At 65.7% G+C, this 54,105-nt stretch carries 55 protein-coding genes and 1 tRNA gene (1 of these 56 running past the window's edge); 26 read left to right on the forward strand and 30 right to left on the reverse strand.

Annotated features, from left to right (window positions below; genetic code table 11):
- Nucleotides 1-51: 51 nt before the first annotated feature.
- The 4 genes from MI302_RS12100 to MI302_RS04415 are packed head-to-tail and all read left to right on the forward strand — an operon-like array spanning nt 52 to nt 2,290.
- Nucleotides 52-606 carry a transposase family protein gene (locus tag MI302_RS12100; protein WP_014629763.1) on the forward strand — a complete coding sequence of 185 codons (555 nt, stop codon included), beginning with the start codon at nt 52-54 and terminating at the stop codon, nt 604-606.
- 20 nt (nt 607-626) lie between these two features.
- Nucleotides 627-1,142 (forward strand): DDE transposase family protein, encoded by a 516-nt coding sequence (locus tag MI302_RS04405; RefSeq protein WP_239725297.1) that lies wholly within the window; start codon nt 627-629, stop codon nt 1,140-1,142.
- Nucleotides 1,143-1,199: 57 nt separating this feature from the next.
- A complete protein-coding gene (locus tag MI302_RS12105; protein WP_014629763.1) occupies nt 1,200-1,754 on the forward strand; it encodes a transposase family protein in 555 nt (184 codons plus the stop codon).
- Between the two features lie 20 nt (nt 1,755-1,774).
- Nucleotides 1,775-2,290, forward strand: a complete 516-nt coding sequence (locus MI302_RS04415; protein WP_239725297.1) for a DDE transposase family protein — start codon at nt 1,775-1,777, stop codon at nt 2,288-2,290.
- Nucleotides 2,291-2,304: 14 nt separating this feature from the next.
- Here MI302_RS04415 and MI302_RS04420 read toward each other — a convergent pair whose 3' ends face one another.
- The 4 genes from MI302_RS04420 to MI302_RS04435 form a co-directional block, all read right to left on the reverse strand.
- Nucleotides 2,305-4,047, reverse strand: a complete 1,743-nt coding sequence (locus MI302_RS04420) for a sodium:solute symporter family protein (protein WP_239726329.1) — start codon at nt 4,045-4,047, stop codon at nt 2,305-2,307.
- Between the two features lie 10 nt (nt 4,048-4,057).
- Nucleotides 4,058-4,306 carry a DUF4212 domain-containing protein gene (locus MI302_RS04425; protein ID WP_126207030.1) on the reverse strand — a complete coding sequence of 83 codons (249 nt, stop codon included), beginning with the start codon at nt 4,304-4,306 and terminating at the stop codon, nt 4,058-4,060.
- A 189-nt stretch (nt 4,307-4,495) separates the two neighbouring features.
- Nucleotides 4,496-6,379 carry an acetate--CoA ligase gene (locus MI302_RS04430; protein WP_239726330.1) on the reverse strand — a complete coding sequence of 628 codons (1,884 nt, stop codon included), beginning with the start codon at nt 6,377-6,379 and terminating at the stop codon, nt 4,496-4,498.
- On the reverse strand, nt 6,357-8,888 hold the full coding sequence (locus MI302_RS04435) for an AMP-binding protein (RefSeq protein ID WP_239726331.1): 2,532 nt from the start codon (nt 8,886-8,888) through the stop codon (nt 6,357-6,359). Before MI302_RS04435 ends, MI302_RS04430 begins: the two co-directional genes overlap by 23 nt.
- Before the next feature lie 128 nt (nt 8,889-9,016).
- Between MI302_RS04435 and acs the strand changes: the two genes are divergently transcribed.
- The gene (acs, locus tag MI302_RS04440) at nt 9,017-10,963 is read left to right on the forward strand and encodes an acetate--CoA ligase (RefSeq protein ID WP_239726332.1); all 1,947 of its coding nucleotides are present in this window, start codon (nt 9,017-9,019) and stop codon (nt 10,961-10,963) included.
- An 83-nt stretch (nt 10,964-11,046) separates the two neighbouring features.
- Here acs and MI302_RS04445 read toward each other — a convergent pair whose 3' ends face one another.
- From MI302_RS04445 to MI302_RS04455, 3 genes are read right to left on the reverse strand one after another with little or no spacing between them, the layout of a single operon-like run.
- Entirely contained in the window at nt 11,047-11,433 is a 387-nt protein-coding gene (locus tag MI302_RS04445) for a nuclear transport factor 2 family protein (protein WP_054391899.1), read from the reverse strand.
- A gap of 4 nt (nt 11,434-11,437) precedes the next feature.
- Complete coding sequence (locus MI302_RS04450; protein ID WP_239726333.1) at nt 11,438-12,982, reverse strand: methylmalonyl-CoA mutase; 1,545 nt, start codon at nt 12,980-12,982, stop codon at nt 11,438-11,440.
- Nucleotides 12,983-12,991: 9 nt separating this feature from the next.
- Nucleotides 12,992-13,129, reverse strand: coding sequence for a hypothetical protein (locus MI302_RS04455; protein ID WP_019550001.1), 138 nt, complete (start codon nt 13,127-13,129; stop codon nt 12,992-12,994).
- Nucleotides 13,130-13,232: 103 nt separating this feature from the next.
- Here MI302_RS04455 and MI302_RS04460 point away from each other — a divergent pair, with 103 nt between their 5' ends.
- From MI302_RS04460 to MI302_RS04500, 9 genes are read left to right on the forward strand one after another with little or no spacing between them, the layout of a single operon-like run.
- Complete coding sequence (locus MI302_RS04460) at nt 13,233-13,541, forward strand: helix-turn-helix domain-containing protein (protein WP_038030858.1); 309 nt, start codon at nt 13,233-13,235, stop codon at nt 13,539-13,541.
- The gene (minD, locus tag MI302_RS04465; RefSeq protein ID WP_126164940.1) at nt 13,538-14,341 is read left to right on the forward strand and encodes a septum site-determining protein MinD; all 804 of its coding nucleotides are present in this window, start codon (nt 13,538-13,540) and stop codon (nt 14,339-14,341) included. The genes MI302_RS04460 and minD overlap by 4 nt, the downstream gene beginning before the upstream one ends.
- Nucleotides 14,341-14,559 carry a cell division topological specificity factor MinE gene (gene minE / locus MI302_RS04470; RefSeq protein ID WP_015716659.1) on the forward strand — a complete coding sequence of 73 codons (219 nt, stop codon included), beginning with the start codon at nt 14,341-14,343 and terminating at the stop codon, nt 14,557-14,559. Before minD ends, minE begins: the two co-directional genes overlap by 1 nt.
- A gap of 6 nt (nt 14,560-14,565) precedes the next feature.
- Nucleotides 14,566-15,645, forward strand: a complete 1,080-nt coding sequence (rodA, locus tag MI302_RS04475; RefSeq protein ID WP_019550004.1) for a rod shape-determining protein RodA — start codon at nt 14,566-14,568, stop codon at nt 15,643-15,645.
- Between the two features lie 40 nt (nt 15,646-15,685).
- Nucleotides 15,686-16,756: an ABC transporter ATP-binding protein gene (locus MI302_RS04480; protein ID WP_239726334.1), complete on the forward strand. Its 1,071-nt coding sequence runs from the start codon at nt 15,686-15,688 to the stop codon at nt 16,754-16,756.
- Entirely contained in the window at nt 16,749-17,609 is an 861-nt protein-coding gene (locus tag MI302_RS04485) for an ABC transporter permease (protein WP_239726335.1), read from the forward strand. The genes MI302_RS04480 and MI302_RS04485 overlap by 8 nt, the downstream gene beginning before the upstream one ends.
- Entirely contained in the window at nt 17,606-18,385 is a 780-nt protein-coding gene (locus MI302_RS04490) for an ABC transporter permease (protein WP_239726336.1), read from the forward strand. Before MI302_RS04485 ends, MI302_RS04490 begins: the two co-directional genes overlap by 4 nt.
- Nucleotides 18,382-19,440: a spermidine/putrescine ABC transporter substrate-binding protein gene (locus tag MI302_RS04495; protein WP_239726337.1), complete on the forward strand. Its 1,059-nt coding sequence runs from the start codon at nt 18,382-18,384 to the stop codon at nt 19,438-19,440. The genes MI302_RS04490 and MI302_RS04495 overlap by 4 nt, the downstream gene beginning before the upstream one ends.
- 36 nt (nt 19,441-19,476) lie before the next feature.
- Complete coding sequence (locus MI302_RS04500) at nt 19,477-19,869, forward strand: cytochrome c (RefSeq protein WP_126206691.1); 393 nt, start codon at nt 19,477-19,479, stop codon at nt 19,867-19,869.
- On the opposite strand, the gene ilvD is transcribed toward MI302_RS04500, so the two are convergent.
- Genes ilvD through leuC form a run of 6 tightly spaced genes read right to left on the reverse strand, consistent with a single transcriptional unit; the run spans nt 19,866 to nt 25,864 of the window.
- Nucleotides 19,866-21,536 carry a dihydroxy-acid dehydratase gene (ilvD, locus tag MI302_RS04505; protein WP_239726338.1) on the reverse strand — a complete coding sequence of 557 codons (1,671 nt, stop codon included), beginning with the start codon at nt 21,534-21,536 and terminating at the stop codon, nt 19,866-19,868. The genes MI302_RS04500 and ilvD overlap by 4 nt on opposite strands.
- The gene (locus MI302_RS04510; protein WP_239726339.1) at nt 21,533-22,267 is read right to left on the reverse strand and encodes an SDR family NAD(P)-dependent oxidoreductase; all 735 of its coding nucleotides are present in this window, start codon (nt 22,265-22,267) and stop codon (nt 21,533-21,535) included. The genes ilvD and MI302_RS04510 overlap by 4 nt, the downstream gene beginning before the upstream one ends.
- Nucleotides 22,264-22,803, reverse strand: coding sequence for a Uma2 family endonuclease (locus MI302_RS04515; protein ID WP_239726340.1), 540 nt, complete (start codon nt 22,801-22,803; stop codon nt 22,264-22,266). Before MI302_RS04515 ends, MI302_RS04510 begins: the two co-directional genes overlap by 4 nt.
- A gap of 5 nt (nt 22,804-22,808) precedes the next feature.
- Complete coding sequence (gene leuB / locus MI302_RS04520; protein ID WP_239726341.1) at nt 22,809-23,846, reverse strand: 3-isopropylmalate dehydrogenase; 1,038 nt, start codon at nt 23,844-23,846, stop codon at nt 22,809-22,811.
- Complete coding sequence (gene leuD / locus MI302_RS04525) at nt 23,843-24,448, reverse strand: 3-isopropylmalate dehydratase small subunit (RefSeq protein WP_239726342.1); 606 nt, start codon at nt 24,446-24,448, stop codon at nt 23,843-23,845. The genes leuB and leuD overlap by 4 nt, the downstream gene beginning before the upstream one ends.
- Nucleotides 24,449-24,451: 3 nt before the next feature.
- Complete coding sequence (gene leuC, locus MI302_RS04530) at nt 24,452-25,864, reverse strand: 3-isopropylmalate dehydratase large subunit (protein ID WP_239726343.1); 1,413 nt, start codon at nt 25,862-25,864, stop codon at nt 24,452-24,454.
- A 170-nt stretch (nt 25,865-26,034) separates the two neighbouring features.
- Here leuC and MI302_RS04535 point away from each other — a divergent pair, with 170 nt between their 5' ends.
- The 5 genes from MI302_RS04535 (at nt 26,035) to MI302_RS04555 (ending at nt 28,882) form a co-directional block, all read left to right on the forward strand.
- Entirely contained in the window at nt 26,035-26,472 is a 438-nt protein-coding gene (locus tag MI302_RS04535) for an apolipoprotein A1/A4/E family protein (protein ID WP_239726344.1), read from the forward strand.
- A gap of 45 nt (nt 26,473-26,517) precedes the next feature.
- A tRNA-Leu gene (locus tag MI302_RS04540) sits at nt 26,518-26,604 on the forward strand.
- Nucleotides 26,605-26,645: 41 nt separating this feature from the next.
- A complete protein-coding gene (gene trpS, locus MI302_RS04545; RefSeq protein WP_239726345.1) occupies nt 26,646-27,659 on the forward strand; it encodes a tryptophan--tRNA ligase in 1,014 nt (337 codons plus the stop codon).
- Nucleotides 27,656-28,312 (forward strand): chromosome segregation protein ScpA, encoded by a 657-nt coding sequence (locus tag MI302_RS04550; protein WP_239726346.1) that lies wholly within the window; start codon nt 27,656-27,658, stop codon nt 28,310-28,312. Before trpS ends, MI302_RS04550 begins: the two co-directional genes overlap by 4 nt.
- A 15-nt stretch (nt 28,313-28,327) precedes the next feature.
- Nucleotides 28,328-28,882 carry a Uma2 family endonuclease gene (locus tag MI302_RS04555; RefSeq protein WP_239726347.1) on the forward strand — a complete coding sequence of 185 codons (555 nt, stop codon included), beginning with the start codon at nt 28,328-28,330 and terminating at the stop codon, nt 28,880-28,882.
- Between the two features lie 19 nt (nt 28,883-28,901).
- Here MI302_RS04555 and MI302_RS04560 read toward each other — a convergent pair whose 3' ends face one another.
- From MI302_RS04560 to MI302_RS04610, 11 genes are all read right to left on the reverse strand, one after another.
- Nucleotides 28,902-29,162, reverse strand: a complete 261-nt coding sequence (locus tag MI302_RS04560; protein WP_239726348.1) for a hypothetical protein — start codon at nt 29,160-29,162, stop codon at nt 28,902-28,904.
- A gap of 60 nt (nt 29,163-29,222) precedes the next feature.
- Nucleotides 29,223-29,729: an IS630 family transposase gene (locus MI302_RS04565; RefSeq protein WP_008633626.1), complete on the reverse strand. Its 507-nt coding sequence runs from the start codon at nt 29,727-29,729 to the stop codon at nt 29,223-29,225.
- Between the two features lie 38 nt (nt 29,730-29,767).
- Nucleotides 29,768-30,295 (reverse strand): winged helix-turn-helix domain-containing protein, encoded by a 528-nt coding sequence (locus MI302_RS04570; RefSeq protein ID WP_019551665.1) that lies wholly within the window; start codon nt 30,293-30,295, stop codon nt 29,768-29,770.
- A 210-nt stretch (nt 30,296-30,505) separates the two neighbouring features.
- Complete coding sequence (locus MI302_RS04575) at nt 30,506-30,865, reverse strand: prepilin-type N-terminal cleavage/methylation domain-containing protein (protein ID WP_126204502.1); 360 nt, start codon at nt 30,863-30,865, stop codon at nt 30,506-30,508.
- Between the two features lie 212 nt (nt 30,866-31,077).
- Nucleotides 31,078-31,263, reverse strand: a complete 186-nt coding sequence (locus MI302_RS04580; protein WP_239726349.1) for a hypothetical protein — start codon at nt 31,261-31,263, stop codon at nt 31,078-31,080.
- A gap of 1 nt (nt 31,264) precedes the next feature.
- Entirely contained in the window at nt 31,265-32,008 is a 744-nt protein-coding gene (locus MI302_RS04585; protein WP_135260897.1) for a transposase, read from the reverse strand.
- The gene (locus tag MI302_RS04590; RefSeq protein WP_239726350.1) at nt 31,957-33,840 is read right to left on the reverse strand and encodes a pilus assembly PilX N-terminal domain-containing protein; all 1,884 of its coding nucleotides are present in this window, start codon (nt 33,838-33,840) and stop codon (nt 31,957-31,959) included. Before MI302_RS04590 ends, MI302_RS04585 begins: the two co-directional genes overlap by 52 nt.
- A gap of 10 nt (nt 33,841-33,850) precedes the next feature.
- Nucleotides 33,851-34,552, reverse strand: a complete 702-nt coding sequence (locus MI302_RS04595) for a PilW family protein (protein ID WP_239726351.1) — start codon at nt 34,550-34,552, stop codon at nt 33,851-33,853.
- 17 nt (nt 34,553-34,569) lie between these two features.
- The gene (locus tag MI302_RS04600; RefSeq protein ID WP_239726352.1) at nt 34,570-35,157 is read right to left on the reverse strand and encodes a prepilin-type N-terminal cleavage/methylation domain-containing protein; all 588 of its coding nucleotides are present in this window, start codon (nt 35,155-35,157) and stop codon (nt 34,570-34,572) included.
- The gene (locus tag MI302_RS04605; RefSeq protein WP_239726353.1) at nt 35,154-35,627 is read right to left on the reverse strand and encodes a GspH/FimT family protein; all 474 of its coding nucleotides are present in this window, start codon (nt 35,625-35,627) and stop codon (nt 35,154-35,156) included. Before MI302_RS04605 ends, MI302_RS04600 begins: the two co-directional genes overlap by 4 nt.
- A gap of 53 nt (nt 35,628-35,680) precedes the next feature.
- Nucleotides 35,681-36,151, reverse strand: a complete 471-nt coding sequence (locus MI302_RS04610; protein WP_239726354.1) for a GspH/FimT family protein — start codon at nt 36,149-36,151, stop codon at nt 35,681-35,683.
- Nucleotides 36,152-36,217: 66 nt separating this feature from the next.
- Between MI302_RS04610 and MI302_RS04615 the strand changes: the two genes are divergently transcribed.
- Nucleotides 36,218-37,408: a thiolase family protein gene (locus tag MI302_RS04615; protein WP_239726355.1), complete on the forward strand. Its 1,191-nt coding sequence runs from the start codon at nt 36,218-36,220 to the stop codon at nt 37,406-37,408.
- Between the two features lies 1 nt (nt 37,409).
- Here the strand turns inward: MI302_RS04615 and MI302_RS04620 are convergent, their stop codons facing one another.
- From MI302_RS04620 to MI302_RS04635, 4 genes are read right to left on the reverse strand one after another with little or no spacing between them, the layout of a single operon-like run.
- Nucleotides 37,410-37,718, reverse strand: coding sequence for a DUF503 domain-containing protein (locus tag MI302_RS04620; protein ID WP_019551627.1), 309 nt, complete (start codon nt 37,716-37,718; stop codon nt 37,410-37,412).
- A 56-nt stretch (nt 37,719-37,774) separates the two neighbouring features.
- Nucleotides 37,775-38,134, reverse strand: a complete 360-nt coding sequence (locus MI302_RS04625; RefSeq protein WP_038030453.1) for a DUF86 domain-containing protein — start codon at nt 38,132-38,134, stop codon at nt 37,775-37,777.
- Nucleotides 38,112-38,423: a nucleotidyltransferase family protein gene (locus MI302_RS04630; protein WP_028493102.1), complete on the reverse strand. Its 312-nt coding sequence runs from the start codon at nt 38,421-38,423 to the stop codon at nt 38,112-38,114. The genes MI302_RS04625 and MI302_RS04630 overlap by 23 nt, the downstream gene beginning before the upstream one ends.
- 9 nt (nt 38,424-38,432) lie before the next feature.
- Nucleotides 38,433-40,898, reverse strand: a complete 2,466-nt coding sequence (locus tag MI302_RS04635; protein WP_239726356.1) for an outer membrane protein assembly factor — start codon at nt 40,896-40,898, stop codon at nt 38,433-38,435.
- 45 nt (nt 40,899-40,943) lie between these two features.
- Here MI302_RS04635 and MI302_RS04640 point away from each other — a divergent pair, with 45 nt between their 5' ends.
- Genes MI302_RS04640 through MI302_RS04650 form a run of 3 tightly spaced genes read left to right on the forward strand, consistent with a single transcriptional unit; the run spans nt 40,944 to nt 42,870 of the window.
- A complete protein-coding gene (locus tag MI302_RS04640) occupies nt 40,944-41,771 on the forward strand; it encodes a purine-nucleoside phosphorylase (protein WP_239726357.1) in 828 nt (275 codons plus the stop codon).
- 3 nt (nt 41,772-41,774) lie between these two features.
- Entirely contained in the window at nt 41,775-42,410 is a 636-nt protein-coding gene (locus MI302_RS04645) for a YggS family pyridoxal phosphate-dependent enzyme (protein ID WP_239726358.1), read from the forward strand.
- 7 nt (nt 42,411-42,417) lie between these two features.
- A complete protein-coding gene (locus MI302_RS04650) occupies nt 42,418-42,870 on the forward strand; it encodes a DivIVA domain-containing protein (protein ID WP_239726359.1) in 453 nt (150 codons plus the stop codon).
- Here the strand turns inward: MI302_RS04650 and MI302_RS04655 are convergent.
- Entirely contained in the window at nt 42,812-43,381 is a 570-nt protein-coding gene (locus MI302_RS04655) for a YdcF family protein (RefSeq protein WP_239726500.1), read from the reverse strand. The two genes, MI302_RS04650 and MI302_RS04655, sit on opposite strands and share 59 nt — an antisense overlap.
- A 64-nt stretch (nt 43,382-43,445) precedes the next feature.
- Between MI302_RS04655 and hflX the strand changes: the two genes are divergently transcribed.
- Nucleotides 43,446-45,104, forward strand: a complete 1,659-nt coding sequence (hflX, locus tag MI302_RS04660) for a GTPase HflX (RefSeq protein ID WP_239726360.1) — start codon at nt 43,446-43,448, stop codon at nt 45,102-45,104.
- Here hflX and MI302_RS04665 read toward each other — a convergent pair.
- Nucleotides 45,092-45,358 carry an acylphosphatase gene (locus MI302_RS04665; RefSeq protein WP_239726361.1) on the reverse strand — a complete coding sequence of 89 codons (267 nt, stop codon included), beginning with the start codon at nt 45,356-45,358 and terminating at the stop codon, nt 45,092-45,094. The two genes, hflX and MI302_RS04665, sit on opposite strands and share 13 nt — an antisense overlap.
- Before the next feature lie 59 nt (nt 45,359-45,417).
- Between MI302_RS04665 and MI302_RS04670 the strand changes: the two genes are divergently transcribed.
- Together MI302_RS04670 and tdh are read left to right on the forward strand one after the other, a co-directional pair.
- Entirely contained in the window at nt 45,418-53,481 is an 8,064-nt protein-coding gene (locus tag MI302_RS04670; protein ID WP_239726362.1) for a translocation/assembly module TamB domain-containing protein, read from the forward strand.
- Between the two features lie 12 nt (nt 53,482-53,493).
- Nucleotides 53,494-54,105: the 5' portion of an L-threonine 3-dehydrogenase gene (tdh, locus tag MI302_RS04675; protein ID WP_239726363.1), read on the forward strand. It continues 420 nt past the right edge of the window; the window shows 612 of its 1,032 coding nt (coding positions 1-612); the start codon lies at nt 53,494-53,496; its stop codon lies beyond the right edge, outside the window.

Here is a 54,105-nt window from a genome sequence, read left to right on the forward strand (position 1 = left end):
AGTGCCAGACCAGACTTGACCTATATGCGGCTCCTGGAGTAAAGAGGGGGCATGACCCTGCGCGAAGCCCTGTCCCAGATCCCCGACCCCCGGGCCCGCAACCGGCAGTACCCCCTTTGGGGCCTCCTGGCCCTCATCCTGGTGGCTTTTCTTTCCCGCGTGGACTCCCTGAGGGGCGTGGAACGCTTCGCCCGCGCCAACCCCCACCTCTTGCCCCACCTGGGCCTGCGCAAGGCCCCAGGCCACACCGCCATCACCCTTCTCCTTCACCGCCTGGATCCTGAAAAGCTCCAAGCGGCCCTCCTCCAGGTCTTCCCCGAAGCCGACCTTGGGGAAGTCCTGGTGGTAGACGGGAAGCACCTGCGGGGAAGCGGCAAGGGGAAAAGCGCCCAGGTGAAGCTGGTGGAGGTCCTGGCCCTGCACCTCCATACCACCCTGGCCCAGGCCCGGGCGGAGGGGAGGGAGGACCAAGCCCTTTTGGAGCTCCTGGACCGCCTGGGGGCGGAGGGGCTCAAGGGGAAGGTGGTGGTGGGGGACGCGGGGTACCTGTACCCGGAGTTAGCGGGGAAGGTGGTGCAAAAAGGGGGGCGTACCTCTTTGTCCTGAAGGCTAACCAGGGGGAACTTTTGGAGTGGGCCTTGGAGGTGTTCAAGGGCATGGAGGAGAGGCGGCTTCCTGGCGAGACCGAGGCGGTGTGGAATCTGGTGCGGGATGGGGAGGTGTGGACCTACCGGGTTTGGGCTTCCCCCTACCTGCCGGAAGAGGTGCGGGCCTTTCCCGGGTGCCGGCAGGTGGTGCGGATGGAGCGGGAGGTGAGGCACAAGGGGACGGGGGAGGTGCGGCGGACGGTGAGCTACGCCCTCACCAGCTTGGGAGCCGAGGAGGCGGAGGCGAGGCGGCTTGGGGAGCTTCTCCTTTACCGGTGGGAGGTAGAGAACCGGTCCTTTTGGGTACGGGACGTTCTCCTCCACGAGGATGCCTGCCAGGTGCGGGGGGTGGGGGCACAGGTCTTGGCGGCCCTCCGGGCCTTTCTGGTCTCCATGCTTCACCGCCAAGGGGTCAGGGAGAAGAAGGCGGCCTTGGAGGCCTTCTCCTTCAACCCCCTCTCCGCCCTGCGCTTCCTGGGGCTCTATGCGGTATAGCGGTCAAGTCTGGTGCCAGACTTGACCTATATGCGGCTCCTGGAGTAAAGAGGGGGCATGACCCTGCGCGAAGCCCTGTCCCAGATCCCCGACCCCCGGGCCCGCAACCGGCAGTACCCCCTTTGGGGCCTCCTGGCCCTCATCCTGGTGGCTTTTCTTTCCCGCGTGGACTCCCTGAGGGGCGTGGAACGCTTCGCCCGCGCCAACCCCCACCTCTTGCCCCACCTGGGCCTGCGCAAGGCCCCAGGCCACACCGCCATCACCCTTCTCCTTCACCGCCTGGATCCTGAAAAGCTCCAAGCGGCCCTCCTCCAGGTCTTCCCCGAAGCCGACCTTGGGGAAGTCCTGGTGGTAGACGGGAAGCACCTGCGGGGAAGCGGCAAGGGGAAAAGCGCCCAGGTGAAGCTGGTGGAGGTCCTGGCCCTGCACCTCCATACCACCCTGGCCCAGGCCCGGGCGGAGGGGAGGGAGGACCAAGCCCTTTTGGAGCTCCTGGACCGCCTGGGGGCGGAGGGGCTCAAGGGGAAGGTGGTGGTGGGGGACGCGGGGTACCTGTACCCGGAGTTAGCGGGGAAGGTGGTGCAAAAAGGGGGGCGTACCTCTTTGTCCTGAAGGCTAACCAGGGGGAACTTTTGGAGTGGGCCTTGGAGGTGTTCAAGGGCATGGAGGAGAGGCGGCTTCCTGGCGAGACCGAGGCGGTGTGGAATCTGGTGCGGGATGGGGAGGTGTGGACCTACCGGGTTTGGGCTTCCCCCTACCTGCCGGAAGAGGTGCGGGCCTTTCCCGGGTGCCGGCAGGTGGTGCGGATGGAGCGGGAGGTGAGGCACAAGGGGACGGGGGAGGTGCGGCGGACGGTGAGCTACGCCCTCACCAGCTTGGGAGCCGAGGAGGCGGAGGCGAGGCGGCTTGGGGAGCTTCTCCTTTACCGGTGGGAGGTAGAGAACCGGTCCTTTTGGGTACGGGACGTTCTCCTCCACGAGGATGCCTGCCAGGTGCGGGGGGTGGGGGCACAGGTCTTGGCGGCCCTCCGGGCCTTTCTGGTCTCCATGCTTCACCGCCAAGGGGTCAGGGAGAAGAAGGCGGCCTTGGAGGCCTTCTCCTTCAACCCCCTCTCCGCCCTGCGCTTCCTGGGGCTCTATGCGGTATAGCGGTCAAGTCTGGTTTAGTGCTCTGCAGCTTGCCCTGCGCCTTTGGGGATGCGGATGTCTTCCACCAGATGCTGGATGTGGTCCGGGGGTGGTGGCGTGGCCCGGGAAACCACGTAGGCCACCACGAAGTTGAGAATCATGCCAATGACTCCGATGCCCTCCGCGCTGATACCCCAAAGGTTAGGGATCACCGGGGCAGGGGCTCCAAAGATCTGGGGTGCCCGCATCATCCCGATCATGACCGCAGTAAAGATGAGGCCTGTCAGGAGGCCAGCGATGGCCCCCTCGCGGTTCATGCGCTTGTCAAATATTCCCAAGAGGATAGCGGGGAAGAGGCTGGCTGCCGCCAGACCGAAAGCGAAGGCCACCACCTGGGCCACAAACCCCGGGGGGTTGATGCCGAAGTAGCCGGCCAGGATCACCGCCAAGAGGATGACGATGCGGCCTGCCAAAAGGCGCTGGGCCTCCGTGGCGTTGGGCCGGAAGATGCGGTAGTAGATGTCGTGGGAGATGGCGCTGGACATGGCTAAGAGCAGGCCAGCAGCCGTGGAAAGGGCAGCTGCAAGACCGCCCGCGGCCACCAGGGCGATGACCCAGGGGGCCAGTCTGGCCACTTCCGGCGTGGAGAGGACGATGATGTCGTTGTCGATGTAGACCTCGTTCTTGCTCTTCTCGTCGGGGGTGTTGAAGTCCGGTTTGCCGCCTTTTAAGGCGAAGGCCTGGCCCGGGGCCACGGTGATCTTGCCGTCCCCGTCCTTATCCACGAAGGCCAGGAGCTTGGTCTTCTCCCACTTGGCCACCCAGTCAATCTGACGCACCTCCTCGAGGGTTTTGCCGTGCAGGGTAGAGATGAGGTTGTAGCGGGCAAAGGCGGCTAGGGCCGGGGCGGTGGTGTAGAGAAGAGCGATGAAAAGAAGGGCCCAGCCCGCGGAGTACCGGGCCGAGCGCACGTCGGGCACCGTGTAAAAGCGGATGATCACGTGGGGAAGCCCCGCCGTCCCCACCATCAGGGCCAGGGTGATGGCCAGGATGTCGATCATGGGTTTGCCCTGGAAGGGCTTGGTGTACTCGGTAAAGCCCAGATCCACTTGGATCTGGTTCAAGCGGCTTACTAGGTCGCTAAAGGTGAAGGCCAGCTGGGGGATGGGGTTGCCGGTGAGAACGTTGGCGATGGCAATCGCTGGGATGAGGTAGGCGATGATCAAGACGGTGTACTGGGCCACCTGGGTCCAGGTGATGCCCTTCATGCCTCCCAGCACGGCAAAGAAGGCCACCACAGCCACCCCGATGATGACCCCCGTGGCGATGTCCACCTGGAGGAAGCGGCTGAACACGATCCCCACACCCCGCATCTGCCCGGCCACGTAGGTGAGGGAGATGAAGATGGTGGCGATGGCAGCCACAGCCCGGGCGGTATGGGAGTAGTAACGATCGCCGATGAAGTCGGGTACCGTGTACTTGCCGTATTTGCGCAGGTATGGGGCCAGGAGCAAAGCCAGGAGTACATACCCCCCTGTCCAACCCATGAGGTAGACGGCACCGTCATACCCCATGCTGGAGATAAGGCCAGCCATGGAGATGAAGCTGGCGGCAGACATCCAGTCGGCGGCGGTGGCAGCACCGTTGGCGATAGCGGGTACCCCTCGCCCTGCCACGTAGAACCCTGCGGTTTCCCTAACCCGGCTGGCGTAGCCGATGTAGATGTATATGGCAAAGGTGATACCCACGATCAGGTAGGTCCAAGCTTCCACGCTCATAGCCTTCCTCCTATTCGTGTACGCCGTACTGGCGATCCAACTGGTCCATCTTCCAGGCGTAGTAGAAAATCAAGATGACAAAGACGTAGATGCTTCCCTGCTGGGCGAACCAGAATCCCAAGGGAAGCCCTCCTAGGCGGATGGCGTTTAGGGGTTCCGCCAGGAGGATGCCAAGGACGTACGAAACCAGGGCCCAAACGATAAGCAGGTTTCGTATAAGGGATGTGTTGGCCTTCCAGTATCCTTCCAGGTTGCTCATAACTCCCTCCCCCGCCAGGGAAGCGCCCTGTGTGCTCCTGTTTTGCCTCCCTCGCGGTTAGGGGCAATCTTAGGGAAGAGTGAGGAACGTGTCAAGAAACCTAAACTTTGCGGGTATGCGCAAAAGGGGGGGTTTTCTCGGTGAGGAAAGGGGGGCTGGGGTGTTCCCAGCCCCGAAGGTAAGGTGGGGCTACTCCTCGAGGGTGGAGAGATCCCCGGGGTCCTTGCCCAGCTCCTGGGCCTTGAGGAGGCGGCGCAGGATCTTGCCCGAGCGGGTCTTGGGAAGCTTGTCCAGGAAGACGATCTCGGAAGGGGTGGCGATGGGACCCAGCTCCCGGCGCACGTGGGCGATGAGGCTTTCCTTAAGCTCCTCCGAGGGAGTCTGGCCTAGCCGAAGCACCACAAAGGCCTTGATGGCCTCCCCCTTAAGGGGATCGGGTACCCCTATGACCGCCGCCTCGGCCACGGCGGGGTGGGAAACCAGGGCGCTTTCCACGTCGGCGGTACCGATGCGGTGGCCCGCCACGTTCAGGACGTCGTCCGCCCGGCCCAGGACGCTGAAGTAACCTTCCTCGTCCTTGCTGGCCACATCGCTGGCCACGTAGACGTTCCCCGGCACCTCCCGCCAGTACTGGAGGTAGCGGTCGTGGTTGCCCCAGACAGTGCGCATCATGTGGGGGAAGGGGCGCTTCAGGACGAGAAGCCCTCCTTGCCCCGGGGGAACTGGTTTTCCTTCCTCGTCCACCACCTCCGCCTCCACCCCCGGCAGGGCCACCCCGGCGAAGCCAGGTTTGGCCGGGAGGACCAGGGGGGTGCCCAGGGTGGGCCCGCCCAGCTCCGTCTGCCACCAGTTGTCGGCCACAAACCCCCGCTGGCCCCCATCCACCAGGTGCTGGTAAGCCCAGCGCAGGGCCTCGGGGTTTAAGGGTTCCCCGGCCACGGCGATGAGGCGCAGGGAGGAAAGGTCGTATCGGGCAGGCCACTCGGGGCCGAACTTCATGAAAAGGCGCACCGCGGTGGGGGCGGTGAACATCACGTTTACCCGGTAGCGCTCCACCACCTGCCAGAAGGCCCCGGGGTCGGGGTAGTCGGGGGCGCCTTCCCTAAGGACGCTGGTGATGCCCTCCAGGAGGGGGGCGTAGACGATGTAGGAGTGGCCCACGATCCAGCCGATGTCGCTGGTGGTCCAGAAGACGTCGTCGTCCTTCACGTCAAAGAAGGTGCGCAGGTGGTAGGTGGTGCCCACCATGTACCCCCCGTGGACGTGGACCACGCCTTTGGGCTTTCCCGTGGAGCCGGAGGTGTAGAGGATGAAGAGGGGGTGCTCGGGGTCCACCATCTCTGCCCGCGCCTCCGGGGGGCTTCCCCAAAGGACCTCCTGGAAATCGTAATGCCCCTGGGGAAGTTCCGCCTGGAAGGCCCTCTGGAACCAGACCACCTTTAGGGGCAGGTCCTTGATGGCCTCCTCCACGATGGAGCGGAGGTCTACTCCCTTTCCCCTCCGGTAGCTCACATCCCCGGCGATGAGGAGCTTGGCCCCGGCGTCCAGGATGCGTTCCCGCAGGGCGCTCACCCCAAGCCCGGCGTAGACCACGCTGTGGATGGCCCCCAGGTAGGCGGTGGCCAGCATGGCCACGATGCCCTCCGGGGTAAGGGGCATGTAGATCACCACCCGGTCTCCCCTTTCCACCCCCAGGCGCTTTAGCCCCGTGGCCAGGCGGCGCACCCGGTCCAAGAGCTCCCCGTAGGTGAGCTTTTCCTCCCGGCCGTCCTCGGAGAGGTAGAGGAGGGCCACCTTGTTCCTGAGACCCCTTTCCACATTGCGTTCCAGGGCGTTGTAGACGGCGTTGGTGGTGCCTCCCAAGAACCAGCGATGCTCGGGAAGGTTCCACTCCAGCACCTTTTCAAAGGGCTTCTCCCAGTAGAACCTCCGGGCCCATTCGCCCCAGAAGCCCTCGGGGTCCTCGAGGCTTCGCCGGTACTCTTCAGGGAAATTCTGGAGATTCGCCCTAAGGCGCACCTCCTCCGGGGCCCAAAGCCGCTCTTCCGCCTTAAGAAGCTTTTGCACCGCCATACTCCTCCTCCAATGCCGAGACATCCCCAGGGTCTACGCCCAGGAGTTCTGCCTTTAGAAGCCGCCTAAGGATCTTGCCGCTTCGGGTACGGGGCAGGCGTTCCACGAAGACGATCCGGGGCGGGGGAACCGGCCCCAGATGCCGCAGGAGGTGGGCCTTGATCTTCTCGGCCAGGAGGGCCTTGAGCTCCTCGGGTACCTCCTTCTTGGGGACCGCAAAGACCACGATTTCCTCGCCTTCCTCCCCGGGGATCCCGATGGCGGCTGCCTCCGCCACCTGGGGGTGGGTGAGGGCGGCCGCCTCCACCTCGGCGGTGCCGAGCCGGGCCTCCCCCACCTTGATGACCTCCTCGGAGCGGCCCAGGATGCGGAAGTAGCCTTCCTCGTCCCAGGTGGCGAGGTCCCCGGTCCAGTAGACTCCTCCCTTCCATGGGCTTTCCCCGCCAAGGAGGTCCACCATGTGGGCCGGCCCCACCCTGAGGAGCACCAGGTGGCCCTTGGCTCCGGGAGGCAGGACCCGGCCTTCGGCGTCCACTACCCGGGCTTCCACCCCCGGCAGCGGTACCCCCACGAAGCCCGGCTTGGCGGAGAGGGTTAGGGGGGTGGCCAGGGCTGGGGCTCCCAGTTCCGTCTGCCACCAGTTGTCCAGGGGCCAGGCCAGGTTCTCCCGGGTCCAGCGCCACACCTCTGGGGCCAAAGCCTCCCCTACGCTTCCCACCAGGCGCAAGGAGGTGGGCCGGGCCTCCCCGTGGCGGCGGAGGGCGCGGAGCACCGTGGGGGAGGTCAGGAGCACGTCCACCCCAAGCCGCCTAAGCCGCTCGTAGAAGGCAGCGGGGCTGGGATGGTCGGGCCGATCCTCCACCAGGAGGCTGGTGCCCCCCAGGAAGAGAGGGGCGTAGAGGCCGAAGGAATGCCCCACCACCCAGAAGAGGTCGGCGGTGGTGTGGAAGACCTCTCCCGGTTTCAGGTCAAAGAGGTAGCGGAGGGCCCAGCTTACCCCCACCATGTACCCGCCGTGGCCGTGGACCACTCCCTTGGGCCTGCCCGTGGAGCCCGAGGTGTGGAGGATGAAGAGGGGATGCTGGGCGAAAACGGGCATGGCCTCCGCAGGTCTTCCCTCCGAGGCCCGTTCCAAGAACTCCGTGGTTCCCCTGGGGTGCCAGAGGACGGGAATGTCCAGGCCGGAAAGGGCCGCCTCCACCACCGGCCTTAAGGGGACGAGCTGGCCCCGGCGGAAATAGCCGTCGGCGGCCACCAGAAGGCGGGCCTGACTTTGGAGAAGCCGCTCCCTTAAGGCTTCCGGACCTAAGCCCACGGGCAGGGCCACGTGCACCGCCCCAATCCGCGCCAAGGCCAGGAGGCTCAAGGCAGCCTCCAGCCCCGTGGGCAGGTAGAGGGCCACCCGGTCTCCCCGCTTTATCCCCAGGTTCTGGAAGACCCCGGCGAGGCGGCTGGAGAGGTCCAAAAGTTCCCGGTAGGTCCACTTTTCCAGGTGCCCATCCCCATCCAGGGTGATGAGGGCCACCTGCTGGGCCTTTTCGGGCAGGTGGCGGTCTAAGGCGTTTAAGGCGGCGTTGGTGCGTCCTCCGCTGAACCAGGTGTGGGTGGCGGGGTCGTAGACCCTTTCCCAGGGGGTTTCCCAGTGGAACTCCCGGGCGAAGCTGCCGAAAAAGCCTTCGGGATCCTCGAGGCTTGCCTGGTAGGCCCCGGGGTAGTCCCGCAGGTTGGCCCTTTCCTTAAGGGCGCAAGGGGGTTCCACCACCTCCACCTGGAGGCTTGGCTCCAGGGGAGAGGCCAGGCTGGGGGGCTCGGGAGGGCGCAGGTGGGCGGACACCTGGGCCACCTCGGAAAGGGCCCGGGCCAGGCGGCCGAAGGCGAAGGGAAAGCGCCGGGTGGGCACCACCACCCCCAAAGCCCCCAGAAGCTCCCCTCCCGGGCCGAAAAGGGGAGCCGCCAGGGCCGAAAGGCCCGGGGCGTACTCCTCCATCTCCGCCGCCAGGCCCGATTCCCGGACCCGGGTGAGTTCCGCCTCGAGGGCCAAGGGATCCGTCAGGGTGTAGGGGGTTCTGGGGACAAGGGGGGGTAGGGACAGGGCCCCGTAGGCCAGGAGGACCTTGCCCAGGGCCAGGGCGTGGACCTCCTCCGGCAGGGTGTCCCCCAGGGGATGGGGCTGGCCCTGGCGCCCCCGGGTTTTGAGCCGGATTCCTTCCGGGGTCAGAAGGGCCAGGTAGCACCGCTCCCGGGTGCGGAGGTAGAGTTCCTCCAAGGCTTCCTCGAGGGGCGTGGTTTCCAGCCGGAGGGGCTTGGCCTGGCCCAGGCGGTACCCCTGCTCCGTCTTCACCGCGAAGCCCTCCTCCGCCAGGCTGTTCAAAAGCGCATAGGCGGTGGAGAGGCTCTTCCCCAGGAGGCGGGCCACCTCCTTCACCTCCACCCCTTCCGGGTGCTCGGCCAGGTAGGCCAGGATGCGCAGGGCCGCCTGGACCGTGGAGAGGCTCCTCTTCCTGGCCATTTGCGTCCATATTCCGTAGGCTAGGCCCCACCTGTCAAGAAAAGGGAGGTTTGGCAAATGGTGAAAAACCCCCTTTTTCTTGACCCCGCCCGGGGGCCAGCCTATCCTTAGAGGCCAAGGGAGGGTATATGGACCGGATCGAAGGCGTTCTCAAGGAGGAGCGGGTCTTCTACCCCAGCGAGGAGTTCCGGAGCAAGGCCCACATCAAGAGCGAGGAGGAGTACCAGCGCCTGTACGAGGAAAGCCTGAAGGACCCCGAGGGCTTCTGGGGACGGGTGGCCTCCGAGCTTCACTGGTTCGAACCTTGGCAGAAGGTGCTGGAGGGTGACCTGCCCCATGCCAAGTGGTTCGTGGGGGGCAAGACCAACCTGTCCTACAATGCCCTGGACCGCCATGTTCAAACCTGGCGGCGCAACAAGGCAGCCCTCATCTGGGAGGGAGAGCCAGGGGAGGAAAGGGTCTTGACCTACCACGACCTCTGGCGGGAGGTGCAGAAGTTTGCCAACGTCCTGAAGCGCCTGGGCGTCAAGAAGGGGGACCGGGTCACCATCTACCTGCCCATGATCCCCGAGGCCGCCATCGCCATGCTGGCCTGCACCCGCATCGGGGCCATCCACTCCGTGGTCTTCGGTGGTTTCTCCAGCGGGGCCTTGGCCGAGCGCATCCGGGATGCCGAGGCCAAGGTGCTCATCACCGCCGACGGGGGTTACCGCCGGGGCCAGGTGGTACCCCTGAAGCAGAACGCCGACGAGGCCCTTAAGGAGGTCTCCACCGTGGAGCACGTGGTGGTGGTGCGGCGCACCGGGGAGGAGGTGCCCTGGACCCCGGGCCGGGACCACTGGTGGCACGAGCTCATGGAGGCGGTTTCCGACAGGGCGGAGGCGGAGCCCATGGAAGCGGAGGAACCCCTTTTCATCCTCTACACCTCGGGTTCCACCGGGAAGCCCAAGGGGGTCCTGCACACCCTGGGCGGCTACATGACCTACGTCTACCTCACCACCAAGCTGGTCTTTGACCTGAAGGACGAGGATGTCTACTGGTGCACCGCCGACGTGGGCTGGATCACCGGCCACTCCTACGTGGTCTACGGGCCCCTTCTGAACGGAGCCACCACGGTGATGTACGAGGGAGCCCCCAACTGGCCCGAGCCCGACCGCTTCTGGCAGATCGTGGACAAGTACGGGGTGAACATCCTCTACACCGCTCCCACCGCCATCCGGGCCTTCATGAAGTGGGGCGAGGGTTGGCCCTTGAAGCACCGGCTGGATTCCTTGCGCCTTTTGGGCACCGTAGGGGAGCCCATCAACCCCGAGGCCTGGCTCTGGTACTACCAGGTGATCGGCAAGGGACGGTGCCCCATTGTGGACACCTGGTGGCAGACGGAGACGGGGGGGATCATGATCACCACCCTCCCCGGGGTCCATCCCATGAAGCCCGGGCATGCGGGCAAGCCTTTCTTCGGGGTAAGGCCCGAGATCCTGGACTCGGAGCATAGGCCTGTGGAGAACCCGGACGAGGGGGGGCACCTATGCATCACCCGCCCCTGGCCCAGCATGCTGCGTACGGTTTGGGGGGACCCGGACCGCTTCCTGCAGCAGTACTTCAGCCAGCACCCGGGCAGCTACTTTACCGGGGATGGGGCCCGCCGGGATAAGGAGGGGTACTACCTCATCCTGGGCCGGGTGGACGACGTTTTGAACGTGGCTGGCCACCGCCTGGGCACCATGGAGATTGAGTCCGCTTTGGTTTCCCATCCCGCTGTGGCCGAGGCGGCGGTGGTGGGCCGGCCCGACCCCTTGAAGGGGGAGGCCATCGTGGCCTTCGTGACCCTGAAGGAAGGGTATGCTCCCTCCGAGGCCTTGCGGGACGAGCTCAAGGCCCATGTGGCCAAGGTGATCGGGCCCATCGCCCGCCCCGACGAGGTGCGCTTCACCGAGGCTCTGCCCAAGACTCGCTCCGGCAAGATCATGCGCCGTCTCTTAAGGCAGATCGCCGCCGGGGAGAAGGAGATCAAGGGGGACACCTCCACCCTCGAGGACCATAGGGTGGTGGAACGCCTCAAGGAAGGGGCCTAGCCTTCCTTGGGGCCGAGGGGGCCGGGTATACCCGGCCCCCTCTTTTAGCCTCCCGCTTCGGATACCATCCCAACCGGGCTGGGCTACTGGGCGGGGCTCTTGTGGACGTGTACCACCTTCCAGCCCTCGGGAAAGCGCACCGCTACACGGCTTTCGTTTACCGCCCGGTGCCTTAGGCCTCCTTCCTCCTCCACGGTGAGGAGCAGGGTGTAGCTGAAGATGGCCACATCCCCGTAGCGTTGCAGGCGCTTTTCCACGAGGTCCAGACGGTAGGGCCTTCCCAAGGTGGCCCAGTTGTGCTCGATCATGAAGCGGTGGAAGGCAAGGCCATCTAAACGATGAGGGATGACGAACCACTCATAAAGGGAAAGGTCGGGATGGGTGGTGGCCTCGTAGGTGGCCCAGTCCCCTTGGTAGATGCTGGCCAGGTGCCTTTCCAGAAAGCCCCAGAGTTCGGCATCGCCTTCCATAATCTCACCTTCCCGGCTGGTACTCCCCCCATTCCTCCCGCAACACCCCGCACACCTCCCCCAAGGTAGCCCGGCGGCGGAAGGCTTCCAGAACATAGGGGAAGAGGTTCTCGCTTCCTCTTGCCGCCTGGCGCAGGCTTTCCAGGCCGATCCGCACGCTTTCCCCATCCCGTTTGGCCTTGAACGCGGCCAGTTCCCGCTTGCGCTTTTCGTGGAGCCCGGGATCTATCCGCTGCACCGGGGTGGGTTCGTTGAGGGGGCTTCTGGGGTCGGCGAAGCGGTTCACCCCCACGATGACCCGCTTGCCTTCCTCCACTTCCTTCTGGAACTGCCAGGCGGACTCCTCTATGGCCCGGCTGAAGTACCCCGCCTCCACCGCGGCCACCGCTCCTCCTAGGGCGTCGATCTCCCGGATAAGCCTTTCCGCTTCCTTTTCCAGCTGGTCCGTGAGGTGCTCCACGTAAAAGCTTCCCCCCAAGGGGTCTATGGCCCGGGTGACCCCGCTTTCAAAGGCCAGGATCTGCTGGGTGCGTAGGGCGAGGAGAGCGCTTTTTTCCGTGGGGAGGCCCAGGGCTTCGTCGTAGGCGTTGGTGTGGAGGCTCTGGGTGCCGCCCAGCACCGCCGCCAGGGCCTGGTAGGCGGTGCGCACCACGTTGTTTAAGGGTTCCTGGGCGGTGAGGGTGGAGCCTCCCGTTTGCGTGTGGAAGCGGAGCATCCAGCTTCTCGGGTCCTTGGCCCCGAACTCCTCCCGCATGATGCGGGCCCAAAGCCTCCTGGCGGCCCGGAACTTGGCGGCTTCCTCAAAGATGTCCCCGTGGGCGGCGAAGAAGAAGGAGAGCCTGGGGGCGAACTCGTCCACCTTAAGCCCCCGCTCCATGGCGGCCTTCACGTAAGCCTTGCCATCCGCCAAGGTGAAGGCGATCTCCTGGGCGGCGGTGGAGCCCGCCTCCCGGATGTGGTAGCCGGAGATGCTGATGGTGTTCCACCTGGGGACGTGCTGGGCGCAGAACTCAAAGATGTCCGTCACGAGGCGCATGGAAGGCCCCGGAGGGTAGATGTAGGTGCCGCGGGCGAAGTACTCCTTGAGGATGTCGTTCTGCACGGTGCCCGACACCTTGTCCCAGGAAACCCCCTGTTCCTCCGCCACCAGGAGGTAGAGGGCCAGGAGCATCATGGCGGGGGCGTTGATGGTCATGCTGGTGGAAACCTTGTCCAGGGGGATGCCGTCAAAGAGCTTTTGCATGTCCTCGAGGGTGGCGATGGACACCCCCACCCGGCCCACCTCCCCCACGCTCATGGGGTGGTCGGGATCCAGGCCCAGCTGGGTGGGGAGGTCAAAGGCCACGCTCAGGCCCGTCTGGCCCTGGGACAGGAGGTATCGGTAGCGGGCGTTGGACTCCTCCGCGGTGGAGAAGCCCGCATACTGCCGCATGGTCCAGAGCCTGTCCAGGTACATCCGGGGGTAGATGCCCCGGGTAAAGGGGTACTCCCCGGGGCGGCCAAGCCTTTCCCGGTAGCCTTCGGGTAGGGACTCGAAGAGACCTTCCATGCCCTAGTTTTACAGGAAAAGGCGGACCAGGAGGAGGAAGAGGAAGAGCACCCCGAGCACCAGGAAAAGGGGCGGCAACAGGAGGCTATAGACCGCCAGCACGAGGGCCAGGAAGTCCTTCCAGTCGGGCTGGATGCCGTCCTTCATCCTTCCCTAGGATATTCTTTCCCGAGGTCCAGGGCTACCCTTGGCCTCGGCATCCATGGCTTTACCGGTACATAGCTATGCCGTTTTTTGCTAGCATTGGGCCATGGCCCTGTCCAAGAACACCCGCAAGGTGCTCAAGGTGCTGGCGCGGCGCGGGGCACCGGAGGTGCTCTTCGCCCTAAGCCGGGGAACTTCCCGCTTCTCCGACCTAGAGTCCTTCCTGGGCCTTTCCCCCCGCACCTTGGCGGAGCGGCTTCGGGAGCTTAACCTCTTGGGCTTCGTGCAGCGGCAGGCTTACCCCGAGGTTCCCCCCCGGGTAGAATACCTCCTGACCCCGCGGGGCAAGCGGGCTTTGGAATTCTTGAGCGAATTGGACGAGATATTGGAGGTTGTGCAGGAGGGCAAACGGTGAAAGCGCGAGCCATTGTGGTGACGTCGGGCAAGGGGGGCGTGGGGAAGACCACCACCACCGCCAACCTGGGGGCGGCCTTGGCCAAACTGGGGGAGAAGGTGGCGGTGGTGGACGTGGACGTGGGCCTCCGGAACCTGGATGTGGTCATGGGCCTCGAGGGCCGGGTGGTCTTTGACCTCATTGACGTCCTCGAGGGTCGGGCCAAGCCCCGCCAGGCCCTCATCCGGGACAAGCGGGTGGAAAACCTCTACCTTCTTCCCGCTTCCCAAACCAAGGACAAGGAGGCCCTAGACCCAGCCCGGTTCCGGGACCTGGTCCGCTATCTCCTGGAGGAGGAGGGCTTTGACCGGGTGCTCATAGACTCCCCCGCCGGCATAGAGAAGGGCTTCCAGACCGCCGCCACCCCGGCGGAAGGGGCCTTGGTGGTGGTGAACCCGGAGGTTTCCAGCGTGCGCGACGCCGACCGCATCATCGGCCTCCTCGAGGCCCGGGAGATCCGGGAGAACTTCCTCATCATCAACCGCTTGCGGCCCAAGATGGTGGCCCGGGGGGATATGCTCTCCGTGGAGGACGTGGTGGAGATTCTGGGGCTTAAGCCCATCGGCATCATCCCGGAGGACGAGCAGGTGCTCATCTCCACCAACCAGGGGGAGCCCTTGGTGCTAAAGGGCACGAGCCCCGCCGCCCTGGCTTACATGGACACCGCCCGGCGCATCCGGGGGGAGGAGGTCCCCTTCCGCAACCTGGAGGATAGCCAGGGCTTTTTGTCGGTGATCCGCAGGCTCTTCGGAGGTCGCTGATGTGGTGGCGCAAACGGAGCAAGGAAAAGGCCAAGGAAAGGCTCAAGCTGGTCCTGGCCTACGACCGGGCCAAGCTTTCCCCGGGCCTGGTGGAGAGCTTGAAGCGGGACCTTCTGGAGGTGTTGCGCCGCTACTTCCCCGCCCAGGAGGAGGTCAATGTGGCCCTGGAGGAGCGGGGGGAGAAGATGGTGTTGATCGCCGATATCCCATTGCGGTAGCCTCGCATGGTTCTAAGGCGTCCGAACCTTCTGGCCTACGACTGGGGTTTAATCCTCCTGACCCTGGCCATAACCGTTTTGGGTTTGTTTAACCTCCGAAGCGCCGCTCCCGACCCAGCCCTCCTGAACCGCCAGCTTGTGGCCTTCCTCCTGGGCCTCCTCCTGGCCGTGGGGGTTCAGTTCTTTTCCCGCCGCACCGTCTTCGCCCTGGCCTACCCCCTTTACGCCCTTTCCCTTCTCCTTTTGGTGGCCGTCTTGGCCTTCGGCCGGGAGATCAACGGGGCCAAGGCCTGGTTTGTGCTGGGCCCCTTGCAGTTCCAGCCCCTGGAGCTGGCCAAGCTGGGCTTGATCCTGGCCTTGGCCCGGCTCCTCGAGGGCCGGGAGGTGCGCCGGGTGTGGGATTACGTTCTGCCCGGGCTCCTGACGGCTCCCGTGGTCCTCCTCCTCCTCCTCCAGCCGGATCTGGGGGGGAGCCTGGTGGTGCTCTTCGGCGTCTTTGCCGTCTTGTTCGTGCGGGGCCTGCCCTGGAAGCACCTCTTGGTGGGCCTTCTCGCCCTGGCCGTCCTGGTGCCCACCGTGGTCTGGCCCAACCTCAAGCCCTACCAGCGGGAGCGGGTCCTCATCGTTTTGGATCCCTACCGGGATCCCCTGGGCCAGGGCTTCCAGGTGATCCAGTCCACCATCGCCATCGGCTCGGGAGGGCTCTTCGGCAAGGGGTATGGCCAGGGTACCCAGACTCAGCTGGGCTTCGTCCCCTTCCGCCACACGGACTTCGTCTTCGCCGTCTTTGCCGAAGAGTGGGGGTTTGTGGGCTCCGTGGCCCTCCTTGGGCTTTACGCCCTCCTTTTGGTGCGCCTTCTTAGCATGGCCCTGGAGTGCCCGCGCCTCTCCGACCGCCTGTTCCTGGCCGGGGTAGGGGGGATGCTGGGCTTCCAGGTGCTGGTGAACCTGGGGGTGGCGTTGGGGGTGATGCCGGTGACCGGGCTGACTCTTCCCCTTTTTTCCTATGGGGGTTCCAGCCTCATGGCCACCCTGCTCTCCTTGGGCCTGGTCCTTTTGGTGCACCGGGACCGGGTGGCTCCCTAAGGGCTTGAGCTCGGGGGCCACTCCCCCTAAACTAGGCCCCGTGGCCGGGGAAGCGCTGGTTCGCCTCTTGGGGGTGCGGAAGGGTTTTGGCGGGGTGGTGGCCCTGGATAGCGTGGACCTCGAGGTCAAGCGGGGAGAGTTCTTCAGCCTTTTGGGGCCTTCGGGGTGCGGAAAGACCACCCTTCTCAGGCTTCTCGCCGGGTTTGACACCCCGGATGCGGGGCGGATCGAGATCGCCGGGAAGGACATGACCGGGGTTCCCCCCTATGCCCGCCCCGTGAACACCGTCTTTCAGAACTACGCCCTCTTTCCCCACATGACCGTGGAGGGAAACGTGGCCTTTGGCCTCCGCATGAAGGGGCTTCCCGCAGGAGAGGTTCGCAAAAAGGTGGCCTGGGCCCTGGAGCTGGTGGATCTTCTAGGCCTGGAGAAACGCTACCCCCGGGAGCTTTCCGGCGGGCAGAAGCAGCGGGTGGCCTTGGCCCGGGCCCTGGTGCTGGAGCCAGAGGTGCTCCTATTGGACGAGCCCCTTTCCGCCTTGGACCTGAAGCTCCGCCAGGAGCTTAGGGTGGAGCTCATGCAGCTTCAGCGGAGGCTTGGCACCACCTTCATCTTCGTTACCCACGACCAGGAGGAGGCCCTGGTCATGTCCGACCGGATTGCGGTGATGCGCTCGGGGAGGATTGAGCAGGTGGGCCTTCCCGACGAGGTCTACGAGCGGCCCAAAAACCGCTTCGTGGCGGATTTCCTCGGCCGCTCCAACTTCCTTCCCGCAAGGCCCCACCCCCTGGGGGCGGAAACCCCCCTTGGGGTTTTGCGCCTGAAGGAGCCCCTTTCACAGGAAGCCCACCTGGTGATCCGGCCGGAGAAGATCCGCCTTTACCCGGTGGGCAACGGGGCTCCCGCCCGGGAAAACCTGGTGCGGGCCAAGGTGGAGGAGATCGTCTACACGGGAGCGGAGAACCAGTACTATCTGCGGGCGGGGGAGGTGCGGCTTCTGGCCTATACCCTGAACCAGGACCTGCAGGAGCCTGGGGCCGAGGAGTTCGCCTACGGGGAGGAGGTTTTCTGCTACCTTCCCCCGGAGAACCTGGTGGTGGTCCATGAATGAGGCGGCTACTCCCTGGCAGCGCGCCTTCCGGGTCCTGGTTACCGTGGGCCCTGGGGGCCTTTGGCTTTTGGTCTTCGTCCTCATTCCCACCCTTTTGGTGCTCTTGGCCTCCTTCCTCACCCGGGGGCCCTATGGGGAGCTTACAGGTCCTTGGGGATTCCACAACTACGCTAGGCTGTTACAGCCTGTTTACCTCGAGGCCTTCGCCCAAAGCCTTCTCGTGGGGGTCCTCGCCACCGTGATCTCGGCTTTGCTGGGTTATCCCCTGGCCTTCTACATCGCCCGCCATCCGCAGCGGGACCTCCTCCTTTTCCTTCTCCTCCTTCCCTTTCTCACCAACTTCCTCATCCGGGTCTACGCCTGGCTGGTGCTGTTGCAACGGGAAGGCCTGGTGAACGCCCTTCTTGGGGCCTTCGGCCTGGGGCCCCTGGTCCTATACCCCTCCTTCTTCGCCGTGCTCTTGGCCACGGTGTACACCTTCCTGCCCTTTTTCGTTTTGCCGGTGTACGCCAGCGTGGAGCGCCTGGACTGGCAGCTACTGGAAGCGGCCCACGACCTGGGGGCCAGGCCCGTTAAGGCTTTCTTGCATGCGGTCTTGCCCCAGACCTACCCTGGGCTTTTTGCGGGGAGCGTCTTGGTCTTCATCCCCGCCATGGGCACCTTCGTGGTGGCGGATCTCCTGGGGGCGGGGCGGGTGGTTCTGATCGGGAACCTCATCCAGCAGCAGTTCGGCATCACCCGGGACTGGGCCTTTGGGGCTGCTCTCAGCGTGTTCCTAATGGGGTTTGTGCTCCTTTCCCTTTACCTCTACGCCCGTTTGCAGGGGGAAAGGGGCCTAAAGGACCTGATATGAGAAGGCTTCTTGCTCTCCACGCCCTTTTGGTCTACCTCTTCCTCTACCTGCCCATCCTGGTCATCGTGGCCCTCTCCTTCAACGAAAGCCGCCGGGGGGTGCGCTTCACCGGCTTCACCCTGGACTGGTACCAGGCCCTTTTCCAAGACCCCAGGGTGCTGGAGTATTTCCTGAACACCCTGCTGGTGGCCTTCGTCTCCACCCTGGCGGCCACGGTTTTGGGAACGCTTTTGGCCGTGGGCCTTGTCCGCTACCGCTTTCCCGGCAAAGGCTTCCTCTCCTACCTCCTCTACATCCCCGTGGTGGTGCCCGATGTGGTCATGGGGGTTTCCCTCCTTCTTCTTTTCGCCTTTGCCCGGGAGCTTTTGGGCTTCCCCCGCCTTTCCCTCCTCACGGTGATCCTGGGACATATCACCTTCCAGGTGGCCTTCGTGACCCTGGTGGTGCGCTCCCGCCTGCTTCTCCTGGACCCAGCCCTGGAGGAGGCCGCCCGCGACCTGGGGGCCCGGGGCTGGCAGACCTTCTGGCACGTGACCCTGCCCCTGGCCTGGCCGGGGGTGGCGGCGGGGGCGCTTCTCGCCCTCACCCTTTCCCTGGACGACTTCGTGGTCACCTTCTTCACCGCCGGCCCCGGGGCCACCACCCTACCCCTTTACATCTATTCCAGTGTGAAGCTGGGGGTAAGCCCCAAGGTGCACGCCCTTTCCACCCTGATCATCGGCCTTAGCGCCTTCTTTCTGGCCTTGGGGTATACTTTAAGCCGGAGGAGGATATGAAGCGTTGGGGAATTCTGCTTTTGGTTCTGGCCCTGGTGGTCGTGGGGTTCCTCCTTTTGCGGCCGAAGCCGGCTTCCCAGGCTGGAGGGACCCTGTACTTTCTGAACTGGGCGGATTACATCCCGGAGGACCTCCTTAAAAAGTTTGAGGCGGAAACCGGGGCTAAGGTGGTCCTGGACACCTTTGAGTCCCCCGAGGCCATGCTGGCCAAGCTGAAGGCGGGGGCGGACCGGGAGTTCTCCTTGGTGGTGGTCCCGGATTACTACGTGTTGCAGATGGCCCGGGAGGGGCTCCTCGCTCCCCTGGAGAAGGAGAGGCTTGGGAACCTTGCCAACCTGGATCCCTTCTTCCTGGATCCTCCCTATGACCCTGGCCTCCAGTACTCCGTTCCCTACCTCTGGGGCACTACGGGCCTGGCCTATCGGCAGGACCTGGTGAAGGGCCCCGTGGACTCCTATGCGGTCCTCTTTGACCCGGCTCGTCAGGTGGGGCCCTTCCTCCTCCTGGACGAGATGCGGGAGACCATCGGGGCCGCCCTCAAGTACCTGGGCTACTCGGTGAACACCAAGGACCCGGAGGCCCTGGAGAAGGCCAAGGAGCTCCTCATCGCTGCCAAGAAGCGCTCCGTGGGCTTCGCGGGAGGGGTGGAGGCCTTAAACCGCATCCTGGCGGGGGACGCCGCCCTCAGCCTCGCCTACTCCGGGGACGTCCTCCAGGCGAGGCAGGAGGACGAGCGGCTCCGCTACGCCCTGGCCAAGGAGGGGGGAACGCTTTGGACCGATGCCATGGTGGTCCTCAAGCGGGGCCCGGCCCAGGACCTGGCCTACCGCTTCATCGACTTTTTGCTGGAACCAGAAAACGCCGCCGCCTTGGCGGAGTACACCCACTACGCCACCCCCGTGGCCAAGGCCCTTCCCCTTCTTCCCGAGGAGATGCGCCAGGATCCCACGGTTTTTCCCCCGGAAGAGGTGCGGGCCAAGCTTGAGTACCTCAAGGACCTGGGCCCGGAGATCGCCCTTTATGATCGGGTTTGGACCGAGGTAAAGGCCCGCTAAAGGCCGAGGAGCCCAGAGGACCCCTATACTGGTTTCATGAAGCAACTTTGGCCCTTCCTCTTCCTCCTGGGTCTGGGCTCGGTCCTGGGCCAGGGGGTGGGGGGGCTTTGGGGCAAAACCTGCGCCGTCTGCCACGGGGAGAAGGCCCAGGGGGAGCGGCAATACCCCGGCCTCCAGGGGGTGGGTCCCTTCTTCGCCACCCCGGAAGGCCGGCGGTACCTGGTCCTGGTGGTCCTCTACGGCAAGAAGGGAGAGGCCGGGCTCATGCCCGGCTTTGCCCAGCTCAAGGACGAGGAGCTTGCCGCCCTATTGAACCACCTGAAGGTCCTTCTGCAGGCCAAGGGGGATCCCTTCACCCCAGAGGAGATACGCAAGGGGCGAGGCTTGAACCTCACCCCCGATGCGGTCAAGCGGCCGGAGAAACCCTAGGCCTCGGGGTCCTTCAGTACCGCTCCCTGGTCTGCCTGCTCCACCAAGGCGGCATAGCGGGCGAAGAGGCCGTGGCGGAAGGCGGGGGGCTTGGGTTGCCAGCGCTCCTGCCGCCTCCTCAGCTCCTCCTCGGGTAGGAGGACCTCCAAAAGGCGCTTTTCCACATCGATCCGCACCCGGTCCCCGTTCTCCAGAAGGGCGATGGGCCCTCCCACGAAGGCCTCGGGGGCGATGTGGCCGATCATGAGGCCGCGGGTGCCCCCGGAGAAGCGGCCGTCGGTGAGGAGGGCCACCTCGGGGCCCAGGCCTTCCCCCACGATGGCGCTGGTGACGGAAAGCATCTCGGGCATCCCGGGAGCACCCTTGGGGCCCACGTAGCGGATCACCACCACGTCCCCGGGGCGGATCTCCTTGGCCAGGACCTTTTCCATGGCGGCTTCCTCGGAGTCGAAGACCCGGGCCGGGCCCTCGAAGTAGGTGCGCTCGGTGCCGGCCAGCTTCAGAACCGCTCCCCTTGGGGCCAGGTTGCCCTTGAGGACCACCAGGCCCCCTTGCGGTTTCAGAGCCTGTTCCACGGGGAAGACCACCTTCTGCCCCTCCGCTTCCCGGTAGGCCCGTTCCACCTCCTCGGCCAGGGTGTTGCCGGTGAGGGTTTTCTCGTCCCCGTAAAGAAGCCCCGCCTCCAGGAGTTTTTTGAAGACCAAGGCGGTGCCCCCGGCCTCATAAAGCTCCCAGGCGGTGTAGGTGCCCCAGGGAAGGAGGTCGGCGATCACCGGGGTTTTCCGGGACACCTGGTCAAAATCGTCCAGGGAAAGCTCCACCCCCACCTCCCGGGCGATGGCCAGGAGGTGCAACACGGCGTTGGTGCTCCCCCCGGTGGCGGCCACGGCGGCGATGGCGTTGAGGAAGCTTCTGCGGGTGAGGAAGTCCTGGGGTTTCCAGTTTCGCTCTATGGCCCGGGCCAGGATACGGCCCGCCTCCCGGGTGGCCTTGGGCTTTTCCGGGTGCACGGCGGGGATGGCGTTGTAGCCGATGGGGGAGAGGCCGAGGGCCTCGAGGGCCATGGCCATGGTGTTGGCCGTGTACTGGCCGCCGCAGGCCCCGGGGCCGGGGATGGCGTGCCGTTCGATGGCGGCAAGCTCCTCGTCGGTGATCCTTCCGGCAGCCCTCTGTCCCACGGCCTCGAACACGGAAACGATGGTGAGCTTCCTCCCCTGCCACTCCCCGGGGGCGATGGTACCCCCGTAAAGAACCATGCCTGGAACCCCACTCCGGATCACCCCCATGGCCCCGCCCGGGATGGTCTTGTCGCAGGCGGAGAGGACCACCATCCCGTCGTAGAGGTAGCCCTGGGCGATAAGCTCCACGCTGTCGGCGATCACCTCCCGGCTTACGAGGCTCGCCCGCATCCCGGGGGTGCCCATGCTGATGCCATCGGAGATGGCAGGGGCCCCGAACTCAAAGGGGAAGACCCCGGCCTCCCTAAGCCCGGCCTTCACGTCCAGGGCCAGTTGGCGGAGGTGGTAGTTGCAGGGCATGCCGTCGGTGAAGGTGTTCACCACTCCCACGAAGGGCCTGGCGAGGTCCTCGTCCCCCACGCCCACCGCCCGGAGCATGGAGCGGGCGGGGGCCTGCTGCAGTCCCTTTTTGATGCGGTCGGATCTCATACGTCCCTCCAGGATGCGATCTTTCCATGAAACTGGCGCGCCCTCGGCAGGAGGCGCACCAGGGCTTTGGCTGCCTCCTTAGGGCTTAGGAGGCGGCCTTCCACCTTGTACCCGCGGAAAACCTGGTGCAGCACGGGGGCGGCGCTCCCCTGGGCCTCGCGGGCCTGGCGTTGCATCTCGGTTTCCACCACCCCGGGCCGGTAGATGAAGCAGGGGACCTCGGGTACCTCCGCGGCCAGCTGTCTGGCCAGGTGCTCTTCCGCGGCCTTGGCCACCGCATAGGCCCCGATGCCGGGAAGGTTGGATTCAGCCGCCCCGGAGCCCACATAGACCACCACCCCTTCCCCCTTTTTCCGGAGGAGGGGATAGGCGAAGCGGGCGAGTTGGTAGCCAGCGATGAGGTTGGCCTCGAGGACCTCCAGGAAGAGCCCCTCGGCGATCTCGTAGAGGAAGGGCCCCGGGTGGAGGACCCCGGCGTTATGGATGTAGCCGTAAAACCCCCCTAGGCCCTCGGCCTTCTGCACCAGCGCCTCGGCCACCTGGGCCTGGCCGGCGCTTCCCGCCACCACCTCCGCCCTGGCTCCCAGAGCCCGCGCCTCCTCGGCCACCTCCTTTAAGGGCCCCTCCGAGCGAGCGTTTAACACCAGGTCGTAACCCGCTTGGGCCAGCTCGAGGGCCAGGGCCCGGCCGATCCCGCGGCTCGCCCCGGTGAGGATCAAGGTCCTTCTCATAGGAGAACCTCCACGGGGATCTCCACCCCCATGAAGGCTAGGGTGTCCCCAGGCCCCAGGGTCCTAACCTCCCGGTATCCTTCCCCCTTGGGCTCCCTATGGACCAGAACCTGCCCGCCTTCCAGGTCCACCACCCAGACCTCGGGGATCCCCGCCTTGGCGTAGAGGGGGAGTTTCACGGTGAGGTCGTAGTCCAGGGAGGTGTCCGCCACCTCTATCACCAGCAGGGCATCCTCGGCTTCCGGCACCTTGTCCCGGTAGAAATTTTCCCGGTAGGAGAGGAGTGTGAGGTCGGGCTGGGGTTCGCTTTCCGGGGAAAGCCTAAGCGGGTCCTGGACCTGCAAAAGGGCTTTCCTTGCCTGTTGCAAGGGAAACAGAAGGTCCATAAGGCGCTTGACGGCTGCCATGTGGCGTTTGCCTACCGGGCTCATGGTTACGATCTCCCCCTCCACGAGCTCCACCCGGGCGTCCTCGGGGAGGATGCCTGCCTCGGCCATGCGGTGGAACTCCTCGGCGGTGAAGCGGTAGCGGAGCATTTTCCCTATTGTAGCCGCCTTAGCACCTCCTGGGTGAAGGCTTCCGTCCCCGCCTGGCCCCCCAGGTCGGGTGGGGGCGCCTCGAGGAGGGCCTTGGCCACGGCATCCTCCACCCTTCTTGCCAATTCCACCAGGCCGAAGGCATGCTCCAGCATCATGGCGGCGGAGAGGATGGCGGCGGTGGGGTTGGCGATGCCCTTGCCGGCGATGTCGGGGGCGGAGCCGTGCACGGGTTCGAAGACCGGGGTACCCCGGCCCAGGGAGGCGGAGGGGAGTAGCCCCAAGGAGCCGGGAAGCACCGAGGCCAGGTCGGAAAGGATGTCCCCGAAGATGTTTCCCGTCACCACCACGTCGAAGCGGGCGGGGTTTTTCACCAGGTGCATGGCCATGGCGTCCACATACTGGTGCTCCAGGGAAACGTCGGGGAAGTTCTGGTGCACCTCCTCCACCGTCTTGCGCCAGAACTCCCCCACCTCCAGCACGTTGGCCTTGTCCACGCTCACCACGTGCTTCCTGCGCTTCCTGGCCGCCTCAAAGGCCACCTGGGCCACCCGCTCCACCTCGGGCTTGCTGTAGCGCTCCGTGTTCCAGGCCTCCGCCTCGGACATCCCCCTGGGCTCGCCGAAGTAGATGCCCCCGGTGAGTTCCCGCACGATGAGGACATCTACCCCCCGGGCGATCTCCTCCTTGAGGGGGGAAAGCCGTTCCAGGCCAGGGAAGACCTTGGCGGGGCGCAGGTTGGCGAAGAGGCCCTGGCTTTTCCTTAAGGCGAGAAGCCCGGTTTCCGGGCGGATCTTGCGGGGAAGGTTATCCCACTTGGGCCCTCCCACGCTTCCCAGGAGCACCGCCTGGGCGGCCTCCACCCCTTTTTGGGTCACCTCGGGGAAGGGTTCCCCGTACCGGTCGATGGCCTCCCCGCCAAAGGGATAGACCTCGTAGCTGAGGCCTAGCCCGTGGGCCTCGTCCAGGGCCTTGAGGACCTTCAAGGCAGCCTCGGTCACCTCGGGGCCGATCCCGTCCCCCGGCAGGACCGCAATCCTCATTCCGACCTCCTGGGGTAGGGAAGGCGACGGTCGAACTCGTCCAGAAGCTCTCCCGCCTGCAGTAGCTCCCCGATGGGATCCCAAAGCCCTTCCACCAGGGCTTCCCGGGCCTCCTCGGGGATGAAGAGGGGGGCGGTGCGGCCACCGAAGCGCACCTCCTTGTTCACCAGGTCCACCTCCACCTCGAGGGCCGGGTCCTCCTCCACTGCCTGGAAGAGCACCGCCAGGTCCTCGGGGGCCAGGGTCACGCAGGGAAGGCCAATGGCGGTGGCGTTCCCGAAGAAGATCTCGGCGAAGCTCTCCCCGATGATGGCCCTAAACCCCGCCCGCTTGATGGCCTGGGGGGCGTGTTCCCGGCTGCTACCGGAGCCAAAGCCCGCCTCCACCAGGAGGATGCTGGCCCCTTGGTACCTGGGGTCGTTCAAGGGATGGGGCTTGGGCTCGCCCTTCTCGTCAAACCGCTCGTCGTAGAAGAGGTATTTCCCCAGGCCCTCAAAGGTGAGCACCTTCATGAAGCGGGCGGGGATGATGCGGTCCGTGTCGATGTCCTCGCCCCTTAAGGGCACCGCCCTACCGCGGATGGTGGTGAACTTTTCCAGCATGGCTTACCTCCCGATCCCAAACACTTCCCGGGCGTCGGCGATCTCGCCCGCCACCGCCGCCGCCGCCACCATGAGGGGGCTCATGAGCACCGTGCGTCCCCTGGGGCTTCCCATCCTGCCCTTGTAGTTGCGGTTGGAGGAGCTGGCGGCCAGCTCGTCTCCCTGCAGGCGGTCGGGGTTCATGGCCAGGCACATGGAGCACCCCGGGTTCCGCCACTCAAACCCCGCCTCCCGGAAAATCTCAGCGATGCCCTCTTCTTCCGCTTTCCTGGCCACCCACTCCGAGCCCGGCACCACCAGGGCCCGCACCCCCTTCTTCACCTTGTGGCCCTTGAGGTAGCGGGCCACCTCGCGCAGGTCGGAAAGCCTGGCGTTGGTGCAGCTTCCGATGAAGGCCACCTGGATGGGGACGCCCTTGATGGGCTGGCCCGGCTTGAGGCCCATGTAGGCCAGGGCTTCCTCGGCCACGGGGCGCTCCTCGGGGGAGAGTTCTTCTAAAAGGGGGATCCGCCCATCTATGGGCACTGCCTGGCCGGGGTTGATGCCCCAGGTGACCGTGGGGGGAATCTCCTCCGCCCGGAAGGTGACCACGTCGTCATAATGGGCGTCGGGATCGGAGGCGAAGGACCGCCAGCGCCGTTTGGCCTCCTCCCACTCCGCCCCCTTGGGGCTATAGGGGCGGCCCTCGAGGTAGGCGAAGGTGGTCTCGTCGGGGTTCACATAGCCGATGCGGGCCCCGCCCTCAATGGACATGTTGCAGAGGGTCATGCGGCTTTCCATGTCCATGGCCTCCACCGTGCTGCCGCCATACTCGTAGGCGTAGCCCAAGCCCCCTTTCACCCCCAGGTGGCGGATGATGTGCAGGATCACGTCCTTGGCGTAGACCCCGGGGGCAAGCTTCCCCTCGATGTTGATGCGCCGCACCTTGAGCTTCTGGGCCGCCAGGGTCTGGGTGGCCAGGACGTCCCGCACCTGGCTGGTGCCGATGCCAAAGGCCACGGCCCCGAAGGCCCCGTGGGTGGAGGTGTGGGAGTCCCCGCAGGCGATGGTCATCCCGGGCTGGGTGAGGCCAAGCTGCGGGCCGATTACGTGCACGATCCCCTGGTTCCCGCTTCCCAGGTCGAAGAAGGTGATGCCGTGCTCCCGGGTGTTCTGGCGGAGGGCCTCCAGCATGCTCTGGGCCAGAGGATCCTGGAAGGGCTCCGTACGGTCGTGGGTGGGGACGATGTGGTCCACGGTGGCGAAGGTGCGGTGGGGGTAGCGTACCTTGAGGCCCAGGTCCCTAAGCATCCCGAAGGCCTGAGGGCTCGTTACCTCGTGCAGGAGGTGCAGGTCGATGAAAAGCTGGCTTTGCCCGCTTTTCAGCTTTCGCACCTCGTGGGCTTCCCAAACCTTCTCGTAAAGCGTTTTTCCCATGCTCCCTCCCATTTACGAAAATCCCCCGGGTTCTAGGCCCGGGGGAAGGCAACAGGGCTTCCCTAAGCCGGGCCTGCCCGGCCTAGGTCTAGCAGGAAGCCCCGCCGCATTACCCTATAGCCTACGCTGCCTTTGCCTTAGGGTCAAGGGCTATGCTAGCCTGAAGGCAGATGACCACCGAGGAGCGGCTTTACAAGCTGGAAGGCATCGTGGAAGGGGTGATGGCCACCCTTCCGGAGCGCATAACTTCCCTGGAAAACCGCATGGACCTCCTCCGCCAAGAGCTGAAAGGCGACATAGCGGGCCTGCGCCAGGAGTTTAAGGGCGAGATGGCGGCCCTGCGCCAGGAGCTCAAGGCGGAGATGGCGGCTTTGGAGGGGAGACTGGGGGAGCAGATGGCTTCCCTGCGCCAGGAGCTCAAGGCGGAGATGGCGGCTTTGGAGGGGAGACTGGGGGAGCAGATGGCCTCCTTGCGCCAGGAGCTCAAAGGGGACATGGCCTCCCTGCGCCAAGAGTTAAAGGCGGACATCAACACCGCCCTGAACCGCCTCATGCTCTACTTCAGCGCCCTGGCGGTGCTCCTGGCCCTCCTCGCCCTTTGGCGGTAGGGCTTGACGGGAAAAGGGCCCTTCCGTACAATGACCCTTGCGTCTGCCGGGGTGGCGGAATTGGTAGACGCGCACGATTCAGGGTCGTGTGTCCTCGCGGACGTGCGGGTTCAAGTCCCGCCCCCGGCACCAGAAGGCCCCGCTTATGCGGGGTTTTTGCTATTCTTAAGGGCATGACGCGGGTTCTTTCCGGCATCCAGCCCTCGGGGGAGATCCACATCGGCAACTACCTGGGGGCCATCAAGCAGTGGGTGGAGCTGGGGGAAAAGCTGGGGCGGGAAGCTTTTTTTTGCATTGTGGACTACCACGCCCTCACCAACCCCCTGGCCTACGAGCCCGAGACCCTGGCCCAGCGCACCTTTGAGGCGGCTTTGGTGAACATGGCCGCAGGGCTTGACCCCGAGAAGGTGACCCTCTTCGTGCAGTCCCATGTGCCCGAGCACACGGAGCTTTCCTGGGTCTTCACCACCATCACCCCCTTGGGGGACCTGACCCGCATGACCCAGTTCAAGGACAAGGCCGCCAAGCAGGAAGCGGTTTGGAGCGGCCTTCTCATGTACCCGGTGTTGCAGGCGGCGGACATCCTCATCTACAAGGCGGATACCGTCCCTGTGGGGGAGGACCAGGTGCAGCACATTGAACTTACCCGGGAGATCGCCCGCCGCTTCAACGCCCTTTTCGGGGAAACCTTCCCCGAGCCCGAGGCCCTTCTGAATCCCGAGGCCCCGAGGGTTCCGGGCATAGACGGCAAGGCCAAGATGAGCAAGTCCTTAGGGAACACCATCGGCCTCCTGGAGCCGGAGGAGAGCATCTGGAGGAAAATCCAGCACCTCCCCGATGATCCCCAAAGGATCCGCCTCTCGGACCCCGGGGAGCCGGGGCGCACCATCGTCTTCACCTACCTCTCCTACTTCGCCCCCAAGGAGCTGGTGGAGGCCTTGAAGGAGGAGTACCGGAAGGCGGGGATCGGTACCCTCACGGTGAAGAGGATCCTCTTTGAGGAGATGATGAAGGTCCTCCGCCCCATCCGGGAGCGGGCCGAGGAGCTGAAAAAGGACCCCGACTACGTGATGGATGCCCTTTTGGAAGGGGCCAGGCGGGCCCGGGCCGTGGCCCAGGCCACCATGGAGGAGGTGCGGGAGAAGGTGGGGCTCCTTCTCCCCAGCAAGCGCCCCGTTTACCGGTGATCCGCCTCGAGCTTCCCGGCTTTTCCGGCACGCCCCAGGAGCTGAGGGAGGCCCTCAGGCGGGGGCGCCTATCCCCAAGGGCCGTACCCCTCCTCCTGGTGGTGGACCAGGCCCTGGCCCAGGTGCCTGAGGACCTGAGGCAAAGAAGCGAGCTTCTCCCCATCCTGGCAGAGCTCTTGCTTCTCAAGCTCTCCCCGGAAAAGGCCCTGACCCCAAGGGAGGAAGGGGAGGAAGCCCCCCTGGTGCAGGTACTTCTGGATCTTTCGGAAACGGTGGCCTTTTTGGAGGAGCGCCTTAAGAAACGCTCCCGGCTTGTACCCGTTTCCCCGCCTCCCTTGCCCAAGCCGGCCTTACGCCTTCCCCCTAGGGCCTTGGTGGAGGCGGCGAGGCCCTTTAGGAAGGCGGTCTTGGCCGTGAGCCGGGAGCGCTTTGGCCTCCTCGAGGCCTGGGAGCGGCTTAAGGGGCTCCTGCGGGGGCGGGTGGCCTTCCAGGGCCTCCCCTTCGCCTCCTGGGGGGAGCGGGGGGTGGCCTTCGCCGCCCTCCTCGAGGCCGCCCGCCTGGGCCGGGTGCGCCTCTACCAGGAAGCCCCCTTCGCCCCCCTCTACGTGGAGGCAGAGGCGCCCTTGGAAGGGGACCTGGAGCGCACCGCCTAGGGGTACAATGGTCCCATGGGCGAGGCAGCAAGGCCCCTAAAGCTTCTGGAGGCCGAGGCCTACCTGGCCATGGAAGAGCGGTCCCCCGTGCGCCACGAACTCGTGGAGGGCGTGCCCTACGCCATGGCGGGGGCCACGGAGGCCCATAACCTCATCGCGGGCAACCTCTTCTACCATCTCCGCCCTCACGCCCAGGCTAAGGGGTGCAGGCTCTTCGTTTCGGACATGAAGCTTAAGGTCTCCTCCCGCACCTTTTACTACCCCGACCTCATGGTGGTGTGCGCAGAAGACCCCCACCCCCTTTACAAGGAGCGCCCCTGCCTGGTGGTGGAAGTCCTTTCCGAGCACACCGAGGCCATAGACCGCCGGGAGAAGCTCTGGCGCTACCGGGAAATGCCAAGCCTCCAAGGCTACCTCCTGGTGGACTCCCGGGAAAGGCGGGTGGAAGGCTACTTCCGCCAAGGGGAAGGCTGGCTCTACCGCCTTTGGGAGGGAGAGGGGATGGCAGAGGTGCCTTGCCTCGGAACGAGGCTAAGCCTGGAAGCCATCTACGAGGGGGTGGAGCTCTAGTCCGACGAGCCCCGCAAGCTTAGCGGAGAAAGGTGAGGATGGCCAGGGCCGCCGCCAGGGCGGTGAAGTAAAGCATGAGCTTGTTGAAGGCAGGGCTGATCTCCGCCTTCACTTCCTGGCGCAGGCCCACCATCTCCTGGCGCAGGCCCCCTATCTCCGCCTTCACCTCCTGGCGGAAGAGTTCCATGCGCCCCTCCAGGGAGGCAACCTGGCCCGGGAGGGTGGCCATGACCCCCTCCACAATCCCCTCCAGCTTGTAAAGGCGCTCCTCCGTGGTCATTGCCCTCAAGGTAGCACAGACACAGGCCGACCTGATATGAAATCCTCCCGATCCATTCCCTCAGCATCCCCCCGGCCACCAGTGAAAAAGAGTGTGGCTCCGAATAAGCTCCGGCTGGGTCTGCAAGTAAGCACAGCGGGCCTCCACCCTCTCCCAAAGCTCCTCCTCCGAATCCACCCGCCCATTCGCTACCACCCCGTCCACCAAGGGCCATACCCGCTCCACAGGCTGTAGCTCAGGAGAGTAGGGGGGCAAAAAGACCAAACCTACCCCCTCCGGTACCTCCACCCGCCTGGACACGTGCCATCCCGCCCGGTCCAACACCACCAGCAACCCCTTCCTCCCCCCAGACCCCCGAAGCCGGGCAAACTGCCGAAGCACCTCCGAGAACACAGCCGCATTCACCGTGGGCAAAAGCCAAAACTCGCTCTCCCCCGTACTGGGACGCACGAAACCGTACACGTACAACCACCGGTACCGCGGCCGCACCCAGGCCAGGGGCGTCCTCCCCCGGGGCGCCCACACCCGCCGGTACACCGGCTTCAGCCCCAGGCGGTGCTCGTCCATGGCCCAGAGCTCCAACTCCAGCCAGGGAACGAGGTACTTCAGGAGAAAGACCGTGAAGAAGAGGTTTTTTTGAAGGCCTCCCCCTCGGCCAGGTCCCGCTCCCGGTGCCGGGGACGGGGGCGGAGGGGGGCAAAGCCCAGGCGCTTCATCCAACTCCAGGCCCGCCTTGGGTCCACGGGGCGGCCCAGCCTCTCCGAGAGCCACTCGGCGGCGTTCCTTATGGTCCAAATTCCGTCCCGGGGATGGGGTTGCAGGAGGGCCTGGCGGAAGGCCTCCTGGAGTTCTGGGGGGAGCAAGGGGGGCTGGCCTGGGTTTTGGTGGCGGAGGTCGGCCATGGGCTTGCCTTGGTTGTAGCGGTGGAGGGTGTCCCGGACCCAGCGGGTGGAGTAGCCCAGGGTTTGGGCGACTTTTGGGATGGGGTGGCCGGTGGCGAGGAGCCAGAGGGCGTGCCAGCGGGAGCGTTCTATGGGGTCTTGGCTTTCCCGGTACAGGGCGTGAAGGTTATCCGGGTGATGCTGCAGCTTGAGTTGCAGCCGGGGGCGGCGTTGGTGTTTGGCGAGGTCCATGGCCCCATTCTACGGGAGAGGACTAGGGGGATTTCTTATGATACCCTGTGGACCTTGAAACTTGGAGTAGGGGGTTCCATCGGGTAGTCCGATGGGTAAAACGCCAGGAGCTAAACCGGCTGGGTTTAGCTCCTGGCCCTTAGGATGATAGCCCTAGGCCGTGGTCGTTGTTGTGGTGAGTTGCTGTTGCCGCTACCGCTGTTTTGTACGCTATTGCACTTGAATTTGACCCGTGGAGCTATCGTAGGTAACCTTAGTGCCGGAACCGTTAGAGTACGTTACTTCCAGTTGGAAATCGGTGTTATTGTTGATCCTCGTTACAGTGCAGTTTGTAACAATGGCAGGTTTATTAATGGTGGTGGGGCAGGCTGTGGCAGTAACTTCACCCGTGGTGGGGTTACGAGTTGCTTCAATCTCCGTGGCGACATTGCGTGTATAGGCTACAGCAGCGGTATCGTTTGCCCGCTTACGAGCATTGAGCAGGTTGGGGATCAGGACCGCGGCCAGGATGGCAATGATGGCGATGACGATCAAAAGCTCAATCAGGGTAAAGCCTTTTGCGTTACGCATAGGTTTCTTACCTCCTTAAGGTTTCCCGCGCTCTTATGGTATTGCGCGGCCATGAGTGCCTGTTGCCGAAAACCGCCTCTAACCACCGGTTTCTCGTCCTTCTCCTCCTCTCACCCCCTTTCTCCCCTTAGTCTGGAGCGCCGGTACCTTTTCGTCAAGCCCCCCAGGGGCCACCCTCAGGATGGGGGAGGGGTGTGAAAAGGGCGTGAAAGCTAGCGGCGCTCATAGGAGAGCACCTGGAAGACGGGCTTACCCTCCTTAAGGTCCGGCAGCAAGGCCGGGCGGTTTTCCTTGGGGATGCGGATATAGACCACCTCGGCCTTCTGGCCGGCGTTGCATTGGTCTTCCTTCTCCTCGTTCTTATTACCCCCTTTTCGGATATTCACCTGCGTACTCACCTCACGCCACCACCCGCAACACCCGGGTGATGGGCAGACCCGCCTGCCCAAGAAGCTGGGCCACCACGCTCCAGGCCATCACCCAAGCTTCCACTTGCAGGGCCACCGCCTTCAGCCCCCGTACCCTCCCCACCGCCCCCACCAGCCCCATCGGCCCCTTCAGCAGACCAAAAACCGTCTCCAGCTCCCACCGCCGCCCCAAAAGCCTCCGGTACGCACCTCTCCCCCGCCGCCGCAGGTTCAAAAGCCGCCCCCTCCCCTTTGGCCTTCCCCGTCTCCGGTTATGCCCCGTCACCAGAAGCATCCCTCGCCTCCTCGCCAACCGAAAGTTGGCTTCCCCCTCGTAGGCCGCGTCCGCCACCACCACGGGGGGCTTCTCCCCAGGAAACCTCTCCACCCCCCAGAGCATCCCCCGCCCCACCGGGGAGTCGTGCCATGAGGCCGGGGTCACCCGTAGGGCCAGCACCTCCCCCGTGTCCAGGTCCACGAGGAGGTGGAGCTTGTACCCATAAACCCAGCCCCCATCCGAGCCCACGCCCCAAGCCGCCTCCCCATCCGACCTCTGGGCGGGGAGAAGGGTGGCGTCCATGGCCAGCACCCGCCTCCCCCGGCCCACCCGCTTCCCTCCCCGCAGGAGGGGCCAGGGTAGCTTCCGGCTCCGCTCGCTGAGGGTGGCAGAGGAGGGAACGCGCTCTAGACCGAGGCGCTTGCGGAGCCTAGGGTTGCGGGCCAGTTCCCGGCGCATGCGTTCGCTGGAGAAGCCCAGGAGGGCGCGGACCAGGTGGAAGAGAAAGAGGCTGAGGTCGGAGAAGGTCCTGGGCCTGCCGGGTTTTCTCTCCCCTTCTGGCAAGCGGGCTTGGAGCCATGCCTGGAGCAGGGGGACCAGTTCCTCCAGGGGCAGGGGTAGGATGGAAGGGGGCGTCTGGTGTTCTTCCACAGCTCACCAAGCGCCCCCTTTTCCTTTGGCTTGTCAAGGGGGTATGCATTGAATATCCGAAAGGGGGGGTTCTTATTATTTTTATTTCCGCCTTGATTACCGGTGTTTTGGCCGCCAGCGCTGGTGGTGCAAAACTCGTTGGCGATGACAGAACCGAAAAGCACCTTGTCCTGCACCACCCGGAAGGTCCCGCCCGCATAGAGGGGGGCCATCACGTACTGGCCCCGCTGGTAGAGGTTCTTCTCCACCACAAGGCCCAAGGCGTGGCCGGGGAAGGAGCCAAAGCTGGCGTCGGGGAGGAGGCTGCCGTTGATGTCCAGGTTGCCGCCCGCCCCATCCTTCGCCAGCACGGCGAAAGTAGCGCTCTTGGCGCTCCCCGAGCTGGCCTGGTAGTCCGTGGGCTGGTTCAGGACCAGGTTAAGCCCCTCCAGGACCACGTCACCGAATACCTGCAAAAGCCCCTTCCCGTCCTCATAGGTGTACTTGAACCCTCCCCGGCTTCCGTCCGGGCGGATGAAAGTGCAGTTCACGTCTTTGTTATCTAGGGTCAGGGTGCCGGACTGCAGGGCCTGGAGGCAGGAATCCAGGTTCACACCCAGGGGGGTGGCGATGGACACCCGGTTCTCTAGGCGCTGAATCCTGAGGGCGGCCCTGTTCTGGAGGCAGTTCCGCCAGGTGGGGTAAGCGGAGCAGGCGTCGGAGTCCAGCTTGGCATCCAGGGTGGGGAAAGGCGGGGGATTGGAGAGGTCAAAGCCCCCCATGGCCTCGGTGCAGACCCCTTTCTTGTCCTGGTCCTGGCATACATCCCCGGTAATGTCCTGGGCGCCCCGGCCCACGAACACCCCTTTCACCTTGTTGGTGGGCTCGCCGATCTCGGTGCTCCCCCCAACGGAGATCTTGCCGTACTGCACCCGGAGGCTCGCGCAGAGGTCTCGGACCTCCCGGTAGCCGGATTCCACCCGGCTGGCGATCCCGGAGTAGTCGTTGTCGTTCAGGTTATACCAGTTGTAGAGGGCAAAGTTTCCGTTGGCCTTTATGACCGTTTGGTCGGGATCACTTGGGCTTCCCACCACGTAGATTCCGCCCCGGATGGTGGCCCCCCCGTTCAGCCACTTATTGGCCTGGCCCGTTCCTGCGAAGATGGCCTGCTCCAGGTAGCCCGTGTTGCTGATGCGGAAGGTGGCCTGGACCGTGGCCTTGGCGCCGGAGGAGGTGCCCTGGGAGACCAGGGTGAAAAGCTGGCCGTCTTGGGCGTCTTTGTAAAGGACCACCCGATACCGGCCCACGGGGTTGCCGAAGGCGTCCATCACCGCCTCGTCCTCGGCCAGGACCAACTGGTTGTTGGTGAAGGGGATTAGGGTCCCGTTCCGGTCCAGGTCCAGGCCAGTTACCAGGGGGGTGAAACAGCCAGGCCCTCCTCCCCCCTGGCCCCGTTGCTCCCGCCAGACATACTGCTGGAAGAGGACGGCCTTGTACTTCTGGAGCCCGGCCTCGGCGGCGTAGAAGGCCTGGACCGAGGTGGTGTCGTTGCGGGTGGTCCAAAGCTCTATCTGGGTGGTGAAGAAGGTGCCGAAGACCAGGAGGGCGATGACCACCATCAGGGCCAAAGTGGCGACCAGGGCGATGCCTTTCGTGTTCATAGGCTTCCTCCTAGGGGGCGGGCAAGGGCTTGAGGTTGGGCATGAGAACCTCCTGGGTGAGGGCGTAGCAGGCCCGGCCCGGGGGGCAAGGGAGGGTTTGGTGGGTGACGGTGGTGAGGGAGGCGGGCCCCGGGTTGGTCACGGGGCTTAGGGAGTAGCCCGCCACCGTGACCTTGGCCGAGCGGGGGTAGGCGTCTGGGTTGCACTCCGGCTGGTCTTGGGTGGTACCGTCGCTGCACTGGTACTGGATGTCCAGGGCGAGGATGCCCTCGGCCAGGGGCTGGAAGTTGGGGGTAGGGGAGGTGCAGTCGCTTCCGGAGGTGGGCGTGGCGTTCAGGTCGCTCCTTAGGAGCGTATCCCCGGCAAACCCATAGTCCACCCGCCGGCAGGCGGAGGCAGGGTCCCTAAGGCTAGTGACGTAGTAGAGGGTCAGGGTGTCCTTGGCACCCCCATCCTCCCCCTCAAGGGGGGGAAGGGGCAGGCCGTAGGCCCGGTTTTGGCTGCCGCTATTCCAGTAGCGGGCCCCCGCCATCTGCAGATCGCCGGTCACCACCTGCATGACCATCCGCACCCGGTCCTGAAGCTCGTTCCGCCCCTGGGTGTTCCGAGCGAGCTCGCCCGTGGCGGCGAAGTAGCGCACCCCAAGGGCCAGGACCACCACCAAAATGGCCATGGCCACCAGGACCTCCACCAGGGTGAAGCCCTTCCTCATGGCCTTCCACCTCCTCCTCATTGCGCCTCCTGCTCCTCTGACCTCCCACCTCCCGGGGGCGGGCAGGGGGCGGGCTGGTCCTGGGTAGGGGAAGGATAGACGTCGTAGCAGGTGACGCGGCGGCCCATGGTGACCTTCGGGCCCCGGGGATGGGTAGCCGTGACCACCAGGGTCACCACGCCTTCCCCCCGGATGCCGTCTTCCCCCCAGAGGCTCCAGGCCACGGGGATGCCCCCCACGGTTTCCGTACCCGAGCAGGCAAGGCCAGGGCGGAGGTTAGCCTCACGCCCCTCACGCTGTCTAGAAGAAGGGCTTACCCGCGTGGGGCAGGAGAAGTAGTAATCCACAAAGTAGAAGCTTCGCCAGTTACCTGATTCTAAGGGCGCATCCTTGTAAGGGCTTGTGGCCGGGACCACCTCGCTCTTCAGGACCTCAGCCGAGAGCTTCTCCAAGACCTGGACCGCGGCCGCCTTGGTGTCGCTGGCGAAGCGGGCTTGGGCGTTGGCCCTAAGGTTGGAGAGCTGGCTCGTGAGCAGGGCGCCAAAGGCGATGCCCAAAACAGCCAAGGCCACCAGGACTTCCACAAGGGTAAGGCCTTTTCTCATGGCAGGCTCCCCCTCCCCTGGGGGCTTAGGGCAACCCCTTGGGTGTAGGTTCCGGCGCGGTCGCTTAGGGTCACGGTCGCCCCCGTAAAGTCCTGGGGGATACCCCGGGGGTCAAAGACCAAGGCTGCCGGGCCCGTGGGGGCGGCAAGCCGCACCCGGGCCCATTCCCCCTGGCCGAAGGTTATCGTCTGGATGACGGTATCCGCCCCGTCGTAGGTGCGATTCCGGTTCTGGTCCAAAAAGATCACGTACCCCCCCGCCCCCCCGGTGAGGAACTGGATCCCCACGAAGTCGTTCCGGCGGATGGCCTCGAGGCGGGCCCGGGTCACCTGGGCCGCCAGGGACCGGGCGGCCTGGTTCACGGCCAGGTGGTCCGAGCGCAAGTAGCCAAGGCCTAGCCCCAAAAGAACCCCCAGGAGGGCGAGGAGAAGGATCAACTCTAGGAGGGCGAAGCCATAGGGCGTCCTCATTCCCTCCTAGGGTAGGCCGAGGGAGGGGTGGGGCGCATCCCCCAAATGGGGGGTCATTCCACCCGGGCCCGGCCCTGCTGGCTCACCACCACCTTCCGGGTGGCCGTGCCCGCCCTTAGGACGAGGGCAGCGGTAATGGGCCGGGCGGGCACGCCCCGGGGGTCAAAGAGGAGGGGGAGGTTGCCCAGGGTGCTCTGCCCCAGGTCCAGGCGTACCCGGGCCCATTCCCCCTGGCCAAAGCGAACAAGCTGCACCTCTTCCCCCGGGTCATAGCCCCAGTCCCCATCCCGGTCCACGAAGACGGCGTAGCCCCCCGCCCCCTCGGTGAAGAGGTGAAGCCCAGCAGGAGCGTTTCGGCGGATGGCCTCGAGCCTGGCCCGGGTTACCTGGGCCGCCAGGGAACGGGCCGCCTGATCCAGGGCCAGCTGCTGAGGGGAGAGAAGGGGAAGGCCGAGGGCGAGGAGAACCCCCATAACGCCCAAGACCAGGAGGAGTTCCAGAAGGGTAACGCCCCGCTGGGCCATCTTGTAAGGAGTTTAGCAGGGAGCCCCCTTGCCCGGGCGGATTGGCCCACGGGGTATGATAGGCCCATGAAAGAGGTCTATATCGTCTCTGCGGCCAGGACCCCCATCGGGAGGTTCGGGGGGGCCTTGAAGGACGTAAGCCCGGTGGAGCTTGGGGCCCACGCCATGCGCTCGGCCTTGGCCCGGGCGGGGGTGGAGGGGAAGGCTTTGGACCTGTACGTGTTCGGAAACGTGCTCCGGGCCGGGCATGGGCAGCTACTTCCCCGCCAGGCCGCCTTGAAGGCGGGTATCCCCAAGGAGGTGGACGGCTACCAGGTGGACATGGTCTGCGCCTCGGGGATGATGGCGGTGATGAACGCCGTCCAGTTCCTGCGCACGGGGGAGGCCCGGTTGGTGCTGGCCGGGGGGATGGAGTCCATGAGCCAGGCGGGGTTTTACCTCTCCCATAGGGCGAGGTGGGGGTACAAGTTCCTCATGGGGGCGCCGGAGAACCTTCAGGATATCCTGCTTAGGGACGGCCTGTCGGACCCCTTCAGCGGCGAGGCCATGGGGGAGCAGGCGGAAAGGCTTGCCCAGGACTACGGGGTGAGCCGGGAGGAGGTGGACGAGGCCGCCTACCTTTCCCACAAGCGGGCGGCGGAGGCCACGGAGGGGGGCTTCTTCGCCTGGGAGATCGCCCCTATGGAGCTCCCTGGGAAGAAGGGACCGGTGGTGGTGGACAAGGACGAGGGTATCCGTCCGGAAACCACCCTCGAGTCCCTTTCGGCCCTGAAGCCTGCCTTCCGCAAGGATGGGATCCTGACTGCCGGGAACGCCAGCCAGATCTCCGATGGGGCGGCGGCGCTTCTGTTGGCCTCGGAGGAGGCGGTGAAGCGGTATGGCCTCAAGCCTCTGGCCCGGGTTCTGGGAGGAGCCTGGGCGGCGGGGGAGGCCTGGCGGTTCCCCGAGGCCCCCATCCCGGCGGTGAAGCGCTTGTTGGACCGGCTTGGCATGCGGATTGAAGACTTCGGCCTATTTGAGAACAACGAGGCCTTCGCCCTCAACAACGTCCTTTTCCACCGCCTCCTGGGGGTGCCTTACGAGAGGCTCAACGTCTTTGGAGGGGCGGTGGCCCTGGGCCACCCCATCGGGGCCAGCGGGGCCCGGATTCTGGTGACCCTCCTTAACGCCCTTAGGGTGAGGGGGGAGAAAAGGGGCCTTGCCGCCATCTGCCATGGGACGGGAGGGTCCACGGCGGTGGCGGTGGAGCGGGTCTAGCCTAGACCAGGCCGTCTAGGTCGATGGCCTCGAGGTGAAAGGCCTCGAGGGCCACGCTGAAGCCCCCCTGGCTGGCCAGGAAGCGGGCGGCTTCCCGTAGGGTTTCCTCCACCCAGCCGGGATCGTTTCCCAGGAGGCTCAGGCCCACCACCTCAAAGCCCCAGGCGTCCAGGCCGTAAAGCCTGGCGGCGGAAACGGGAAAGCGAGCCTTGACCCGTTCCAGGGCGGGCTTGATCAGGGCCCTTTTTTCCTTAAGGCTCCTTGCCGGGGTTTCCAGCCGGGCGCTGTAGAGGCCGAGGTAGGCTTTCATGGTAGGGACGCCGCCAGCGTCAAGAACAGTTTGCGGTAGGCCGTGCCTTGGCGCAACTATGATCCCTTTTCCTCTTCCGCCAGGATGGCTTCCAGCTGCTGGATGAGGACAGGTATGTCTTTTTGGGCGATGGCAGCGACGATTTCCATATCTACGTCAAAGTATTCATGGATAAGCCGGTTGCGCAGGCCAGCGATGCTACGCCAGGGGACATGAGGGTACCGGCCCTGTAACTCTGGGGAAAGGCCCTTGGCTGCTTCCCCTAGGATTTCCAGAAGGCGGACCACGGCCAAGGCAGTTGTGTCCTCGGGGGCCAAGGCTGCAAGGTCTACATGGAGGGATAGCTCCCGGATTCTCTTGGCGGCGTCAAGCATGTGGAGAAGGCGGGTCCGGTCAGAGAGCCTGGCCTTCCTCATAGAGGGGTTTGGCCTCCTTTAGGACCTCCTCGCGGAAGTGGCGGCTCAGGCTCTTCGCCGTATGGAGGTCTACCCGCCTCCCAAAGAGGCGGGAAAGTTCCTCTTCTAAGCGGATAAAGTCTAGGCCGGGCACCTGCCCAGGGTAGAACTCCACCAGGAGATCCAGGTCGCTTTGTTCGTCCGCTTCGCCCCGGGCAAAGGAACCGAACACCCAAAGGCGCCGCACGCCGTAGCGGCGGCACACTTGGGCAAGGGCCTCGAGGCTAGGACTTAAGACTTCCTGGGCCACAAGCCCATTCTAGAACATGGGCCCGATGCGGAAGTGAAGCCTTCCCGTGGGGCTTTCCGGGCTGAAGGCGTAGTCCAGGCGCAGGGAGGGAAGAAGGGCCCCGAAGAGGTCCAGGTCCAGCTGGAAGCCCAGGCCCGCCCCCCACTTCACCCCGCCGGTGTTGTCGGCAAGCCCCAGGTCAGTGAAGAGGATCCCGTAGAGGTTCGTGCCCCCCTGGGGGGAGAGGTTGAAGTTGTAGCGGTACTCCACGCTGGCCGTGGCGAAGGAAAGCCCCCCGTACTTGCGGTCCTCGTAGCCCCTGAGGAGGAAGGCCTCGGCCCCGCCCCCGGAGAGGAAGAAGCGCTCCCCTTCGGGCGGGAAGCCCAAAAGGGTACCGGCGGAGAGGCGGAAGGCTAGGGCCTGTCGTTTCTCCTGGTCCAGGCCGTAGTAGGTCTTGCCCGTGGCCACCAGGGGCACGAAGAAGCTTCGGCCCCCCGTGTCGGGGAAGGAAAGGCCTAAGCCGGTGCTGAGGCTGGCCTCGTACCCTTGGGTGCGGAAGCGGGGGTTGTCCGTCTCCGTGTAGGTGAGGCCGGTGTCCAGCCTTAAGGTCCAGCCCGGGGTGGGGAGGAGGCTTTTAGCCTGGTTGGGGTCCTTGTAGTTGGTGCCGTCGCAGTACTTGGGGTCGCTGGTGTCGGTGACGGCAGGGTTGCAGGGAGCGTTGGGATCAAAGACCTCGAGGGCATATACGGACCGCCGGGCGGAAAGCCCCAGGGAAAGGCGCAGGTTTTCCAGCTCCTTAGAGAAGGGGCGGGAAAGGGAAAACCCGCCCCCGGTGCGCCTTTCCGTGTACTCCCAGCCGGTGTCGGTGCTATTGTCCAAAAGCTTGTTGTTGCCGATGGGGGTGGAGAAGAGGCTTAAGGAGAGGCCGGTGCGCACTTCCTTGAGGTCCCAGTAGTCCAGGTAGAGCCAGGGGATGGCGTAGCTGACCGAGAGGGAAAGGTTGTCCTTGGCGTCGTTTTGCACGAAGGCCAGGTCCACCCCCACCTGGTGGGCCAGGCCGAAGAGGTTGGTTTCCTTGAAGGACACGCTTCCCGACCACCCCTCCAGGGAGCTCCAGCCCAGGGCGGGCTGGAAGAGCCCGGTGCGGGCCTCCTTCAGGGAGAGGACCACCACCACCTGGTCCTCCTTCTCCCCGGGGGCCAGGCGCACCGAAGGGGGCTCGGAAAGAAGCCCCGTGGCCATGAGGCGGGCGATGCCCTGGCGCAGGGCGGGGACGCTGAAGAGACTCCCTGGCTTGGGAAGTTCCCTTAGGATCACCTCCTCCTGGGTGCGGTGGTCCCCCTGCCACTCCAGGCGGTAGCCCCCGATCTTGAGCTCCAGCACTTGCAGGCGGAAGACCCCTTCCTGGAAGCCAAAGCGCACGTCGGCCACCTCATACCCCTTCTCCTGGTAATAGGTGGCGATGCGCCGGGCATCCTCTTGGGCCAGGACGGGGGTGTATACCTCTCCCGGCTTCAGGCGGAGGAGGGCCAGGAGGGCTTCCGTGGGGAAGGCGGTGTTGCCGCTGATCTCCACCCGCTCGATCACCCCGCCTTCCGGGCCCAGCTGAAGCTCCACTGCCACCCCTTCCCCCTCGGGGGTGAGGTTGAAGTTCACCACCCGGGAAAGCTTTTTGGAAAGCGCCTGCACCCCTTCCAGAAGGAGGTCGTAGCGCAGGTAGTCCCCCGGCTTCAGGGGGAAGCCCGTGAGGTCCAGGCCACCTCCTTGGATGCGCACCACCTTAAGCTCCCGCACCGCCACGGTGAGGATGCCCCCCTCGAGGCGGCTTCCCTGGGGGTCGGGGCCGCTAAAGCGGTAGCCTGCTTTTTCGTAGCGGGCGCCGAGGGCCCTTAAGGCCTCCTGGTATTTGGCGAAGTCAAAGGGGCCCTTGAGGGGCTCCAGGGCCTTTAGGAGTTCGGCCTCGGGTAGAAGGCTCGCCCCCGTGAGGCGGACCTCCTTCACCTCCGGGCTTTCCTCCACCCGGAAGGTGAGGGCCATTTTGCCCGCCTGCTCCTTGGCCTCCACCTCCACCTTGGGGGAGAAGGGGAAGCCATTCTGCCGGTAGGCCTCGGCCAGGGCCTTGGCGGCCTCCCCGGCCCGGATGGGGTTATAGGTGGCCTCCGGGCCGATGGCGAAGTTCTGCTCCAGAAAGCGCAGGAGGGCCTCCTGGGGGAAGGCCTTGCCCTCCACCCTCACTTGGCCGATGGGGGGGTAGGGGGTGAGGCGGACCCAGAGGACATCCCCTTCCAGCCGGACCTCCACCTGCTGGAAGTAGCCGGTGGCCAGGATGGCCTTCCGGGCCTCCTCGAGGTCCCCGGGCTCATCCCCTGCGCCAAAGGGCAAGGCCGCCCGGGCCAAGGCCTGGAGAACGGGATCGCCTCCTTCCAGCACCACCTCCCGGATGGGGGCCGCCAGGGCCAGAAGGCCCAGGAACACCAGGGCAAAAAGCCGTTTCATGGCGCAAAGCTTACCAGAGGCGGGTGAAGGGGGCGTGAGAGTAGAATGTTCGCCATGGAAGTCTACGACAAGATCCAGGAGGCCGTGGCCTACATTCGCTCCAAGACCGGCTTTCTCCCCGAGGTGGGGATCGTCCTGGGCTCGGGGCTTGGCCCCCTGGCGGAGGAGGTGGCCAAGGAGGCGGAGATCCCCTACGGGGAGATCCCCCACTTTCCCCTTTCCACCGCCCCGGGGCATGCGGGGAGGCTGATCCTGGGGGAGCTGGAAGGCAAGCGGGTTCTGGTGTACCAAGGCCGGGTCCACTACTACGAGGGCTACAGCGCCGAGGAGGTGGTGTTCCCCGTGCGGGTGGGGTATTTCCTGGGGGCCAAGACCTTTATCCTCACCTCGGCGGCCGGGGGGTTAAACCCCAGGTTCCGGGCGGGGGGGATCATGCTCCACCTGGACTACCTCAACGTGGCCGGGGTCAACCCCCTAAGGGGGAAAAACGACGAGCGCTTAGGCCCCCGCTTCCCCGTGATGTTTGAGGCCTACGATCCGGGCCTCATAGAGCTTGCCCGCAAGGTGGCCAGGAAGCAGGACCTCCACCTCTTTGAGGGGGTCTACGCCTGGTTCCTGGGGCCCAGCTTCGCCAGCCGGGCCGAGCTGAAGGTGCTCAGGGATCTTGGGGCGGATGCCATCGGCATGTCCACGGTTCCCGAGGTCATCGCCTTAAGGCACCTGGGGGCCAGGGTCCTGGGCCTTTCCACCATCACGGACATGGCGGTGCCGGAGAGGGAGCACCACGCCACCGAGGCGGAGGTCCTGGAGGTGGCCGCCAGGACCGGGCCCATCTTCCGCCGCTTCGTGCGGGGCATCCTGGCCGAGCTTTAGGCCATGGGGCTTCCCGAGGTCCTCGAGGCCATGGAGGCCGCCTGCCGTCGCGCCGGGCGGGACCCTAAAGGGGTGCGCCTGGTGGCGGTGACCAAGGGGAGGAGCGTGGAGGAGATCCGGGAGAAGGTACTCCGCTACGGTTCCTTCCCCCTGGGGGAAAGCCGGGTACAGGAGGCCTTAAAGAAGATGGAGGTCTTGAAGGCCGAGTGGCACCTCATCGGCCCCTTGCAGCGCAACAAGGCCAAGTTCGCCCCCCGGTTTGCCCTCATCCACTCCCTGGACTCCTTGCGTCTGGCGGAGGCCTTGGACCGGGTGGGGGAGAAGGCGGGGATGAGGCTTAAGGTCCTGGTGGAGGTAAACCTGGGCCGGGAGCCAAGGAAGCACGGGTTTTTGGAGGAGGAGCTCCCTGAGGCCTTGGCCCGCATACGGGAGATGGAGCACCTTTCGGTCCTGGGCCTCATGACCGTGCCCCCCATGGGGCCTGAGGCCGTGGTCCGCCCCATCTTCCGCAGGCTTTCGGAGCTCGCCGACCGCTATGGCCTTCCCGAGCGCTCCATGGGCATGTCCGACGACTTTCCCATCGCCATCGAGGAGGGGGCCACCCTGGTGCGGGTGGGCCAGGCCCTTTTTGTAGACTGAGGGGTACATGGACCTAACACCCTTGGACGTGCGCTACCAGGAGTTTCCCACGGGGCTTCGCGGCTACCAGAAGGAGGCGGTCAGGGCCTACCTGGCCCGGGTGGCCGAGGTCCTGGAGGGCCTGATCCAGGAGAACGAGGACCTAAGGAACAGGGTTCGGACCCTCGAGGAGGAGGTGGCCCGCCTTAAGGAGGCGGAAGGGGAGCTCAAACGGGCGGTGGTGGCGGCGGAGCGCATCGCCCGCGAGCTCAAGGCCCAGGCGGAAAAGGAAGCGGACCTCATCAGGAAGGAGGCCCTGGCAGCTAAGGACCAGGTGCTTAGGGAGGCGGCGGAGGAGCTTAGGCGCCTAAAGGGGGAGGTGGAGCGGGTTAAGCAGGAAAAGACCCTCTTTGTGGCGCAGCTCAAGGCCCTTTTGCAGGGGTACCTGGATTCCCTAAAGCATCTGGAGGAAGGCTCTTGAGGCCGTGTTGGGAAAAGCTGCCGGGGAAGGGCCTTAGGCCCAGGTAAAGCCAGATGCGGTACAGGGTTTCCCGGAGCCAGTAGGAGAGGGGGTATTCCCCGGGCACCGGGTAGCCCTCGGCTTCCAGGCCCAAGAGACGGGCCAGGAAAAGGGCCCGGGGCAGGTGGGGGGCATCGGTGACCAGGAGGATCCGTCCGGATAGGTGGGGCTTCAAAAAGAGGAGGTTCTCGTAGGTGTTTTTGCTCTGGCCCTCGCAAAGGAGGGCCTTGGCCGGCACGCCCCTTTGCCGCAGGTAGCGGCAGCCCACCTCCCCTTCGCTGTACCGGTCCCCTTTGGCCTTGCCTCCCGCTACCGCTACCCTCGAGGCCAGGCCCCTTTGGTAGAGGTGAAGGGCAGCCTCGAGGCGCCTTTCCAAGGCAGGGGAGGGTCTTCCCCCGTACTGGGCCGCCCCCAGGACCACGATCCAGTCGTAACCTGGTTGGGCTAAGGCCGGGGTGAGGAGGAGGGCCATGAAAAGCCAGCGCACCTTTTTCAATCTAGGGCTAGGCGGGGGTTTTTGGTATACTTAGGGTGCATTGGAGAAGATCTTCGGCAAGACGGAAGGGCTCAAGAAGAGTGAGCTCAAGAGGCTTTCCAACCTGTACCGCAGGCGCATCCCCAAGGAAAGGGTTCTCACCCCCGAGCTGGCCCAGGTCTTGGCCGGGCTTTCCCAGGAGGTGGGGAGGCCCATCAGCCTCCTCCTGGACCGGGAGGGCCGGGTGGTGCGGGTGGGGGTGGGGGATGCCAAGGACCTGCCCATCCCCGAGGGGGCCAGGGGGGAGTGGAGGCTATCGGGCTTCCGGCTTCTCCACACCCACCTGGCCAAGGGGGGGCTTTCCCGGCCAGACCTTACCGTGCTCTTCCTGAACCGCCTGGACAGCTTGGCGGCCTTGGAGGTGGAGGACGGCAAGCCCACCACCCTGCACCTGGCCTTCCTCTCCCCGCCCAAGGCCCTCGAGGAGGACTGGCGCCTCCTTCCCCCCAAGCCCTACTTCCAGTACCTGGAGTTTGACCACAAGGCGGAGGTGGAGGCCTTGGAGGAGGAACTGGCCCGTCAGGCCCGGGTGCGGGAGCTGGTGGATGGAAGCGGGGAGCGGGCCATCCTGGTGGGGGTGGACCGGGGGGAAGGCCCCGAGGCCGAGGCCTACCTGGCGGAACTGGCCGAGCTCACCCGCACCGCCGGCGGGGTGCCGGTGAAAAAGGTGCTGGTCTTCCGCCCTCACCTGGACCCCCGGTACCTGGTGGGGCTGGGAAAGCTGGAGGAGTTAAAAAGCTTGGCCTACCACGAGAATGCCTCCACCCTCATCTTCGGCCTGGAGCTCACTCCCACCCAGGCCCGGGAGATCGAGAAGGCCACGGGCCTAAAGGTCCTGGACCGGACCCAGCTCATCCTGGACATCTTTGCCCTGCACGCCAAAACCCCTGAGGCCCAGACCCAGGTGGAGCTGGCCCAGCTGAGGTACCTTCTCCCCCGCCTGGTGGGGAAGGGGAAGGAGTTGAGCCGCCTGGGGGGTGGGATCGGCACCCGGGGGCCCGGGGAAACCAAGCTGGAGGTGGACAGGAGAAGGCTCCAGGAAAGGATCGCCCACCTGAGCCACAAGCTCCAGGAGTACACCCGGCGCCGGGAGGAGGCGAGGCGGCAGAGGAAGCGCCGGGGTGTGCCCCTCATCGCCGTGGTGGGCTACACCAACGCCGGCAAGACCACCCTCCTTCAGGCCCTGGCCCGGGGTGGGGAGCCGGGAGAGGACAAGTTCTTCGCCACCCTAAGGCCCCTCACCCGCCGGGGCTTCCTGCCGGGGGTGGGGGAGGTGCTCTTCACCGACACCGTGGGCTTCATCCGCCAGATGCCCCAGGAACTCCTCACCGCCTTCCGGGCCACCCTCGAGGAGGTGCGGGAGGCCGATCTTCTCATCCACGTCCTGGATGCCTCGGAGGAAGGGGCCATGGGGCGGTACCGGGTGGTGGAGGAGCTTCTGGCGGAGCTGGGGGTGGAAGCCCCCCGGGTCCTGGCCCTTTCCAAGGCGGACCGGGCGGCTCCCTACGACCTCTTCTATTTGCGGGAGAAGCTGGGCGGGGTGCCGGTTTCCGCCTTGAAGGGTACGGGGGTTTCGGAGCTCAGGGAGGCCCTGGCGGAGGCCCTCCTTAAGGTGGGGGTTCGGCCCCAGCCCTGGGCCCAGGCTCCTCAGTACACGTAAAACCCCTTTAGGCCGGTTTCCTCGGCCCACTGGACCTCCACCTCCTCCACCCGGGCCAGGCGGGGGCCCTGCTTGAGGTGGTGGAGGAAGGCGAGGAGGTCCTCCTTGGGGCCTTCCGCCACCACCTCCACCCGGCCGTCGGGGAGGTTCTCCGCATAGCCGGAAAGCCCGAGCTCCAGGGCCTTCTTCTGGGCGAAGGCCCGGTACCCCACTCCCTGTACCCTTCCCTTGACCAAGGCCACCAGGCGCGGCATGGTGGCATTTTAGCTTCTTTGCCACGCGGTTTTCATCTCCGCTACCTATGCTAATAGGGATGCGGCGGGGGCTTCTCCTCCTCCTGGGGTTCGCCCTGGCCCTCCTGCTTCTCCTAAGCTGGCCTCCCCTATTGCGGTTTTTCGTGGAGCGGGGCCTGGCCCTGGCGGGGTTTAGCGGGCAGGTGCAGGAGGTGGGGGGGCACCTTCTCCTGGGGCTCCGCCTCGAGGGGGTGAACCTCCAGGGGCCGGGCCTGGCCCTGAAGGCGGAGGAAGTGCGCTTGGGCTATGACCCCCTTGGGCTTCTGCGCCGGGAGCTTCCCCTTTCCGTGGCGGTGAGGGGTGCGAGGATCAAGCCCACCTGGGAGGCCTTGATTCCGGAAAAGCCCGGGCCGCCCCCTGCGGTGAGGGTCATCTTTCGCCAGCTGGCCCTCGAGGACACCCAGGTGGAGCTTCCCCAAGGGAAAAGGCTCTTCCTGCCCCCTTTGCGCCTTACCCTGGCCGGGGAAAACCCCTATGCCTTCGTGGCCCGGCTTCCTGGGGGAAGCTTCCAGGGGGAGGCGCATGCCTTGGCCCGGGATCTTTCCGCCTGGGAGGTGCGCTATAGGGGCGAGGTGGCAGGGCTTTCCTTCTTCTACCCCGGGCTTAAGGGGGGCAGGCTTTCTGGGGTTTTCCGCCTCCTGCCCTCCGGGGTGGAGGGGGAAAGCCAGGTGGAAGGGGGAGTGGTGGAGCTTGTGGGCTTCACCTTGACCGGGGTGGCGGGGCCCATCCGCCTAAGGGAGGATCGGGTGGAGGCGGAGCTAAAGGGAGTGGGCCTCGAGGGGCCCCTTTCCGCAAGGGCCGAGGTGGACCTGAAGGCGGAACGCTACCGCTTCTTTCTCACGGGCCGGCCCCGGCTTCCCGCCCTGGCCCGGCACTATGGCCTCGTCTTGCCGGTAGAGGGGGATGGGAGGCTAAGGCTTTTAGGGGAAGGCTGGGACCAGATCCGGGTGCAGGGGGGTTTTGCCGGGGAGGGGAGGCTTTTAGGGGAGCCTTTCCGGCACCGGGGAAGCCTCTCCTTTGACCGGGTCTTCCGGTTGGAGGCGGAGGCGCAAGGGGAGCTCTTTGACCGCACCTACCAGCTTGCCTTTGCCCTGCTCGGGGGAGAATACCGGGCAGGCCTTCAGGACTCCCTGGGAAGCAGGCTTTCCCTGAAGGGCCAGGGAAACCGCACGGAAGCCCAGGGCCAGGTGGCCTGGCCCAGGCCCCTGGAGGGCCTGGCCCAGGTGGCCTTCAGCAGTGAGGGAAACCGCTGGCGTGCCCGGGTGGAAAGCGCGGGGGTGCGCCTTCCCCTCTTCCTGCCCCTGGACCTTTCGGGGGAGGTGGCAGGGGAAGGGGACCGGGTTTCGGGAAGGCTTGGTCCTCTGGCCCTTGGGGGGAGCTGGGGCCAGCTTGGGCTAAAGCTTTCCCCCACGCCCTTGCAGGTGGGGAGCCTGGAAGGGGAGGGAAGGCTGATCTCGGGGAGGCTCGAGGCTTCCTTGCACTACACCTCCCCCTATGCAACCTTCCCCTTGCAGGTGGGGCAGGAAAAGGGAGCCTTCCGCTTCCGAAGCCCCTATGGGGAGGGGGAGTACCGGGGTGGGATCCTGGCCCTGCGCCTGCGGGACCTGCCCATCCACGCCCTGGACGAGTTCCGTCTTTCCGGGCAAGCCCTGTACCGGGATGGCGAGCTTTCGGGAAGGCTTGCCCTGAAGGGCCGTTATCTGGAGGCGGGGGCGGATCTGCGCCGCCTGGGGGCGGATATCCAAGGCCGGCTCCAAACCCCCTTGGGCCTCCTTCCCTTTGCCGGGGCCTACGATCCGGAGCCGGGCCTCACCTTGAAGGCCCAGGACCTTCTCCTGCGCTATCAAGGGGGCTTAAGCCTGAGGGGAAGGGCGCGGCTGGGACCCTTGGTCCTTGGGGCCGACCTCCTCTATGATGGGGGCTTCCAAGGCTGGGCCCGGGTGGAAACCCCTTGGCTGGCAGGGGTTTTGCAGGGGGAGAGTGGAAGGCTGGTCCTGGCGGGGCTAAAGGGGTACGCCCAGGGGGAAGGGGAGGTCTACCCGGAGCTGCGGATTGCGGGTAGGTTCCTCCCTCCCCTGCCGGAGGGCCTCGAGGTGCCTCCTTTGGCCTTCCGTCTGGACTGGAAAGGTTTGGAAGTGCTGGGGGTGGGGAGGCTGGAGTTCGCCGGGCGGTATCCCTTCCACCTGGCCCTTCCTTGGAGGTACCGAGGGGTTTCCGGCCGCTTCCAGGCGGAGGGTACCCTGGAACGAGGCCAGCTTAGCCTTTCCTCTCCCTATGGCCGCGTGGAGGCTCAGGGAGGCTGGCGGGACCTAAGGGTAAGGGGGCAGGGGGAGGTTCCCTATGTGGGTCCGGTGCGGATGGCAGGGAAGCTGGACCTCCTGGGGCTTGCCTACCAGGCCCAGGCCCACCTGGAGAAGCTGGACCTAAGGCTCGGCCTGGTGGGGCGGGGGGCGGGCTTCCGCTTCCAGGGCCAGGCTCCGGGTCTTCGTCTCCTGGGAGGGTACGAGGAGGAGCTAAGCCTTCTGCTCCAGGCGGAGGCCTTTGACCTCTCCCCTTGGGGGCTTCCCGCACGGGCCAGCGGCACCTGGGGCACCCGGGGTGGAAGGCTTAGGCTGGAAAGCCCCTACGGGGAGGTCCTTTTCACCGGGGAGGAACTTCTTTCCGCCCAGGCAAGGCTTTCTGGGCCCTTCTTCCAGGGAGAGGGCCAGGTTTCCCCGGAAGGGCTTTCCTTGGCCGTGCGGGGAGAGTACGAGAAAAACGGGCTAGGAGTGCGCCTAAAGGCGGAAGGGGAAGGGCCCTGGCGGGCCTTCCGCCTGGGGCTTTCCGGGGAGGCTCGGCTTCCCTACGTTGGGGCCCTGCCCCTTTCGGGCCAGGTGTGGACCGAGGGGGGAGGCCTTCGCTACCGGTTGCAAGGTCCCTTGTCCCTCGAGGGGAAAGGACCCAGCTATAGGGGTAGCCTGGCCTTGCCCTTTGCTGCCCTGGGAAGGGAGGGAAGGATTGCGGGGAGTTTCCAGGGCCAGGGGCTTCAGGTGGCGGGGAAGGGGGAGGGGAACTTTGCCGGCCTGCCCTTCACCTTCCAGGGGGGATACCAGGGTAAGCCCTTCCTGGCCCTAAGGTGGGAGGGCGGCGAGGCGGCGCTAACGGGGGAGGAGGTGAGGTTTTCCCTGGAGGAGGTGGCCCCTTTGGCCCGGGCCCTGGGCCTTTCCCTTGCGGGAAGGGCGGGGGGAAGGCTGACCCTTTCTGGCGAAGGGGAGGCCTGGGCGCGGGTGCGCTATGGGATGGAATCCCTGGCCTTGGACTACCAGGAAGGGATTCTCCGCCTCCTCCTCGCCGATCGGGATGCGGGTTTGGCCTGGGCTCCCAAGGAGGGGAGGCTCTGGGGGCTAGGGGGGTTATCCGGGGAGGGCAGGTTCCACCTGGGGCCCGGGCTTCAAGGGGAGGTGGAGGGGAGTTTCCGCTACGGTCCTGTGGGGCTTGGGATTAGGGGTTCCTTGGAGGGTGTAGCCCTGGAAGCCCGCTACCAGCAGGAAGGGCTTGGGTGGACGGAGCTTGCGGGTCGGGTAAACCTCTTGGCCTTGAGGGGGGAGGGTACCCTGCGCCATGCCTCCCCTTACGGGGAAGGGGAGATGGCCTGGGCCTGGGAGGGGGCCCGCTACCAAGGGGAGGGGTGGTTCAGGGGCCTAAAGTACCTGGAGCAGCAAGGCCCGGTCCGCTTGAAGGGGGAAGGGGCCAGGCTGGAGGCCAGCTGGCAGGCTCCCTTGGCCCTTTGGCTTCGCCACGATGAGGCCTGGCACCTGGCCATCCAAGGGGAAGGGGAGGTCCAGGGGGTTTCCCTGCAGGCGGACCTTTCCTTTGGGCCTGAGGGCTATAGGGGCGGGTTTGCGGCCAAGGGGTACGGGTTTTCCCTTTGGGGGAAGGGGGAGGGTCCTTTGCGCCTCTTGCTTGAGGGGAAGGAGCTTCCCGGGGAGGTCTGGGCGGAAGGGACCTTGGAGGGCCTCAGCCTTTCGGGAAGGGCCCGGTACCAGCTGGAAAGGGGGCTTAGGCTTGAGGCCCAGGGGGTTTTCCAGGGGCGGCTGCCCGAGGTTTTCCTGGAGGGCCAGGGAAGCCTTTTGGGGGAGGGGGAGGCCCTGCCCTTTCGCTTCGCCTACCGCTACCGGGGCGGAGCTTTGCCGGTGGAGGGGCTTTCCCTGGCGGGCGAGGGGGAGGGCTACCGGATAAGCCTAAAGGAGGGGCACCTGAGCCTGGACTTGGATAAGGACCTCACCCCCTTCGGCTTCCCCGTGCGCCTTTGGGCCCAGGCGGAGGGGCCTTGGCAGGAGGCCCTTCAGGTAAGACTAGAGCGCCCCGAGGGGGAGGTTTCCGGTAGGGTGTGGCTTTGGCCCCTGCGGGCGGAGCTACAAGGGGAGGTGCTAGGGGAAAGGGTGGGGCTCCGATACCAGGATGGGGAGGCGGTGGGGGATTTCCAGGGGCCGAGGCTATTTGGGAAGGCCCGCTACCGGAATGGGCTTTCCGGCCTTCTTACCCTCCGCTACCCCTTGGCCCAAGGGGGCTTGGCGGGGGCGGTGGATCTGGGGGCAGGCTCCTTTGGACTCCAAGGGGAAGGGGCTTGGCGGGGAAGCCTTTGGGGAAGCTTCTGCCTGCCCCAGCCCTTGGGAAGGTGTCCGGGCCTTTTGGCCAGGGTTCAAGGCGCTCTGGCCTACGGGGAGCTGGCCTTCCAGGGAGACTACACCTACCGGGCGGAGAAGGGTTACCTGGGGGTGCTTTCCGGGGAAGGGAGGCTTTCCACCCCTTACTGGGCGGTCCTGGCCCAAGGCCGTGGCCTGGGCCTGGATCTCTTGGGAGAGGGGCTTCCCCTTTCCGGGCGGCTGGATCTTTCCCCCTTCCGCCTGGCCTACCGCTACGCCGGGGCCCTGCCCCGGGGCCTGGGGGAGCTTTGGGCCGAAGGGGTTTATCCCGGGGAGTGGCTTAAGGGCCGGTACCGCTACGGGGAGGTGGCGCTTTCCCTTAAGGGGCTTCAGGGCTTCCAGGTGGGGGTTTCCGGGGCGGGGGTTTCCGGCGAGGTGGGGCCTAAGGGCGTGGCCTTTCGGTTTGAGGGGTTCCGCTATGGTCCCTTGACCCTTTCCGGCAGAATGGAGGGTCCCTGGCGGGAAGTGGGGTTGAACCTGGCCCTCATGGCCTGGGGCCGGAAGGCTGAGGTGGAAGGGCGGTACGGAGGGGAGGGACTTGTCCTGGAGTTCCACGGGGACCTCGAGGGGCAGGTGGCCTGGCAGGAGGCCTGGAAGGGAAAGGTGGCCTTTAAGGAAGGAAGCCTGGAGCTTTCCGGCAAACAGGTTCCCGAACTCCAGGGGGAGGTTTTGGGGGAAAGGGTGCGCCTGGCCTGGCCTCGTCTGGAGGTGGGGGGAGTGCGCCTGGACCTGGCGGCCCGCCAGGCGGAAGGGGAGGGCAGGATCCTTAAGGCCCTGTTGCCCGGGGGCCTTGGGGTTTTGGGGCAGGGGGATAGGCTTCTTCTGGACTACCGGGTGCCCGGGGTGGGCCTGCCCCTGGAGGGCAGCGTGAACCTGAAGGATCTGTCCCTGATTCTGACCACTCCCCAAGGGGAGGGGGCCTTGGCCTATGCCGGGGGCCAGGTGGAGGGGGCCTTGGCCTTGGACCTTTCCGGCTTCCGCTTGCGCCTGGAAGGGGCGAAGGACCGGGTGCGCCTCTTGGGGGAGCATCCTGCCTTTTCCTGGTGGGCGGCGGGGGCGGGGAGGCTTCAGGGAGAGGTGGATCTTGGAGGGGCCTACAGGGTTTCCTACTGGGCGGGGGAACAGGCCCTGGAGGTGGAGGGGAGGCTTTTGGAAGCCAGGCTCCGGGCGGAGGGTCCCTACCTTGCCGGCGAGCTTACCTATCCCCCTGCTGGCGATGTTCGGGTGGACCTTCCCCTTCCCCCCCTGGAAAGCCGCTTCCGGGGCCGGGTTTTTGGAGAGGGGTACCAGGTGGAGGGGGCGTTGGAGGGAGCGGTGGGCCGGATCACCGCCAAAGGAAGGCTTCTTCCCCTTAGCGGCAGGCTTCGCCTGGAGGGAGCGGCCTTGGAGGATTTCGCCGGCCGCTACGCTCCTTATCTGAAGGGGGTGGTTTCCGGGGAGCTGGCCCTGGAGGGTACCCGGGCCCAGGGCCGGCTTTCGGGGGAGGCGGAGGTGGCGGGAAGCCGCCTGCCCTTCCTCTTCGCGGGAGCTTTTGGGCCTGGGTTGGTGCAGGGCAAGGGGCAGCTTGGGCAAAGTCCCTTCCAAGTGGCCCTCGAGGGGGATCGGCTGGACCTTTCCGCTTCCTTCCGGGGCTTTCCCCTGCATCTCCTCCTCATGGCGGTGGCGGGGCCCCTGGAGGGGGAGGCCTACTGGACGGGGGCGGTGCAGCTCCGCCTTCCCCTTTCCCACCCCTTGCGGGGCGAGGGGGTCCTGGTGGGGGAGGCCTTGCGCTTCGTGGGGGCTGGGGATGAGCTTAAGGGCCAGGCGGTCTTTCGCCTGGAAGGAGGCCGGGTCCTGGTGGACCGGCTCCGCCTTCTGGGCCGGGGAAGCTGGGAGGGCGGGGGATACTGGAGCCCGGAGGGAAGCGACCTTTACCTAAGCCTCAAGGACACGGTCTTCACCCCGGTGCTCCAGGTGGTGCCCCCCTTAAAGCCCTACCGGCCCGAGGGCTCGGGAAGCCTCCTCCTGAGGCTTAAGGGGGAGGGTTTCCAGGTGGAGTTCAAGGACTTCCGCTTCCGCTTGGGGCCGGTGGCGGGGTACCTGCCCGAGGGCCTCCTCTCCCTGAACGGGGGGGCCAGGGCCGAGGGGGAGCTCACCCTTTTGGCTCCCTTCCCCGGCCGGGCCCGGCTGGGCCTCGAGGGTAGATTGGAGGAATTTCAGATTAGCGCCAAGGGCGTGGTTACCCTGCCCGGGCTGAAGGAGGAAACCCCGGCGGAGGTAGCCTTCCGCTACCCGGGATACGGGGTGGAGATCCACCTGGGGGAGGCCCAGGCCCAGGGAACCCTCTTCCCCTTGCGCCTTGCCGGCTACGGCCGCCTTCCCCTTTACTACCCCCGGTACTACCTGCAAGAGGGCCTTCTGGACGTGAAGAGCTTCTTCCTCTACGAGGAGAGGGGCACCTACCACCTCACGGGCAACGCCGAGGTCCTTCGGGCCAAGCTGGCCCTGCCGGAGGCAAGGGCCAAGGAGCTGACCCAGGGGGGGGTGGAACTGGGGGGAAGCGGGGCGGGAAAGCCCACCCCCGTGCCCCTGATCTTCGAGGGGGTGCGGGTGTATGCGGAAAGGGGAGTCCTGGTGCAGGAAAGCCTGGCCCAGGGGGAGCTCAAGGGGGAGGTGTTTCTGGGGGGAAGCTACACCGACCCCTACCTGTCCGGACAGGTGGAGGCCCTGTGGGGTAACTTCCGCCTCTGGAATTCCCTCTTTACCCTGGATTCCACGGCAAGCTTCCTGCGCTTTTTCCCCGACCGGGGCATTCTCCCCGAGTTTCGCCTTAGGGCCCAGGCGGAAACCCGGGGCTACAAGGTCTTTCTGGAGGCCAGGGGGGAGTTTTTGCGGGAAAACGGCCGGGTGAAGGTGCGCCTCGAGCCCCACTTCACCTCCGAGCCGCCCCTCAGCGAGCCCGAGATCTACGCTCTCCTCACCCTGGGTACCCCCGATGTCACCCGGCTGGCGGAAACCCTCCCGCAGGTGGCCCTGGGGGCTGCTTTGGAGAACCTGGTGCTGGGCCAGCTGGAGCGGGAGCTGGCCCGTTCCTTGGGCCTTGACCGCTTCCAGGTGCAGCTTCCCCTTCTCCAGGGGGGAGATCTGGAGGAAACCCGCTTTTCCGTGGGCAAGTACCTGAGCCCCGAGCTCTTCTTGGGCTACCAGCTGGACCTCAGAGGGGAGCAGACCCTGAGCGCCCAGTACCGCCGGGATGGCCTCACCTTTTCCCTGGGCTCCACCTTCCTGCCAGGGGATGGCAGGCTTGCCCGCTTCACCTTCACCCTGGGGTACGACCTTACCCCGGCTTTGGGCTTGAGCTTTAGCCTCGAGGCGGCGGACACCACCCGCTTCGGCGTGGGTGCCCTTTACCGGTGGTAGCATGGCCCAGGTATGCGCGCTTTAGCCAAGCTGGCCCCGGAAGAGGGCCTAACCCTGGTGGAACGCCCCGTGCCCGAGCCGGGCCCGGGGGAGATCCTGGTGCGGGTGGAGGCTGCCAGCATCTGCGGCACCGACCTCCACATCTGGCGGTGGGACCATTGGGCAAGGGGCCGGATCAAGCCTCCCCTCATCACCGGCCACGAGTTCAGCGGGGTGGTGGAACGGGTGGGGCCCGGGGTGAAAAGGCCCCAGGTGGGGGACCACGTGAGCCTGGAAAGCCATGTTGTTTGCCATGCCTGCCCCGCCTGCCGCACGGGCAACTACCATGTCTGCCTGAACACCCAGATCCTGGGGGTGGACCGGGACGGCGGGTTTGCCGAGTACGTGGTGGTGCCAGCGGAAAACGCCTGGGTGAACCCCAAGGACCTGCCCTTTGAGGTGGGGGCCATCCTGGAACCCTTCGGCAATGCGGTGCACACGGTGTATGCGGGAAGCGGGGTTTCCGGGAAAAGCGTCCTCATCACCGGGGCGGGGCCCATCGGCCTGATGGCGGCCATGGTGGCCCGGGCCAGCGGGGCCGGGCCTATCCTGGTATCCGACCCCAACCCCTACCGCCTGAACTTC

Source organism: Thermus sp. NEB1569, assembly GCF_022385295.1.
Classification (GTDB): domain Bacteria; phylum Deinococcota; class Deinococci; order Deinococcales; family Thermaceae; genus Thermus; species Thermus scotoductus.

Coding starts and splice junctions, on each gene's coding strand:
- MI302_RS12100 (WP_014629763.1), top strand. CDS start 52: ATGACCCTGCGCGAAGCCCTGTCCCAGATCCCCGACCCCCGGGCCCGC.
- MI302_RS12105 (WP_014629763.1), top strand. CDS start 1,200: ATGACCCTGCGCGAAGCCCTGTCCCAGATCCCCGACCCCCGGGCCCGC.
- MI302_RS04420 (WP_239726329.1), bottom strand. CDS start 4,047: ATGAGCGTGGAAGCTTGGACCTACCTGATCGTGGGTATCACCTTTGCC.
- MI302_RS04425 (WP_126207030.1), bottom strand. CDS start 4,306: ATGAGCAACCTGGAAGGATACTGGAAGGCCAACACATCCCTTATACGA.
- MI302_RS04430 (WP_239726330.1), bottom strand. CDS start 6,379: ATGGCGGTGCAAAAGCTTCTTAAGGCGGAAGAGCGGCTTTGGGCCCCG.
- MI302_RS04435 (WP_239726331.1), bottom strand. CDS start 8,888: ATGGCCAGGAAGAGGAGCCTCTCCACGGTCCAGGCGGCCCTGCGCATC.
- acs (WP_239726332.1), top strand. CDS start 9,017: ATGGACCGGATCGAAGGCGTTCTCAAGGAGGAGCGGGTCTTCTACCCC.
- MI302_RS04445 (WP_054391899.1), bottom strand. CDS start 11,433: ATGGAAGGCGATGCCGAACTCTGGGGCTTTCTGGAAAGGCACCTGGCC.
- MI302_RS04450 (WP_239726333.1), bottom strand. CDS start 12,982: ATGGAAGGTCTCTTCGAGTCCCTACCCGAAGGCTACCGGGAAAGGCTT.
- MI302_RS04455 (WP_019550001.1), bottom strand. CDS start 13,129: ATGAAGGACGGCATCCAGCCCGACTGGAAGGACTTCCTGGCCCTCGTG.
- MI302_RS04460 (WP_038030858.1), top strand. CDS start 13,233: ATGGCCCTGTCCAAGAACACCCGCAAGGTGCTCAAGGTGCTGGCGCGG.
- minE (WP_015716659.1), top strand. CDS start 14,341: ATGTGGTGGCGCAAACGGAGCAAGGAAAAGGCCAAGGAAAGGCTCAAG.
- rodA (WP_019550004.1), top strand. CDS start 14,566: ATGGTTCTAAGGCGTCCGAACCTTCTGGCCTACGACTGGGGTTTAATC.
- MI302_RS04485 (WP_239726335.1), top strand. CDS start 16,749: ATGAATGAGGCGGCTACTCCCTGGCAGCGCGCCTTCCGGGTCCTGGTT.
- MI302_RS04490 (WP_239726336.1), top strand. CDS start 17,606: ATGAGAAGGCTTCTTGCTCTCCACGCCCTTTTGGTCTACCTCTTCCTC.
- MI302_RS04495 (WP_239726337.1), top strand. CDS start 18,382: ATGAAGCGTTGGGGAATTCTGCTTTTGGTTCTGGCCCTGGTGGTCGTG.
- MI302_RS04500 (WP_126206691.1), top strand. CDS start 19,477: ATGAAGCAACTTTGGCCCTTCCTCTTCCTCCTGGGTCTGGGCTCGGTC.
- ilvD (WP_239726338.1), bottom strand. CDS start 21,536: ATGAGATCCGACCGCATCAAAAAGGGACTGCAGCAGGCCCCCGCCCGC.
- MI302_RS04510 (WP_239726339.1), bottom strand. CDS start 22,267: ATGAGAAGGACCTTGATCCTCACCGGGGCGAGCCGCGGGATCGGCCGG.
- MI302_RS04515 (WP_239726340.1), bottom strand. CDS start 22,803: ATGCTCCGCTACCGCTTCACCGCCGAGGAGTTCCACCGCATGGCCGAG.
- leuB (WP_239726341.1), bottom strand. CDS start 23,846: ATGAGGATTGCGGTCCTGCCGGGGGACGGGATCGGCCCCGAGGTGACC.
- leuD (WP_239726342.1), bottom strand. CDS start 24,448: ATGCTGGAAAAGTTCACCACCATCCGCGGTAGGGCGGTGCCCTTAAGG.
- leuC (WP_239726343.1), bottom strand. CDS start 25,864: ATGGGAAAAACGCTTTACGAGAAGGTTTGGGAAGCCCACGAGGTGCGA.
- MI302_RS04535 (WP_239726344.1), top strand. CDS start 26,035: ATGACCACCGAGGAGCGGCTTTACAAGCTGGAAGGCATCGTGGAAGGG.
- trpS (WP_239726345.1), top strand. CDS start 26,646: ATGACGCGGGTTCTTTCCGGCATCCAGCCCTCGGGGGAGATCCACATC.
- MI302_RS04555 (WP_239726347.1), top strand. CDS start 28,328: ATGGGCGAGGCAGCAAGGCCCCTAAAGCTTCTGGAGGCCGAGGCCTAC.
- MI302_RS04560 (WP_239726348.1), bottom strand. CDS start 29,162: ATGACCACGGAGGAGCGCCTTTACAAGCTGGAGGGGATTGTGGAGGGG.
- MI302_RS04565 (WP_008633626.1), bottom strand. CDS start 29,729: ATGGACGAGCACCGCCTGGGGCTGAAGCCGGTGTACCGGCGGGTGTGG.
- MI302_RS04570 (WP_019551665.1), bottom strand. CDS start 30,295: ATGGACCTCGCCAAACACCAACGCCGCCCCCGGCTGCAACTCAAGCTG.
- MI302_RS04575 (WP_126204502.1), bottom strand. CDS start 30,865: ATGCGTAACGCAAAAGGCTTTACCCTGATTGAGCTTTTGATCGTCATC.
- MI302_RS04585 (WP_135260897.1), bottom strand. CDS start 32,008: ATGCGCCGGGAACTGGCCCGCAACCCTAGGCTCCGCAAGCGCCTCGGT.
- MI302_RS04590 (WP_239726350.1), bottom strand. CDS start 33,840: ATGAACACGAAAGGCATCGCCCTGGTCGCCACTTTGGCCCTGATGGTG.
- MI302_RS04595 (WP_239726351.1), bottom strand. CDS start 34,552: ATGAGGAAGGGCTTCACCCTGGTGGAGGTCCTGGTGGCCATGGCCATT.
- MI302_RS04600 (WP_239726352.1), bottom strand. CDS start 35,157: ATGAGAAAAGGCCTTACCCTTGTGGAAGTCCTGGTGGCCTTGGCTGTT.
- MI302_RS04605 (WP_239726353.1), bottom strand. CDS start 35,627: ATGAGGACGCCCTATGGCTTCGCCCTCCTAGAGTTGATCCTTCTCCTC.
- MI302_RS04610 (WP_239726354.1), bottom strand. CDS start 36,151: ATGGCCCAGCGGGGCGTTACCCTTCTGGAACTCCTCCTGGTCTTGGGC.
- MI302_RS04615 (WP_239726355.1), top strand. CDS start 36,218: ATGAAAGAGGTCTATATCGTCTCTGCGGCCAGGACCCCCATCGGGAGG.
- MI302_RS04620 (WP_019551627.1), bottom strand. CDS start 37,718: ATGAAAGCCTACCTCGGCCTCTACAGCGCCCGGCTGGAAACCCCGGCA.
- MI302_RS04625 (WP_038030453.1), bottom strand. CDS start 38,134: ATGAGGAAGGCCAGGCTCTCTGACCGGACCCGCCTTCTCCACATGCTT.
- MI302_RS04635 (WP_239726356.1), bottom strand. CDS start 40,898: ATGAAACGGCTTTTTGCCCTGGTGTTCCTGGGCCTTCTGGCCCTGGCG.
- MI302_RS04640 (WP_239726357.1), top strand. CDS start 40,944: ATGTTCGCCATGGAAGTCTACGACAAGATCCAGGAGGCCGTGGCCTAC.
- MI302_RS04645 (WP_239726358.1), top strand. CDS start 41,775: ATGGGGCTTCCCGAGGTCCTCGAGGCCATGGAGGCCGCCTGCCGTCGC.
- MI302_RS04650 (WP_239726359.1), top strand. CDS start 42,418: ATGGACCTAACACCCTTGGACGTGCGCTACCAGGAGTTTCCCACGGGG.
- MI302_RS04655 (WP_239726500.1), bottom strand. CDS start 43,381: ATGGCCCTCCTCCTCACCCCGGCCTTAGCCCAACCAGGTTACGACTGG.
- MI302_RS04665 (WP_239726361.1), bottom strand. CDS start 45,358: ATGCCGCGCCTGGTGGCCTTGGTCAAGGGAAGGGTACAGGGAGTGGGG.
- MI302_RS04670 (WP_239726362.1), top strand. CDS start 45,418: ATGCGGCGGGGGCTTCTCCTCCTCCTGGGGTTCGCCCTGGCCCTCCTG.